Raw genomic sequence first — 57671 nt, 5'->3', positions numbered from 1 at the left:
GAACAAGGCTGACCTGGTGGACGACGCTGAACTGCTGGAACTGGTCGAAATGGAAGTGCGCGAGCTGCTGTCCAAGTACGAATTCCCTGGCGACGACACCCCGATCATCAAGGGTTCGGCACGTCTGGCGCTGGACGGCGACAAGGGCGAACTGGGCGAGCAAGCCATCATGAAGCTGGCCGAAGCTCTGGACACCTACATCCCCACGCCTGAGCGCGCTGTGGACGGTGCTTTCCTGATGCCTGTGGAAGACGTGTTCTCGATCTCGGGTCGTGGCACTGTGGTGACCGGTCGTGTTGAGCGCGGCATCATCAAGGTCGGCGAAGAAATCGAAATCGTGGGTATCAAGCCCACCGTCAAGACCACCTGCACTGGCGTGGAAATGTTCCGCAAGCTGCTGGACCAAGGTCAGGCTGGCGACAACGTCGGCATCTTGCTGCGCGGTACCAAGCGTGAAGACGTCGAGCGCGGCCAAGTGCTGTGCAAGCCGGGCAGCGTCAAGCCGCACACCCACTTCACCGCAGAAATCTACGTTCTGTCGAAGGATGAAGGCGGCCGTCACACCCCGTTCTTCAACAACTACCGTCCTCAGTTCTACTTCCGCACGACCGACGTGACCGGCGCCATCGAGCTGCCGAAGGACAAGGAAATGGTCATGCCTGGCGACAACGTGTCGATCACTGTGAAGCTGATCAACCCCATCGCCATGGAAGAAGGTCTGCGTTTCGCCATCCGTGAAGGTGGCAAGACTGTGGGCGCCGGTGTGGTCGCCACCATCATCGAGTAATTGTCTCGGAGGGGTATAGCTCAATTGGCAGAGCGTCGGTCTCCAAAACCGAAGGTTGTAGGTTCGATTCCTACTGCCCCTGCCACCTGAAGGTGGCATCAAAAGCCCGTCAAGCCCTGACGGGCTTCTGTGTCTCAGGGCACACAACAAATTTGAAGCGGAATCCAGCCCATCATGGCAACTTCACAGGTTGAAACTGTCAACACAGGGGCCGACAAGGCCAAACTCGTGGCTGCAGGCGCATTGGTGCTTGCGGCCTTGGTGGCGTTCTATCTGCTGACTCAACAGGGCGCTTTGGCGCAATGGGCTGCGCTGATTGTGGGTCTGATTGCTGCGGGTGCTGTGTTCCTGACTTCGGAGTCGGGTCGGCAGTTGGTGGCATTTGGCCGTGAGGCTGTGCGTGAAGTGCGCAAGGTTGTCTGGCCTACCCGCAAAGAAGCCATTCAGATCACCGCCTATGTTTTTGGCTTTGTCGTGATCATGGCTTTGTTTCTGTGGTTCACCGACAAGACCCTTGAGTGGTTGTTTTACGACGTGATTCTGGGGTGGAAACGATAATGACTGACGCTGTTGACAATTCGGTGGCCCCAGCGGCTGCCACCCCCACAAATCCCGATCTGCGTTGGTATGTTGTCCATGCCTATTCGGGTATGGAAAAGGCTGTTGAGCGCAACATCACCGAACGCATCAATCGTGCTGGCATGCAGCACAAGTTCGGGCGCATTCTGGTCCCCACCGAAGAAGTGGTGGAAATGAAGAATGGCCAGCGCAAGACCACCGAGCGTCGCTTTTTCCCTGGCTACGTGCTGGTGGAGATGGTGATGGATGACGAATCCTGGCACTTGGTGAAGCACACCAACAAGGTCACTGGTTTTGTGGGGGGCGCCAAGAACCGTCCTGCACCGATCTCTGAAGAAGAAGTCCAGAAGATCGTCAGCCAGATGCAGGAAGGCACCGACAAGCCGCGTCACAAGGTCGAGTTTGTGGTCGGCGAGTTGGTTCGCGTCAAGGAAGGTCCTTTCACAGACTTCAATGGTTCTGTGGAAGAAGTGAACTACGAAAAGAGCAAGGTCCGCGTGTCTGTGACGATCTTCGGTCGCGCCACACCCGTCGAGCTCGAATTCACCCAGGTCGAAAAGACCTGAGTTTTTCCGGCTTGCCGGTTGTTGCGCCACCCGACTCGGCGCAGCGTCAAATCCAGAGTCGTTAACCCCGGGAAGCCATGTGCTGGTTGCTTGACCTGCATGGCGTTTGACCCGCAAGGAGTAAAGCATGGCGAAAAAAATCGTCGGTTTTGTGAAGCTGCAAGTGCCAGCTGGCAAGGCCAACCCGTCCCCCCCGATCGGCCCGGCACTGGGTCAGCGCGGCCTGAACATCATGGAGTTCTGCAAGGCGTTCAACGCCCAGACCCAAGGTGTTGAACCTGGTCTGCCGCTGCCCGTGGTCATCACCGCGTTCGCTGACAAGAGCTTCACCTTCATCATCAAGACGCCGCCCGCGACGACTCTGATCAAGAAGGCCATCAAGCTGGACAAGGGCTCTGCTCGTCCGCACAGCGACAAGGTTGGCAAGATCACTCGCGCTCAGCTCGAAGAAATCGCCAAGACCAAGATGAAGGACATGAACGCTGCCAGCGTTGATGCCGCAATTCGTACCATCGCTGGTTCCGCACGCTCCATGGGCGTGACGGTGGAGGGTCTGTGATGACTAAGCTCACCAAAAAAGCAAAAGCCCTGCAAGGCAAGGTCGACAGCAACAAGCTGTACGCCCTGAACGATGCCATCACCCTGGTGAAAGAGTTTGCGACTGCCAAGTTCGATGAGTCCATCGACGTGGCTGTGCAGCTCGGCATTGACGCGAAGAAGTCGGATCAAGTCGTTCGTGGCGCCGTGGTGCTGCCCAACGGTACCGGCAAGACCAAGCGCGTTGCTGTGTTCGCCCAAGGTGCCAAGGCTGAAGAAGCCAAGGCTGCCGGCGCTGACGTGGTCGGCATGGACGATCTGGCCGCCCAGGTGAAGGCTGGTGACATGCCTTTCGATATCGTGATCGCTGCTCCCGATGCCATGCGCATCGTGGGTACCCTGGGTCAGATCCTGGGCCCGCGCGGTTTGATGCCTAACCCCAAGGTGGGTACTGTGACCCCTGACGTCGCCACCGCCGTGCGCAACGCCAAGGCTGGTCAAGTGCAATTCCGCGTTGACAAGGCCGGTATCGTTCACTCCACCATCGGCCGTCGTTCGTTCGACACCGACAAGCTCCAGGGCAACCTGGCTGCTCTGGTGGATGCCCTGAACAAGGCCAAGCCGGCGACCAGCAAGGGTGTTTACCTGCGCAAGGTGGCTGTGTCGTCGACCATGGGCGTGGGCGTTCGCGTCGATACCCAAACCATCGCAGCTTAATCGCTTCGAGCAAGAAATCGTCAGAGGGCGCAAGTCCTCTGGTGTGGTGGGCCTGGGGTCTTGAAAGAGACCGCAGGGCCATCCAAGACCGCTGGTGTGGGAGCCGAAAGGCTATCACTTAATACCCGAGGGGCCAGCGCAGATGGCGATCCCGCTGCAGATGGAAATTTTCCAAAACAGTTGGTCGCTGCACTAAGGCGCGTCGAAGGAGTGATCCCGAGACGCATTTTGAAGGAGTAGACCTTGAGTCTGAATCGCAGTGAGAAAGAAGCGGTCATTTCCGAAGTGACCAGCCTCGCCGCTAAAGCTCAAACGCTCGTGATCGCGGAATACCGTGGCATCACGGTCGCTGACATGACCAAACTGCGCGTTGACGCTCGCAGCAAGGGTGTGAGCCTGAGTGTTCTGAAGAACACCCTGGCCCGCCGTGCTGTGGCTGGCAGCCAGTTTGATGTTGTCGCCGACCAGATGACCGGTCCGCTGATCTATGGCTTCTCCGAAGACGCTGTGGCCGCCGCTAAGGTGGTGGCCGATTTCGCGAAGACCAACGACAAGTTGGTGATTCGCGGCGGCGCTTTCGGAGGTAAAGCCCTGGATGTGAACGGCGTTAAGCAACTGGCCAACATTCCGTCGAAGGAAGTGTTGCTGGCCCAGTTGTGTGGCTTGCTGATGTCCCCCATCTCTCGCACCGCTGTGGTGTTGGGTGCTCTGGCGGCCAAAAAAGGCGAAGGCGCAACCGAAGAAGCTGCTGTGGCTGCCTAAGCCCACAGCAACCTTGAACCAATTGTTAGGAATTTAAAAATGGCATTCGATAAAGACGCATTTCTGACCGCTCTCGACAGCATGACGGTCCTCGAACTCAACGACCTGGTGAAGGCCATCGAAGAGAAGTTTGGCGTGAGCGCTGCCGCTATGGCCGCTCCTGCTGCTGGTGGCGGTGCTGCTGCTGCTGTTGCCGAAGAGAAGACCGAATTCAACGTCGTTCTGCTCGAAGCCGGCGCCAACAAGGTGTCCGTCATCAAGGCCGTGCGTGAAATCACCGGCCTGGGTCTGAAGGAAGCCAAGGACCTGGTCGACGGCGCTCCCAAGGCCGTCAAGGAAGGCATTGCCAAGGCTGACGCCGAAGCTGCCAAGAAGAAGCTGGAAGAAGCTGGCGCCAAGGTCGAACTCAAGTAATTGGGTCTCGCTCAGAGGCTGGAGTGCTCACAAAGGGCCTCCAGCCTTTGGTGCTTATAGGATGCGTCTCACAGAGCGCACCCAAAAGCTGCAAACTGGCAGCTTTTGAGTGTCTTCTGACCCCGACAGCAGAAGATGCCTTGGTCCGGGCGATGTGCAATGCATCGCCGTCAGCCATGGTTGGTAGTGGCCAACCGCCAAGCCCGCACGTGTGTGCCCAGCGTGCACCACCGTCCCGCGGGTCCAGTCGTCGAAGACCCAGGACTCATGTCTTTGCCCGGAGATTTCATGGCCTATTCATACACCGAACGCAAGCGAATCCGCAAAAGTTTCGGCAGCCGCGACAGCGTGCTCGAAGTGCCTTACCTGCTGCAGATGCAGAAGGATGCTTACACCGCATTCCTGCAGGCAGATGTTGCCCCCCAGAAACGCACCAACGAAGGTTTGCAGGCCGCTTTTCAGGCGGCCTTCCCCATCGTCTCGCACAACGGTTTCGTGGAGATGAAGTTTGTCGAGTACAACCTCGCCAAACCCGCGTTCGATGTTCGTGAATGCCAAACCCGCGGTTTGACCTTCGCCTCGGCAGTGCGCGCCAAAGTTCAGCTGATCATTTACGACCGCGAATCCTCCAGCGCCCAGTCCAAAGTGGTCAAGGAAGTGAAGGAGCAAGAGGTCTACATGGGCGAAGTGCCCCTGATGACCGACAAGGGCTCGTTCATCATCAACGGCACTGAGCGCGTGATCGTGTCCCAGTTGCACCGTTCGCCTGGCGTGTTCTTCGAACACGACAAGGGCAAGACCCACAGCTCGGGCAAGTTGCTGTTCTCGGCCCGCGTGATTCCTTACCGTGGCTCCTGGCTCGACTTCGAATTCGACCCCAAGGACCTGCTGTACTTCCGCGTCGACCGCCGCCGCAAGATGCCGGTCACGACCCTGCTCAAGGCCATCGGCCTGAACCCCGAGTCGATCCTGGCTAACTTCTTTGTCAACGACAACTTCCGCCTGATGGACAGCGGTGCACAGATGGAATTCGTGCCCGAACGCCTGCGTGGTGAGGTGGCTCGTTTTGACATCACCGACAAGTCCGGCAAGGTGGTCGTGGCCAAGGACAAGCGCATCACCGCGCGCCACACCCGCGAACTCGAGCAATCGGGCACCACCCACGTCAGCGTCCCCGAAGACTTCCTGATCGGCCGCGTTGTGGCTCGCAACATCGTTGACGGCGACACCGGTGAAATCCTGGCCAAGGCCAACGACGAACTGACCGAAGTGCTGCTCAAGAAGCTGCGCAGCGCCGGCATTCTCGATCTGCAGTGCATCTACACGAATGAACTGGACCAAGGTCCGTACATCTCGCAGACCCTGCGCACCGACGAAACCAATGACGAGTTCGCTGCCCGCGTGGCCATCTACCGCATGATGCGCCCCGGCGAGCCGCCGACCGAAGACGCTGTGCAGGCCCTGTTCCAGCGCCTGTTCTACAACCCCGACACCTACGACCTGTCGCGCGTCGGCCGCATGAAGTTCAACGCCAAGATCGGTCGCGAAGAGTCGACCGGTCCGATGGTGCTGACCAACGAAGACATCCTGGCTGTGGTCAAGATCCTGGTGGATCTGCGCAACGGCAACGGCGAAGTCGACGACATCGACCACTTGGGCAACCGCCGTGTGCGTTGCGTGGGCGAACTGGCTGAAAACCAGTACCGCACCGGTCTGGCTCGTATCGAGAAGGCTGTGAAGGAGCGTCTGGGCCAGGCTGAGCAAGAGCCGCTGATGCCGCACGACCTGATCAACTCCAAGCCGATTTCTGCGGCCCTCAAGGAGTTCTTCGGTGCCTCGCAGCTGTCGCAGTTCATGGACCAGACCAACCCGCTGGCCGAAATCACCCACAAGCGCCGCGTGTCGGCCCTTGGCCCGGGCGGTTTGACCCGCGAACGTGCCGGCTTCGAAGTGCGTGACGTGCACGTGACCCACTACGGCCGCGTCTGCCCGATTGAAACGCCTGAAGGCCCGAACATCGGTCTGATCAACTCGCTGGCTTTGTACGCCCGCCTGAACGAGTACGGCTTCATTGAAACCCCGTACCGCCGTGTGGTGGACGCCAAGGTGACCGACCAGATCGATTACCTGTCGGCCATCGAAGAAGGCAAGTACGTGATCGCCCAGGCCAACGCCACGCTGGACGCCGAAGGCCGTCTGACGGGTGACCTGGTGTCGGCCCGTGAGAAGGGTGAATCGACCTTGCTGAGCGCAGAGCGCGTGCAGTACATGGACGTGTCGCCTGCCCAGATCGTGTCGGTGGCTGCTTCGCTGGTTCCGTTCCTCGAGCACGACGATGCGAACCGCGCCTTGATGGGTGCCAACATGTCGCGTCAGGCCGTGCCGGTGCTGCGTCCCGAGAAGCCCATGGTGGGCACCGGGATCGAGCGCGTGGCCGCTGTCGACTCCGGCACCGTGGTCACCGCCACTCGTGGCGGCGTGGTGGACTACGTCGATGCCACCCGCATCGTGGTGCGTGTGAACGACGCCGAAGCTGTGGCCGGTGAAGTGGGCGTGGACATCTACAACCTCATCAAGTACCAGCGTTCCAACCAGAACACCAACATCCACCAGCGTCCCATCGTCAAGCGTGGTGACAAGCTGGCCAAGGGTGACGTGATTGCTGACGGCGCCTCGACCGACCTGGGTGAAATCGCCATCGGCCAGAACATGCTGATCGCCTTCATGCCCTGGAACGGCTACAACTTCGAAGACTCGATCCTGATCTCCGAACGCGTGGTGGCCGACGACCGCTACACCTCGATCCACATCGAGGAACTGGTGGTCATGGCCCGCGACACCAAGCTGGGTGCGGAAGAAATCACCCGCGACATCCCCAACCTGTCCGAGCAGCAGCTGAACCGCCTCGACGAGTCGGGCATCATCTATGTGGGCGCTGAAGTGCAACCCGGCGATGTGCTGGTGGGCAAGGTCACCCCCAAGGGTGAAACCACCCTCACGCCTGAAGAGAAGCTGCTGCGCGCCATCTTCGGCGAGAAGGCTTCCGACGTGAAGGACACCTCGCTGCGTGTGGATCAGGGCTCGCAAGGCACCGTGATCGACGTGCAGGTGTTCACCCGCGAAGGCATCACCCGCGACAAGCGCGCCCAACAGATCATCGACGATGAGCTCAAGCGCTTCCGCCTCGACCTGAACGACCAGCTGCGCATCGTCGAGGCCGACGCCTTCGACCGTATCGAGAAGCTGCTCACCGGTCGCGTCGCCAACGGCGGCCCGCAGAAGCTGGCCAAGGGCACCAAGCTCGACAAGGCCTACCTGAGCTCGGTCGAGAAGTTCCACTGGTTCGACATCCGTCCGGCTGAAGACGAAGTGGCCACCCAGCTCGAGTCCATCAAGAATTCGCTGGAACAGACCCGCCACAGCTTCGACCTGGCTTTTGAAGAAAAGCGCAAGAAGCTGACCCAGGGCGACGAGCTGCCCGCTGGCGTGCTGAAGATGGTCAAGGTGTACCTGGCCGTCAAGCGTCGCCTGCAGCCTGGTGACAAGATGGCCGGCCGTCACGGTAACAAGGGTGTGGTGTCCAAGATCGTTCCGGTCGAAGACATGCCCTACATGGCCGACGGCACCCCTGCCGACATCGTTCTGAACCCGCTGGGCGTGCCTTCGCGGATGAACGTGGGTCAGGTGCTGGAAGTCCACCTGGGCTGGGCCGGCAAGGGCATTGGCCAGCGCATCGGCAACATGCTGCAGGCTGAAAGCCGTCTGGCTGAACTGCGCAAGTTCTTCGAAGAGCTGTACAACGCACACGGCCGCAAGGAAGACCTGTCCCAACTCAGCGACGAAGACGTCATCGAGATGGCCGAGAACCTCAAGACGGGCGTGCCTTTCGCCAGCCCGGTGTTCGACGGTGCCGCTGAAGAAGACATCCGCGCCATGCTGAAGCTGGCCTACCCGGACGACATCGCTGCCGCCAAGGGTCTGACCGCTGCCCGCACCCAGGCCAACCTGATCGACGGCCGCACGGGTGAACCGTTCGAGCGTCCGACCACCATCGGCTACATGCACTTCTTGAAGCTGCACCACTTGGTCGACGACAAGATGCACGCCCGTTCCACCGGCCCGTACTCCCTGGTCACGCAGCAACCGCTGGGCGGCAAGGCCCAGTTCGGTGGTCAGCGTTTCGGGGAAATGGAAGTGTGGGCGCTGGAAGCTTACGGCGCCGCCTACGTTCTGCAGGAAATGCTCACCGTCAAGTCCGACGACGTGCAAGGCCGTACCAAGGTGTACGAAAGCATCGTCAAGGGCGAACACGCCATCGAAGCCGGCATGCCGGAATCGTTCAATGTGCTGGTCAAGGAAATCCGTTCCCTGGGCCTGGACATCGAACTCGAACGTTCTTAATTTGAAAAGGAAAGAGTCACATGAAATCGCTACTCGACCTGTTCAAGCAATTCACGCCCGATGAGCATTTCGATGCCATCCGCATCGGCATGGCCTCGCCTGAGAAGATCCGTTCCTGGTCTTTCGGTGAAGTGAAGAAGCCCGAGACCATCAACTACCGGACCTTCAAGCCCGAGCGTGACGGCCTGTTCTGCGCCAAGATCTTCGGCCCCATCAAGGACTACGAGTGCCTGTGCGGCAAGTACAAGCGCCTCAAGCACCGCGGTGTGATCTGCGAGAAGTGCGGCGTTGAAGTCACCCAGACCAAGGTGCGTCGTGAACGCATGGGTCACATCGACCTGGCCGCTCCTTGCGCCCACATCTGGTTCCTGAAGTCGCTGCCTTCGCGTCTGGGCCTGGTGCTCGACATGACGCTGCGCGACATCGAACGCGTGCTGTACTTCGAAGCCTACGTGGTGACCGACCCCGGCATGACCCCGCTGAAGAAGTTCAGCATCATGTCCGAGGACGACTACGACGCCAAGCGCAAGGAATACGGCGATGAATTCATCGCCAAGATGGGCGCTGAAGGCATCAAGGATCTGCTGGAGGCGATCGACATCGACACCGAGATCGAACGTCTGCGCGGCGACCTGACCGGCTCTGAAGTCAAGGTCAAGAAGAACGCCAAGCGCCTCAAGGTGCTCGAAGCCTTCAAGAAGTCGGGCATCAAGCCCGAGTGGATGGTGCTCGAAGTGCTGCCCGTGCTGCCGCCGGACCTGCGTCCGCTGGTGCCGCTGGATGGCGGCCGCTTCGCCACCTCCGACCTGAACGACCTGTACCGCCGCGTCATCAACCGCAACAGCCGTCTGCGTCGCCTGCTGGAGTTGAAGGCCCCTGAAATCATCGCCCGCAACGAAAAGCGGATGCTGCAGGAAGCCGTCGACTCGCTGCTCGACAACGGCCGCCGCGGCAAGGCCATGACCGGTGCCAACAAGCGTGCTCTCAAGTCGCTGGCCGACATGATCAAGGGCAAGAGCGGTCGTTTCCGTCAGAACTTGCTGGGCAAGCGCGTCGACTACTCGGGTCGTTCGGTGATTACCGTGGGCCCGACCCTGAAGCTGCACCAGTGCGGTCTGCCCAAGCTGATGGCGCTGGAACTGTTCAAGCCCTTCATCTTCTCGCGCCTCGAGGCGATGGGCATTGCCACCACCATCAAGGCAGCCAAGAAGGAAGTTGAATCCGGCACCCCGGTGGTGTGGGACATCCTTGAAGAAGTCATCAAGGAACACCCGATCATGCTCAACCGTGCGCCTACGCTGCACCGTCTGGGCATCCAGGCCTTCGAACCCATCCTGATCGAAGGCAAGGCCATCCAACTGCACCCGCTGGTTTGCGCGGCCTTCAACGCCGACTTCGACGGTGACCAGATGGCTGTTCACGTGCCGCTGTCGGTGGAAGCCCAGATGGAAGCCCGCACGCTGATGCTGGCCTCCAACAACGTGCTGTTCCCGGCCTCTGGCGAACCCTCGATCGTGCCCTCGCAAGACGTGGTGCTGGGTCTGTACTACACGACCCGTGACCGCATCAACGCCAAGGGCGAAGGTCTGGTGTTCTCCGATGTGCCCGAAGTGCAACGCGCTTTCGATGCCGGCCAGGTCGAGCTGACCGCCCGCGTCACCGTGCGTATCACCGAGTGGAACAAGGACAAGGCCACCGGCGAATTCGTGCCTGACACCAAGCTGGTGGAAACCACCGCCGGCCGCGCTCTGCTGTCCGAGATCCTGCCCAAGGGCCTGCCTTTTGCCAACATCAACAAGGCGCTCAAGAAGAAGGAAATCTCGAAGCTGATCAACGTCTCCTTCCGCAAGTGCGGTCTCAAGGAAACGGTGGTCTTCGCCGACAAGCTGCTGCAAAACGGTTTCCGTCTGGCCACCCGTGCCGGCATCTCGATCTGCATCGACGACATGCTGGTGCCGCCGGAGAAGCAAGGCATCATCGAGCGCTCCGAGCGCGAGGTGAAGGAAATCGAACAGCAGTACGTCTCCGGTCTCGTGACCGCTGGCGAACGCTACAACAAGGTGGTGGACATCTGGGGCAAGTCGGGTGACGAAGTCTCCAAGGTCATGATGGCCCAGTTGGCCAAGCAAAAGACCATCGACCGCCACGGCAATGAAGTCGATCAGGAATCGTTCAACTCGATTTACATGATGGCCGACTCCGGCGCCCGCGGTTCTGCCGCCCAGATCCGTCAGCTCGCAGGGATGCGGGGCCTGATGGCCAAGCCTGACGGCTCCATCATCGAGACCCCCATCACGGCGAACTTCCGTGAAGGTCTGAACGTGTTGCAGTACTTCATCTCCACCCACGGTGCCCGTAAGGGTCTGGCGGATACGGCGCTGAAGACGGCCAACTCGGGTTACCTGACCCGTCGTCTGGTCGACGTGACGCAGGATCTGGTGGTCACCGAAGACGATTGCGGCACCACCAATGGCTCGCTGATGCGCGCCATCGTCGAAGGCGGTGAAGTGATCGAATCGCTGCGCGACCGTATCCTGGGCCGCACCGCTGCCGAAGACGTGCTGCACCCGGAAACCCGCGCTGTGCTGGCCGTGGCCGGCAGCATGCTGGACGAAGACCTGATCGAAGACCTCGAAGCCGCTGGCGTCGACGAAGTGAAGGTCCGCACCGCACTGATCTGCGAAACCCGCTATGGTCTGTGCGCCCGTTGCTACGGTCGCGACTTGGGTCGCGGCGGTCTGATCAACCTCGGCGAAGCCGTGGGTGTGATCGCTGCCCAGTCCATCGGTGAGCCGGGTACCCAGCTGACCATGCGTACCTTCCACATCGGTGGTGCCGCTTCGCGTGCTGCCATCGCCTCCAGCGTGGAAGCCAAGTCCAACGGCATCATCGGCTTCAATGCCACGATGCGCTACGTGAGCAACACCAAGGGCGAACTGGTGGTGATTGCACGTTCGGGTGAAATCATCATCCAGGACGAGCATGGCCGCGAACGCGAACGCCACAAGGTGCCTTACGGTGCGACCCTGACGGTGAAGGCCGACCAGACCATCAAGGCTGGCACCATCCTCGCCAACTGGGATCCGCTGACTCGCCCGATCATCACCGAGTTCGCCGGCCAGGTGAAGTTCGAGAACGTCGAAGAAGGTCTGACCGTTGCCAAGCAGGTCGACGAAGTGACCGGTCTGTCCACCTTGGTGGTGATCGATCCCAAGCGTCGTGGCTCGGCCAAGGTGGTGCGTCCGCAGGTCAAGCTGATCGACGCCCAAGGCCAGGAAGTCAAGATCCCGGGTACCGATCACTCGGTGACCATCGGCTTCCAGGTCGGCGCTCTGATCCAGGTGCGCGACGGCCAGGACGTGGGCCCTGGCGAAGTGCTGGCCCGTATCCCAATCGAAGGTCAGAAGACCCGCGACATTACCGGCGGTCTGCCGCGTGTGGCCGAGCTCTTCGAAGCCCGTACGCCGAAGGACAAGGGCACCCTGGCCGAAATGACCGGTACCGTGTCGTTCGGCAAGGAAACCAAGGGCAAGGTCCGCCTGCAGATCACCGATCCGGAAGGCCGTGTGTTCGAAGAACTCGTGCCCAAGGAAAAGAACATCCTGGTGCACGAAGGCCAGGTGGTCAACAAGGGCGAATCGATTGTGGACGGCCCGGCCGACCCGCAAGACATCCTGCGCCTGCTGGGCATGGAAGAGCTGGCCCGCTACATCGTCGACGAAGTGCAGGACGTGTACCGCTTGCAAGGCGTGAAGATCAACGACAAGCACATTGAAGTGATCGTTCGCCAGATGCTGCGTCGTGTGGTGGTCGAGAACACCGGCGAGTCGAACTACATCGCTGGCGAGCAAGTCGAGCGCTCGGAGATCCTCAACACCAATGAGGCCCTGCAGCGCGACAACAAGGTGCCTGCCACCTACAGCAACCTGTTGCTGGGCATCACCAAGGCCTCGCTGTCGACCGACTCCTTCATCTCGGCCGCGTCGTTCCAGGAAACGACCCGCGTGCTCACCGAGGCTGCCATCATGGGCAAGCGCGACGAGCTGCGTGGCCTGAAGGAAAACGTCATCGTGGGTCGCCTGATCCCGGCCGGTACCGGTCTGGCCTACCACCAGGCCCGCAAGGCCAAGGACGCCATGGACGAAGCCGAGCGCCGAGCCATCGCCGAAGCCGAAGCCGCCGACCTGGCTGCCAGCCAGGACGCCAGCGCCGAAGCCGAGGGTGCTGCCTCGGAGTAATCACGCCCTTTGACGCGTGAGCGATCAGCGCCCCAGCCCCATTCAACGATGGGACTGGGGCGTTTTTCATCTGACACTAGCCTTTGGAATGCGTGGAGCCTGCCATGTCCTTGGAAGGTTTGCTTGACCTGCCGATCGGGGTCTGGATCACGGTGGCCGTGCTCCTGTTCTGGGCCGTCGGGGCCTACAACCGCCTGGTGCGCCTGCGTGTGGCCGCCGTTCAGGCATTCAGCTTGCTTGAGTCCCAGTGGCTCAAACACCTGGCATGGATCGAAGTGCAATGGCTGCACAGTTCACAAGAGGTGACGGCCCCCGCTGGAGACACCGACACCGCGGAACATGGGCGACCCGATTTGCACATTCTTCAGCCCGCCGTGGCCCAGTTTCGCGCCTGCCTGCAGGCCGCCAAGCTCAGCCCCTTGAACCCCGAGTTGCTGGGGTCGCTGTCGTCAGCCTGGACGGTCTTTCGCATGGCGATCCGCCAGGTGCTGGCCGATGAGGACGCCGGCGTGCCGCGTCTGCCCCAGGTGCTGAGTACCCACTGGGAACAGATACTGCTTCAGGATCAGGCCGCGGTGGACGTTTTCAATGAGGCGGCGCAACGGTACAACCAAGCCATCCGCCAGTTTCCGGCGATATTGCTGGCCTGGGTTTTTGCCTACAGGACGGCACGGTCTTTATGACAAGCAACTACAAAAAAATCGATTTGAATGCCGGCCTGAAGTCGGGCGATTACAGCGGCTCCATCCCCCTTTGGCAACAGCTGCAAGCCGTGGCCGTGGCCCTGGCCGAAGTCCGTTCGGGCGCCTCGGCCACCACCGCCATCGAGGCGGTGCCCGCCGAGCTGCGCCCCGGCGTGCAATCCCTGCTGTTCCATGTGCTGCGCTGGCTGGGCCAGGCCGAAGCCTTGCGCCGCAAGCTGGCCCCCCGCAACCCGCCGGTGCTGGCCGATGCCCTGTTGTGCACGGCGCTGGCCCTGGGCTGGCGCGAACAGGACGCTCCTTACGAAATGTTCACCCTGGTCGACCAGACGGTCGAGGCGGCCAAGCGCCTGCCGGCCATCCGGCCCCAGTCGTCCTTCATCAACGCCTGCCTGCGCCGCTTTCTGCGTGAGCGCGATGCCTTGGTGGAGGCGACGGCCCGCGAACCCATGGCGCAGTGGAACCATCCCCGCTGGTGGATCGACCGCCTGCGCCAGGACCACCCGCGCCACTGGCAGGAGATTCTGCGCACCAACGCCACCCAGGCGCCCATGACCCTGCGTGTCAACCAGCGCCACACCACGGTGCCTGCTTACCTGCAGCGCCTGGCCGCGGCCGGCATCGCGGCCGAGGCCCTTGGCGGCCCGGCCATCATGCTGGAGCAGGCCCGCCCCGTGTTCGAGGTGCCCGGCTTCGACGCGGGCGACGTGTCGGTGCAGGACGCTGGGGCCCAGCTGGCCGCCCCCTTGCTGCTGGAGGGCCTGGCCCCGGCCCACCCCGGCCAGCGCCTGCGCCTGCTGGACGCCTGCGCCGCCCCGGGCGGCAAAACGGCCCACCTCTTGGAGCTTGCCGACTGCGACGTCACGGCCCTGGACATCGACGCCCGCCGCTGCGAGCGCATCCACCAGAACCTGTCGCGCCTGGGCCTGCAAGCCCGCGTGGTCGCCGCCGACGCGCGTGACCCTGAACTCTGGTGGCCCGAAAACGGCCGGAAAGTGCCCTACGACGGCATCTTGCTCGATGCGCCTTGCACCGCTTCGGGCATCGTGCGGCGCCATCCTGATGTGCGTTGGCTGCGCCGCGAAAGCGACATCGGCCAGTTGGCCATCATCCAGGCGGCCTTGCTGTCCTTGCTGTGGCCCCTGGTGCGCCCCGGGGGCCGCCTGCTTTATTGCACCTGCTCCGTCTTCCGCGCCGAAGGTGAATTGCAGATTCAAACGTTTCTTGCGCACAACACCGACGCGGCTTTAAGCCCATCGCCTGGGCATTTAATTCCCCGCACGGCGCGCAAGGGGGATCCCGTCCGGGACAATGGGCTCCGTGACCACGACGGATTTTTCTACGCCTTGCTCGAAAAACGCGCAGATTGACCGGATCGTCTTTCTCGCGGGATGGCTGCTGGCTGCCCTTTTCTGGTGCATTCGGCCTGCGTGGGCCGACACGCCCGAGATCGAGGTAGCCCAAATGCGGCTGGAGCGCACCGAAGAGGGGCTTTTCCTGTCGGCCTCCGTGCGTTTTGACCTGCCCCAGCTGGTGGCCGATGCTGCGGCCAAAGGCATCCCCTTGTACTTTGTGGCCGAGGCCGAGGTGCTGCGCGACCGCTGGTACTGGTATGACCAGCGTGTTGTCAGTGTGGCCCGCTACATGCGCCTGGCCTACCAGCCCCTGACCCGCCGCTGGCGCCTGCAGGTGGCGCCGACCCCGATTGCCAACTCCGGCCTGGGCGTGAGCCTGGGGCAGAGCTTCGAAGACCTGGATGAGGCGCTTGGCGCCATCCAGCGCATATCGCGTTGGCGCATTGCCGATGCGGCGGCCATCGACAACGAGGCCCGACACAGCGTCGATTTCCGCTTCCGCCTGGATGTCTCGCAACTGCCCCGCCCCTTCCAACTGGGCGTGACCGGCCGGACCGACTGGAACCTGGCCGCCAGCCGCAACCAGCGCCTGCAGCCGGAGCCTGCCAAATGAGCACTGCGCCCAGACCGGGCATCGATCGACACTCCCTGTTCAGCACCCGCACCGCCCGTTGGACCGTCGGCATCGGCATTGCCATGATGGTCATCATCGGCATCTTGCTGCTGTTCTTGCTCACCCAGGCCACCAACAACCGGGCCTTGTACGAGCGCAACTACCTGCGCTTGTTCGTCATCAACCTCATCGTGGCGGGCGCCTTGCTGTCGGCCATCCTGTGGATCGCCCTGCGCCTGTACCAGCGGCTGAGGCGCGGGCGCTTCGGCAGCCGCTTGCTGGTCAAGCTGGCGGCCATCTTTGCCCTGGTGGGCTTTGTGCCCGGCGTGCTGATCTATGTGGTGTCCTACCAGTTCGTGTCACGCTCGATCGAGAGCTGGTTTGACGTCAAGGTCGAGGGCGCGCTGGATGCCGGTGTGAGCCTGGGCCGGGCCACCCTCGACACCTTGTCCAACGACCTGGCCAACAAGACCCGGGCCGCGGGCTCGCAGCTCACCGATGTGCCCGACGCCACTGCCGGCCTGGTGCTGGAAAAGATCCGCGACCAGCTCGGGGCCAGCGACGTCGTGCTCTGGAGCGCCTCGGGCCAACTGGTGGCCAGCGTGGGCCAGTCGCGCTTCCAGCTCAATCCCGAGCGCCCCTCGGTGCAGAACATCCGCAATGTGCGCAAGCAGCGCGCCGTGGCCCAGATCGAAGGCCTGGACGACCCCGCCAACGCGGCCGCCATCAACAACGCCCGCATCCGCGCCATGGCCCTGGTCAACTCGTCCAGCCTGGGCCTGTTGTCCGAGTCGCGCTTTTTGCAGGTCTCCGTGCCCTTGCCGCCCACCCTGGTGGCCAATGCCCTGGCCGTGCAAGAGGCCTACCGTGAATACCAGGAGCGAGCCCTGGCCCGATCCGGCCTGCGCCGCATGTACATCGGCACCCTCACGCTGAGCCTGTTCCTGGCGGTGTTTGGCGCCGTGCTGCTCGCCGTGCTGCTGGGCAATCAGCTGGCCCGGCCCCTGCTGGTGCTGGCCGAGGGCGTGCGCGAAGTGGCCGCCGGCAACCTCAGCCCCAAGGCCGTGCTGCAAGGCCGCGACGAGCTGGGCGGGCTGACCCGCTCGTTTGCCGACATGACCCAGCAATTGGCCGACGCCCGCGCCACGGTCGAAAAAAGCATGCGCCAGGTCAGCACCGCCCGGGCCAATCTGCAAACCATTCTGGACAACCTCACCGCCGGGGTGATCGTGCTGGACGCTCAAGGGCAGATCCAGTCGTCCAACCCCGGGGCCACCCGCATCCTCAAGGTGCCGCTGGCCGCCTACGAGGGCCGCCCGCTGGCGGCGGTGCCCAGCCTGGAAGACTTTGCGCAGCGCGTGCAAAGCCAGTTCGATGCCTTCCTGGGCGAGAACGCCCAGCAGCACGGACTGGACCACTGGCAGCAATCCTTCGAACTGCCCGACGGGCAAAACGGGGCCGCCGCCAGCATGATCACCCTGGTCGCCCGGGGGGCCGAAATGCCCGGCTCCGCCCGCTTGCTGGTGTTTGACGACATCTCCGAAATCGTCTCGGCCCAGCGCGCCCAGGCCTGGGGCGAGGTGGCGCGCCGCCTGGCCCATGAAATCAAGAACCCGCTCACGCCCATCCAGCTCTCGGCCGAACGCCTCGAGATGAAGCTGAGCGGCAAGCTGGCCGCCCCTGAGCAGGCCGTGCTCACCAAGTCGGTCAAGACCATCGTGGATCAGGTGGACGGCATGAAGCGCCTGGTCAACGAGTTCCGGGACTACGCCCGCTTGCCTGCGGCCGAACTCAAACCCCTGGACCTCAACGCCCTGGTGCACGACATCCTGCATCTGTATGGCCCCGAGAACGCCACCGTGCCGGTGCGCGTCGAGCTCGATCCGCGCTGCCTGCCGGTGCTGGGCGACGCCCAGCAGTTGCGCCAGGTCATCCACAACCTGCTGCAGAACGCGCAGGACGCCACCGAGGGGGTGGCCGCAGCCGACCGCCAGCCGGTCGAAATCCGCACCCGCTGGAGCGAAAGTTCGCGTCGCGTGCGCCTGGTGGTGCGCGATCACGGCACTGGCTTTCCCGACTACATCCTCAAAAGGGCCTTCGAGCCCTATGTCACCACCAAATCCAAAGGCACTGGCCTGGGTCTTGCAGTGGTCAAGAAAATCGCCGACGAGCATGGCGCACGGATCGATCTGTCCAATCACATGAGCGGCGACAACATCGCCGGGGCTCAAGTGTCGCTATCATTCGCCACTGCGCCGGCATCCCCTGCCTGACACAACATCTTCCCTGGAACCGCTTTCTTTCAATCATGGCAAACATACTGGTGGTCGACGACGAACTGGGCATCCGGGATCTGCTGTCCGAAATCCTCAACGATGAGGGCCACAACGTCGAACTTGCCGAAAACGCTTCGCAAGCGCGCAACGCCCGGCAACGCGACGAGTTCGACCTGGTCCTGCTCGACATCTGGATGCCCGACACCGATGGCGTCAGCCTCCTCAAGGAGTGGGCGGCCGGCGGCCTGCTGTCCATGCCCGTGATCATGATGAGCGGCCACGCCACCATCGATACCGCCGTCGAAGCCACCCGCATCGGGGCCTTCTCCTTCCTCGAAAAGCCCATCACCCTGCAAAAGCTGCTGAAGGCCGTGGAGCAGGGCCTGGCCCGCAACCAGCTGCGCAAGACCGCGGCCCCCGTGGTCAACGTGCCCGAACCCCGGATCGAAGCCCAGGCCACGCCCGTCACCCTGCTGGCCGAAGTGCAGACCCAGGCCCAGCAACTGTTCGACCTGGACAAGCCCCTGCGCGAAGCGCGCGACGGCTTCGAGAAAGCCTATTTCGAATTCCACTTGCTGCAGGAAAACGGCTCCATGACCCGCGTGGCTGAAAAGACCGGGCTGGAGCGCACCCACCTGTATCGCAAGCTGCGTCAGCTCGGCGTCGACCTGTCGCGCAGCAAAAAAAATGCAATTTAAGGGTTTTTCCTTTTTGGCCTAAAAAAGCTTGCTATAATTTATTTCTCAGCAGGCCCGGTAGCTCAGTTGGTAGAGCAGCGGATTGAAAATCCGCGTGTCGATGGTTCGATTCCGTCCCAGGCCACCAAAACATCAAAAAGCCCTAAGCAATCAACCGCTTAGGGCTTTTTTCGTTTCGGGCCTCTCCATGCAGCCATCTTGTTGGATGGCTTTCTGTTTTTGCGTCGGCTCAGCCGGTTTCAGCCTTGTTGGCTGGTGGCCTGCGCGGGCCAGGCCCGAGGGCCTGCAAGTCGCACCGTTCTCAAAGGACACCCCATGGTCGTCGATACCCTCTCCATCCAAGACCACGCCCAGGCGCTGCAAGGGCTGCTCAGCACCCGCACGCTGAATGATTTCGCTGCGGAAGCCCGGCTGGATGGCGAGAGCCTGAGCCAGGCGGTGGAGCGCTATGAAATTGACTATGCCTGGAGCGTGCTGGGTTCCGAGCGTCTGTTGGACGCAACCTTGGCCGCGCTGGCGCTGCAGTTGAAGGCGGCCCCCAGTGCGCCGCAGAGCGCCCGCGTGGCCGCGGTGTTGCAGGCTGCCGCGGCGGCGCAGCCGCCCGAGGCGCTGATGAGCTTTGACAATGATGTGCCTCAGCAATTGACCGGCCTGCTGTGGCCTGCCGCAGAGCCGGCGCACAGCGCCTGAACCCCGCAGCCTGGGTTCAGAAGCTCTCCCAGTCATCGTTGCCTTTGCTGTGGCTGAGCGCGGGCGATGGTGCCGATGCGGGCGCGGCAGAAGAGGCCGGGGCCTTGGTTTGAACCAGCTTGGCCACGGCCGGGCCCCGGCTGACCGGTCGCGGGCTGCTGGGGGCTGCCTGGGGCTGGGGGGCCGTCTTGGCGCGTGTCTGGTCGCTGGTGATCTTGAACTGGGCCACCGCCTCCACCAGCTCGGCGGCCTGGGTGCGCAAGGCATTGGCGGCGGCCGACATCTCTTCCACCATGGCGGCGTTCTGCTGGGTGGCCTGGTCCATGTGGGTGATGGCCTCGCCCACCTGCGCCACGCCCGAGCTCTGTTCGGTGCTGGCGGCGCTGATCTCACCCACGATGTCGGTCACCCGGCGGATCGAGCTCACCACGTCGGCCATGGTGGCGCCGGCCTTGTCGACCAGGGTGCTGCCATGCCCCACGCGCTCCACGCTGTCTGAGATCAAGGCCTTGATCTCCTTGGCGGCTTCGGCCGAGCGGCCGGCCAGGCTGCGCACCTCGCTGGCCACCACGGCAAAGCCACGCCCTTGCTCACCGGCCCGGGCGGCCTCCACCGCGGCATTCAGGGCCAGGATGTTGGTCTGGAAGGCGATGCCGTCGATCACGCTGATGATGTCGGAGATGCGGCGCGAGCTGTCGTTGATGCCGCGCATGGTGTCGACCACCTCAGACACCACCTGCCCGCCCTGGGTGGCCACGTGGGAGGCGCTCTGGGCCAGTTGGTTGGCACCGCGCGCGTTGTCGGCGTTGTGCTTCACGGTGGCGTTCAGTTCTTCCATCGAGGCCGCCGTCTGTTCCAAAGCGCTGGCCTGCTGCTCGGTGCGGTTGGACAGGTCCTGGTTGCCCATGGCGATTTCGGCGCTGGCGCTGGACACCCCTTCGGCATTGCTGCGCACCCGTTGCACGATCAGGCTGAACTGGTCCCGCATGTGCGCCATGGCTTTGAGCAGCAGGCCGGTTTCGTCCTTGCCTGACACATCGACCGCCACCGTCAGGTCGCCGGCGGCCAGGTGCTCGGCCACGCTCACCGCCTGGGCCAGGGGGCGCACGATGGCCCGGGTCAGCAGCAGCCCCAGCACCACCGCCAGCACCAGTGACAAGGCCACCGCCACCGCCACCCAGACCAGGGTCTGCGCATAGCGCTCCTGCGAGCGGCGGAACGAATCATCGGCGCCTTTCAGGTTGAGGTCGGTCAGCTTCTGAACGTCGGCAAATGTGGCCTGCATGGTGCTGCGGGCCTCGCCATTGAAATAAGCCCGGGTATCGGGCAATTTCTCCTCGCCCTGGGCGGACAGGGCAGCCAGTTTTTCCGAGCTGGCCAGATAGGCCTGCCGGTGCTGCTGGTAATCGGCGTAGATCGGTTTCTCAGGGGGCGTCAGCATCGCCTCGTAACGCTTTTCCTGCTCGCCCAGCAACTGCACCAGTTTGCGCGTTCGTTCTTCCTGGGCCTTCTTGTCTTCGGCCGCGGTGGCGATCACGTGCTGGCCTTCGGCTCGGCGGATCTGGCCCAGCGTGTCCTGGATCTCGCCCAGCACCCGGATCGAGGGCAGCCAGTTGCTGGCCAGATCGACCACGTTGTTGTTGATGGCGCCCAACTGGCTCCAGGCAAAAATGCCCAGGGCCATCGTCATCACGACGATGGCGGCGAATGCGGCGCCCAGCTTGGCGCCAATCCTCAGGTCGGACAACTTCATTGACAACTCCGATCGCGAAATGAACACGGACACGGACAGAATCCGGGTGCTCATTCAGGGCCGAAGCACCCGTCACGGAAAGCGAGGCGAATGCCGCGCTTTCGTATCAAAAAGTTTCAATGCTTGCCGTGTTTGTGACATGGTTCCCGACAGTTGGCAAGCGCCAGTTGCCAATCGGTTACGACCGAGGCCGCAGGACAAAGCTTGCAGGGCGCCGATCAAGCCATGGCCGACAGGAACTGGCGCAGCTCGGGTGTGGCCGGCTGGCTGAACAAGGCCTCTGGCGGGCCCTCCTCATGCACCTTGCCCTGGTGCATGAAGATGATGCGGTCGCTCACCTTGCGGGCAAAGTTCATCTCGTGCGTGACCATCACCAGGGTCATGCCTTGTTCGGCCAGGCTCTCCACCACCTGCAGCACCTCACCCACCAGCTCGGGGTCCAGGGCCGAGGTCACCTCGTCGCACAGCAGCACCTCGGGGTCCATGGCCAGCGCGCGCGCAATGGCCACGCGCTGCTGCTGACCGCCGGACAGTTGCTCGGGCAGGCTGTCGAACTTGCTGCCCAGGCCCACGCGCTCCAGCAACTGCTCGGCCCGGCGCCGGGCCTCGGCCTGCGGCAGGCTCTTGACCAGGGTGGGGGCCAGCATCACGTTGCGCCCGGCGCTCAGGTGCGGGAACAGGTTGAAACTCTGGAAGATCATGCCCACGTTCTGGCGCAGCTCGCGCATGGCCTGGGCGTTGTCGGGCTGCAGCGGCTGGCCGTGCACGGTCAGCGCGCCTTCCTGGAACACCTCCAGGCCATTGATGCAGCGCAGCAGCGTGCTTTTGCCCGAGCCGCTTTTGCCGATGATGCACACCACCTCGCGGCGGTGGATTTGCAGGTCGATGCCTTTGAGCACCTCGTTGTCGCCGTAGCGTTTGCGCAGGCCGCGGATGTCGATCAGGGGCAGGGTGCTGGGGGTGGCGGGCTCAGGCTGGGTCATGGCGGGGTTCCGGTCGGGGGCGGCTGGGTGCGGTGGTGGGGGTGGCAGGGGTCAGCGTTGGGGGCGCAGGGAGCGCTCGATGCGTCGGCTCCACCACGACAGCGGAAAGCACAGCACGAAGTACATCAGGCCCACGCAGCTGTAGACCAGAAACGGTTGGTAGGTGGCATTGGCGATCATCTGGCCGGCCTTGGTCACTTCCACAAAGCCGATCACCGAGGCCAGGGCCGTGCCCTTGATCACCTGCACCAGAAAGCCCACGGTGGGGGCAATCGCCAGGCGCGCGGCCTGCGGCAGGATCACATGGCGCAACTGCTCGCCAAAGTTCATGGCCAGGCTGGCCGAGGCCTCCCACTGCCCGCGCGGGATCGACTCCACGCAGCCGCGCCAGATCTCGGTCAGGTAGGCACTGGCGTACAGCGTCAGGCACAGCGAGGCGGCGGTCAGTGGCGTGGTCTCCACGCCCAGCATGGCCAGGCCGAAGTAGGTCAGAAACAGCTGCATCAGCAGCGGGGTGCCCTGAAACAGCTGCACATACAGGGCCACACCGCGCTGCGCCCCAGGCCAGCGCGCGGTGCGTGCCACCAGCAGGGCCAGCCCGACCGCACCGCCGCCGACGAAGGCGATCAATGACAGGCCGGCCGTCCAGCGCAGGGCCAGCAGCAGGTGCCGGGCGATGTCCCACAGAGAAAATTCAACCATCGCAATGACTCCTCAGCGGCCAAAGATGAAACGCGGCCCGAACCAGTTCAGCAGGCGGCGCAGGGCCACCGCCAGGGCCAGGTAGGCCCCGGTGACCAGGATGTAGGCCTCGAAGTTGCGGAAGGTGCGGCTGGCGATCAGGTTGGCGGCAAACGAGAACTCCTCGGTCGAGATCTGTCCGCACACCGAGGAGCCCAGCATCACGATGATCATCTGGCTCACCAGCGCCGGCCAGACGCGGGCCAGTGCCGGCGGCAGCACCACCCGGGTGAAGATCTGCCAGCGGCTCATGGCCAGGCTCAGTGCGGCCTCGATCTGCCCCTGGGGCGTGGCCTCGATGCCGGCGCGCGCGATCTCGCTGGCATAGGCGCCCAGGTTCAGCACCATGGCCAGCGCGCTGGCCACTTCGGGCGACAGGCGCAGGCCCAGCGAAGGCAGCCCGAAAAAGACAAAGAACAGCTGGATGATGAAGGGCGTGTTGCGCACCAGCTCCACATAGGCGGCCACCACAGCACGCAGCCAGGCCGGGCCATGCACGCGCAACCAGGCGCACAGCACGCCCAGGGTCACGCCCAGGGGGGGCGGTGAGCAGGGTCAACAGGCAGGTCAGCGCCAGGCCCTTGAGCAACAGGGGCCATTGCGCCAGGACGATGGAGAAGTCCAGGGTCATGATGGCGACCCCGTGAACTGGGCCGTGAACCGGCCTTTGAGGCAGGCCGTCAGACGGCCCACGGGGGCTTCAGTGCAGCCGGCCTGTAGGCCAGGCCGTGCCTTGAGCGAGAGGGGGGTGTTGGGCATGCCACAGCCGTAGCAAGATGCATGCTAGGCCTGGTGCCGGGGGGGGCGGGGGCATTGCGCAGGCCCCGGACGGCCGCCCTCGGGTTCGTCCGCCCAAGGGTGTCAACGCCGTGGCGTCAACTCAATGCGTGGGGCGCCGGCCCGCCGAGGAGGCACCGTAGGCAGACTGTTGCTGGCTGAAGGGGCCTTGCCGGGGCGGCGTGGCCTTGGGGAACTTGCCGTGGGGCAGGGCGTGCAGGCGGTGAAACAGCCGACGGCAATAGCCGCTGATGCCCAGGCACTTGTTGATCTCTTCCACCGGCAGCGGGCCCGACACCACCACGATGTCGTTGGCGATGTCGATCGCCCCCGCCGCCCGCAGGCGTCGCCGGGCACCGGTGGCCCACGACTGGATGCGCGTCGGGTTGCCGTGCTGGTGCAGCTCGCCGGTGCTGCGGTCAAAGGCGATGGCCACGGTGTCCGTCTTCAGGCGGAAGCGCCGTTCACCCGTGTACGGGCTGGGCGGCTCCTTCATGTCGTACAGATAGTAGCTGCCGGCTTTGAGTTGGTATTGCAGATCCATCGGTGTGTCCTCTTGATCTGATTGTGGTGTGTGCGCTTCGGTTTGATGGTTGGAAAAGGCCGGTAAAACACCCCGTAAAAGCACCCCGTGAAAACATCGGGTGGCCCGGGCTGGGCCGGCTGGCGCGCAAGCGTACACCAGTCAGCCCTGCGCGGGGCTGACGGTCATTGCGGCTTGATCTGGCTCAGAAGTCCACCAGGCTCAGGCCCACGCTGAACACCACGCGGCGCCGGTTGTAGTCGACCAGGCTGTCGCCGTAACCACTGAACAGCTGGGTGTGCAGGCGCAGCCCGCTGTGCCCGCCGGTGGCCGGGCCGTTGCCCAGGGCCTTGAGCCATTCCAGCCGCACCGAGCCCCGGGCCTGCGAGCCCAGCGAGTGCCGTGCCGTGGCGATCAGGGTGTTGTCCAGGTCCTTGTTCCAGGCCAGCGACAACTCACCGCGCCCGATGTAGTTGCTGATGCCGGGGTTGTCGTCATTGGCCGCGCTCTCCGAGATGCGCCGCCACAGCCGACCCTGCAGGCGCCAGCGCGAGTCCAGCTCGGCGCCCGCCATCCAGTAATAGCGGTTCCAGCTGCGCGACAGCGGCAGGCTCTGGCCGTTGGACTGGTGCACCAGGCCCAGCCCGTTGTAGCGCAGGCGCCAGCCGCCGGGCAGGGCCAGGGTGGTCGGGTACACGTACACCAGCTCGGGCTCGTGGTCGGTGGTGCGGAACGGGCGCGAGATCTCGGGGCTGAACAGCTGCCAGTACGACTGCTGGGTGTAGCCAAACCACAGCGAGTCTTTCAGCGTGGGGTGGCCCTGGGTCAGCAGGCCCTGGGCGATCTTGGTGCGCACCGACAGCTGCAGCCGGGTCTCGGTGCGGCGGTAGTCTGTGGCCGTGGTCTGGGTGTGGCCTTCGCTGGGCGAACTGGGCTGGGTGTTCACGCTGTCCGAGGCAATCACCGACAGGCTGATCGGGCGGTAGCCCCGGATGCCGAAGGTGCCGCAGTCGCTGCCCGCCTCCAGCTCCCAGAAGCGCGACAGCTCCGAGTATTGCGGGTCGTGGCAGCCGGCCTCGCTGCCCACGGTGATGATGCGCGTGGCCGGCAGGGTGGTGTCCACGGGGCGGGTGCTCGGCTGCTGGCTGGCCAGGGCCCCAGGCGACACCGTGAGCTCGCGCACCGGCGCGGCCGGGCTGCTGCCCCCATCGGTCGCCTGGGTCGGCTTGGCCGCCACGGTGGGGGTGGGGGCCGTGCGTTGCTCGGCCCAGTCATCAAAGCAGGCCAGTCGCGCTGCCGGGTCGTGGGCCAGGGCCTTGCAGGCTTGCCAGCCGGTGGCTGTGCCGGGCGCCGGGGTGGCCGGCTCGACCTGGGCCTGCAGCGGGCCAGCCAGGGCCATCAGGAGCAGCGCAGACCAGCGGGCTGCGGCTCGGCGGAGGGGGCGGGTCGGTCGTTTCATTGGGCCACCTTGCGCAGCACAAAGCGCAGTGGTTTCTGAGGCTGTGTTTCGGAGGTCCATGTGCCCTTGATTTCGCGTCCGCAGCTCTCGGGGCTGACCTCGCCCAGCCAGGTGGCCGAGATGTTGCGCCCGTTGGCAGACTCTTCGAGCGTGAAGTCGCCATTGTCCACGTCGCCGCTGACCCAGGCCCGCACGCCCTCGCGCTGCAGCACGCCCCGCACGCTGCCGGCCAGATCGGGGTGGCGCTCCAGCAGCACGGTGGCCGGGGTGGCCTGGGGTTCGAACTCGGCCCGCCACAGGCCGTACAGATCCGCCGCCTGCAGCTCATCGGGCTGGGGGCAGGGCGCGGCCTGGGGCGCCGTGGAAACCTGGGGTGTGGCCGCGGTGGCCTGGGCAGGCGCCGGGGCATCGGCGGCCAGGGCCTGCAGGCCCCCGCTCAGGGCGGCCAGCAGGAGGGCATTCTTCAGGGGGCTGGAGGGTCGGAGCATGGCAGTGTCAGTGCGTCGGGCCCGGTAGACCGGGGGGCCGCGGTTCAGGTGGGGGCGGCGCCGGCCGCCGCCCGCTTGGCGAATTCGGCGCGCAAGGCCTTGAGCTTCTCGCGCGGGTCTTCCTTCACGGTTTTCTGGTCCAGCGCCATTTCGGCGATGAAGCGGCTGGGCAGGGCGGCGACCATCTCGCGGCCCTTCTTGCGCCGGCGCGTCCAGCTCACCGCCAGCGTGCGCTGGGCGCGGGTGATGCCCACATACATCAGGCGGCGTTCTTCCTGCAGGCGCAGCGCCAGGCTTTCACCGCTCTCGGCGCTGCCGGGCTCCTGGTCCATCTTGAAGGGCAGGATGTTCTCGTTCACGCCCACCAGCATCACATGCGGCCACTCCAGGCCCTTGGAGGCGTGCAGGGTGGACAGCGTCACCACGTCCTGCTCCTGCTCGCGGTCGCTGATGGTGGACAGCAGGGCAATCGTCTGCGCCACCTCCAGCAGGTTCTTTTTCTCGGTGCTGGTGGTCACGCCCGCGGTGTCGTCGATCTGGCCACCGCAGCGCCCGGCCATCCAGTCGCAGAACTCCATCACGTTGGTCCAGCGCGTGGCAGCGGCCTTCTCGCTGTCCTCGTTGTCGTACAGATGCTGCTCGTAGCCGATCTCTTTGAGAAATTCATTGAGGAAGGCGCGTGCATCTTCGGCGCCCAGCGTCTGCTTGGCCCGGTATTCCAGGTCGTTCACGTAGCGGCCGAACTCCTGCAGCCCCGCCGACGCCCGCGCCGGCAGCACGTTCTGCAGCGACGAGCTGAACAGCGACTCGAACAGGCTCAGCTTGTACTGGTCGGCATACACCCCCAGCTGGGCCAGCGTGGTGTGGCCGATGCCACGCTTGGGCGTGGTGATGGAGCGCAGGAACGCGGGGTTGTCGTCGTTGTTGATCCACAGCCGGAACCAGGCGCACAGGTCCTTGATTTCGGCCCGGTCAAAAAAGCTCTGCCCGCCCGACACCTTGTACGGGATCTGCGCACGGCGCAGCGCCTGCTCGAACATGCGCGCCTGGTGGTTGGCGCGGTACAGGATGGCGAAATCCTTCAGGTTCTTCCATTGCGAGGTGGCGCGCAGGCTCTGGATGCGGGCCACGGCACGCTCGGCCTCGTGCTCTTCGTTGTCGGCGTCGACCACGCGCACCGGCTCGCCCTCGCCCAGCTCCGAGAACAGGGTCTTGGGAAACAGCTTGGGGTTGGGCTGGATCACGTTGTTGGCCGCACGCAGGATGGCCGAGGTGGAGCGGTAGTTCTGCTCCAGCTTGATCACCTTCAGCTGCGGAAAATCGATCGGCAGCTTGCGCAGATTGTCCAGCGTGGCGCCGCGCCAGCCGTAGATCGACTGGTCGTCGTCGCCCACCGCGGTGAAGCGCGCTCGCTCGCCCACCAGAGCCTTGAGCACCTCGTACTGGGTGGCATTGGTGTCCTGGTACTCGTCCACCAGCACGTGGCCCAGGGTGTTCTGCCATTTCTCGCGCACCTCGGGGAAGTCGCGCAACAGCTTCAAGGGCATGCCGATCAGGTCGTCGAAGTCGACGCTCTGGTAGGCCGTCAGGCGTTCTTCATAGCGCGCCATGATCTCGGCGATCACCCGCTCGTGGTCGTTCTCGGCCTGGGCCATGGCATCGGCCGAGTTCATGCCCTGGTTCTTCCAGGCACTGATGGTCCATTGCCACTGGCGCGCCGTGGCCATGTCGGGGCTGCCGCCGCAGTCTTTCAGGATGCCGGTCACGTCATCGGCGTCCAGGATGCTGAACTGCGGCTTCAGGCCCAGGGCCTGGCCGTCTTCACGCATCAGGCGCACGCCCAGCGCGTGGAAGGTGCAGATCACCAGGTCTTTGGCATTGCGCCCGATCAGGCCCTTGGCCCGCTCGCGCATTTCGGCCGCGGCCTTGTTGGTGAAGGTGATGGCCGCGATGCGCTTCGGGGGCATGCCCGCCTCGATCAGGCGCGCGATCTTCATCGTGATCACCCGTGTCTTGCCCGAGCCGGCGCCTGCCAACACCAGGCAGGGGCCCTGCAGGTAGTTCACGGCTTCAAGTTGGGCGAAATTCAGACCAGCAGACATGGGGAGATGGACGGCGCCTGTGACAGGCTGATGAGCGGCAGGGAGGCCAGCGGGGCCCGCAATGATACCGGCACCGGCCAGCGCACGCTGGTGGGCCCCCGGCTGGCGCCGGCGCGCTGGCCGGCCCGGGAGCCGGTACCTGCCTGCCGAGGCCGGCTCCGTTCACAACGCTTGCGATCCGGAGACAACACCCATGCCTTTGCCCTTGCCCACCCCTCACCCCCATTCCGCCACCCGCGGGCTTGCCCCACGCTCCTTTGCAGCTGTGCTGGCCCTGGGGGCGGCACTCGCCTCGCCCCTTTTCCTGAGCGGTTGCGGTGGCAGCCACGCCGGCTCAGCCAACGATCCGTCCGAGCCCCCCACCACCCTGGCCGAGGTGGGTGAAACCCGGCCCGGCTCGGGCGTGATGCGTGGGTACCTGAAGGCCGAGCAATACCCCGACAGCCTGGCCCTGCTGCCGGCGCCGCCCGCACCGGGCTCGGCGGCGGCCCAGGCCGATCAGGCCGCGTTTGAAAACACCCGCGCCCTGGCCCAGGGGCCGCGCGGTGCACTGGCGCGGCAAGATGCTAATCTGAAATTCCCGGCCTCGGCCAACGCCTTTGCCTGCACCACCGGCTTCGAGTTCGACCCCCAGCTCACCCCCCACCTGACCACGCTGATGCAGCGCAGCTTTGCCGATGCGGGCCTGAGCACCTACAAGGCCAAGGTGTTCTACCAGCGTGAGCGCCCCTTCGTGGTCAACAACACCGGCACCTGCACCCCGGACGACGAGCCCGCGCTGCGCAAGGATGGGTCTTACCCCTCGGGCCACACGGCCATCGGCTGGGCCTGGGCCCTGGTGCTCACCAGCCTGATGCCGGAGCGCACCGATGCCCTGCTGGCGCGGGGCTATGCCTTCGGCCAAAGCCGCATGATCTGCGGTGCGCATTGGCAAAGCGATGTGGACAACGGCCGGGTCGTGGCGGCCGCGGCGGTGGCGCGGCTGCAGGCCGATCCGGTCTACCAGGCCCAATGGAAGCGCGCGGCGGCCGAGGTGGCGGCCTTGCGCCAGGCCGCGCCGCCCCTGGTGCGAGACTGCGCCGCCGAAGCGCAGGCCTTGGCGCTGAAGCCTTGAACGCGCCCGCAAAGCCGGCAGAATAGGCCGCTTGCCGAGGTTGGGGGTCCGCCCGGCACCCCCTGCCGGGCAGCCGGCTGAAAGCGTTTGGCCGTGCTCTCGATTCTGCAAGTCACCTTTCCCTTCTTTGCCCTGGTCCTGTGCGGCTATGTGGCGACGCGCCGGCGCATGCTGCCGCTGGAGGCCATTGGCGGGCTGAACAGCTTTGTGCTGTTCTTTGCCCTGCCTTGCATGCTGTACCGCTTCGGCGCCAGCACCCCGATTGCCCAGATGCTGGACGCCACGCTGTTCGGGGTCTACCTGCTGTGCTCGCTGGCGCTGGTGGGGCTGACCGTGCTCAGCACCCGCCGCGGGCCGGCAGCCACCCGGCTGGGCTGGAACGACACGGCTTTTGGCGCCCTGGTGGCCGCGTTTCCCAACACCGGCTTCATGGGCGTGCCCTTGCTGGTGGCCCTGCTGGGGGCCCAGGTGGTGGGGCCCACCATCGTCACGCTGGTGGCCGACATGGTCTTTACCTCCTCGCTGTGCATTGCCTTGTCGCGCCTGGACGGTGCCGGCCAGCATGGTGTGGCGCAGGCCCTGCGCAATGCCCTGCGCGGGGTGGTGGCCAACCCCATGCCCTGGTCCATTTTGCTGGGTGGGCTGGCCTCGGTGCTGGGCTTCAGTCTGCCGGCGCCGCTGCAGAAAACCGTCTCGCTGCTGGCCGATGCCGCCTCGCCCGTGGCCCTGTTCACCATGGGCGCGGTGCTGGCGCGTTCGCAGCTGCTGCCCTCGCGCCAGGCCGCCAGCACCCGGGGCTGGGGCGATGTGCCGCGCATTGCGCTGTACAAGCTGGTGCTGCACCCGGTGCTGGTGTGGGGTGCAGGCCGCGCCGCCATGGCCGCCGGCTTGCCGCTGGACCCCTTTGCCTTGACCGTGGTGGTCTTGCTGGCGGCCCTGCCCAGCGCCAGCAATGTGTCCATGCTGACCGAGCGCTTTGGCGCCGACACGGGGCGCGTGGCGCGCATCATCCTGCTGTCGACGGTGGTGGCCTTTGTCAGCTTTCCGGCCGCCGTGGCCTGGCTGCGCTGAGCGTGAGAGCCGGCGCTGCTCAACCTTTCAGCTGAGATTCCACCTGTTTGGCCCGATCGCCCGGGGCCGGGTGGCTGGAGAACATGCTTTTCTCGCCGCCGCCCAGGTCTTGCAGTTTGCGCAGAGCGCTGCTGGCGGCCTGGGTGTCGTACTGGTGCGTTTGCATGAAGCGAACGGAATACGCATCGGCATCGCTCTCCTGGCTTTGTGAAAACTGTGCGTGGATCAGCTTTTCGGCCAGGTCTCCCAGTGCCGACTGGCTGAGCACGGCGACCGCGGTATTGCCGGATGCGGCGGCCGCATCGCGTGCCGCAGAGGCCGCATAGGCCGTCTGCAAGGCCTTTTTGCTGTGGCCCAGCTTCACGTGCGCGATTTCGTGGCCGATGACAAAGCGCAGCTCGTTGTCGTTCATCTTGTCCATCAAGCCGCTGTACACCCGCACGGTGCCATCGGCCATGGCAAAGGCATTCACCTCGGGGTTGAGGTAGACCTTGAAGTTGAGCTTCAGGCCGTCTTCGCTTTTCAGGCCTGCGGCCAGCCGGTCCAGCCGGGCCGCATACGACGAGCCGGCGGCCGCCACCTTGTTGCGCTTGTCCTCGGATGCGCTGACCTGGCGCGCCACATCGGCCACTTCGGCGTCGCTCAGGGTGGCGGCCTTGAGGCCCTTGCCGGCTGCGCTGACGGCGCTCCCAAGGTCGAAGGCCTGGGCCAGGCTGCCGGTGAAGCTCAGTGCGGCGGCCAGTGTGGCGCTGGGCCAGAAACGGTGTTTCATGGAAGGTGCTCCCTGTTTGTACTTGCTTGCTCTGCACGAAGACCCAGGGTCCTTCCCCGGGCCTTGCAGAGCCTGCGCAGTGTCGAGCCAGGGGGCGGCCGCCGTCCTTTGATCTTTCGCTTTGAGAGCTTTGTAACCAGGCCGACGGCACCAGTGGCGCAGCTTCGGGCGCGAGAGGCTCAGATCATGAGCGGGTCGACATCGATGGCCCAGCGGATCAGGCCCTTGTGCTCGGGCAGGGCGCGGGTGGCGTGCAGCACGCCCTGCCAGGCGGCCAGAAAGCGCTGCAGCGCGGCACGCGAATCCGACTCGATGAGCATCTGGGCCCGCTCGATGTTGGCCACACGCTGCACCGTCATGGGCACGGCCGGAAAGCGGAACACCTGCTCGGCCCCGGGCAGGGCCTCACCTGTGGCGCTGGCGGCATTCAGAAAGGCCTGGGCCACGTCCTGGCTGCGGGCCTCGGCGCGCACCAGGGCCTGGAACGAGAAGGGCGGCATGCCGGCCTGCTCACGCTCGCGCAGTTGTTGCGCGGCAAAGGCCGGGTAGTCGTGCCGCTTCAGGGCTTCGAACAGCGGGTGGTCGGGGTGGAAGGTCTGCACCCACATCTCGCCTTCGCTGTTTTGTGCGCTCACGAAGGCGGCGTCGCGTCCGGCCCGCCCGCCGGCCTGCATCAGCAGGGCAAACAGGCGCTCGGGCGCCCGGAAGTCGCTGGAGAACAGGGCCCCGTCGGGGTTGATGGCCGCCACCAGGGTGACGCGGCGGAAGTCGTGCCCCTTGGCAATCATCTGCGTGCCCACCAGCACGTCGACCTCGCCGGTGTGCACCTGGGCCAGCTGGGACTCCAGGGCGCCTTTGGCCCGGGTGCTGTCGGCATCGATGCGGGCGATGCGCACCGGCTGGCCGTCGGGCCGCAGCGTGCCTTCGAACAATTCGGCCAACTGTTCTTCGAGCTGCTCGGTGCCCCGGCCCAGGGGTGAGATGTCCAGGTTGCCGCATTCGGGGCAGGCACGTGGCACGGGCTGGGTGAAGCCGCAGTGGTGGCAGCGCAGGGTGCGGTCGATCTTGTGGAAGACGCGAAACGCGCTGCAGTGCGGGCATTCGCTCTTCCAGCCGCAGTCGCGGCAGTGCAGCACGGGCGAGTAGCCGCGCCGGTTCAGGAAGATCATCACCTGCTCGCCGCGGGCCACCCGCTCGCGCAGGGCGGCACTCAGCGGGGCCGAGAACACGCTGCCCCGGGGCTGGCGGTTCATGTCCACCCGGCGCACCCGGGGCAGGCCGGCCGCGGCGGCCGCACCCACCCGCGTGGGCATCAGCAGGCGCTGGTAGCGCCCGCCTTCGGCGGCCGGGCGGCTGTGGTGCCAGCTCTCGAGTGAGGGCGTGGCCGAGCCCAGCAGCACCTTGGCACCCTCTTGCTGGGCGCGGTACACCGCCAGGTCGCGCGCCGAGTAGCGGGCCCCCTCCTGCTGCTTGTAGCTGGGGTCGTGCTCCTCGTCCACGATGATCAGGCGCAGGCCCGGCAGCGAGGCGAAGATGGCCATGCGCGTGCCCAGCACGATGCGCGCCGCGCCGCCATGCGCGGCCAGCCAGCTTTTCAGGCGCTGCGGGTTGGTCATGCCGCTGTGCATCGAGACTACCGCCTGCTCGCCCCAGCGTGGCGCAAAGCGGGCCTGGAAGCGCTCTTCCAGCTGCGGCGTCAGGTTGATCTCGGGCACCATCACCAGGGCCTGGGCCGTGGGGTCGCGTTCCAGCAGGGCCTGCACGCTGCGCAGGTAGACCTCGGTCTTGCCGCTGCCGGTGGCGCCAAACAGCAGGAAGGGGCCGCTGCCCTCTTCGATGGCCCGGGTCACCTCCACTTGCTCGGCCGTCAGTTCAGGCAGCGCCACCGCACTGGCTGGGGCGTCGGCACCGTCGGTGGCCTGCGGTTGGCGCTTGAGCCGGCGCGCCAACTGCTCCGGACCCAGCTCACGCAATTGAGGGGGCAGGGCGGCCAGCGCCACTTCGCCGAGCGAGCGCTGGTAGTACCGGGCCGAAAAGCTCACCAGCCGCATCCAGGCCTGGCCCAGGGGGGGCAGGCCGCCCAGCACGCCGGCGATCTGGCGTTCGGCCACCCCGGCGCTGTCCAGCTCGGCTTCACGCACCGGCCAGACCACCCCCAGGGTCTCGCGCTTGCCCAGGGGCACGCGCACCAGGGTGCCCGGGGCGACGGGCTCCGGGCTCAGGTAGGTGAGGGGCCCTGAGAGGCCGCTGTGGGCCGGCGTCTGGACCACGACGGCAATCCGGTGGGTCATGGGGCTGGATTGTGCGTCAGTGCGCCGGGGGCCCGACCCAGCCCCCGGCTTGGAACGCCTGTGCCAACTGTGGATAAGTTTGTTGACAGATGCTCGCGCAGGGCCACTGGGCTTGGCCTGGGCCGCTCGCGCGAGCGGCTGCCCCTGCCGCCATGGCCACTCGCAAATTGAATGCGGACAAGGACTTAGCCATTTTTTCAAGCGGCCCAGAAGGGGTGTTTTTCAGGGCCGAGCAGGTGCCCCAGTTTTGTGCATAACTTCGACCAGCGAACGCACTTTCGTGCCAACAAGACTTGTCCCCAAGGCTGCACAAACTGTCCACAGACTTGTTCGCATCAGCCTGGGTCTCACGACTTGTCCGCAAGTGCTTGATTTGCTTGCATTTTTCAGAAGAGCACCGGTTTTCTGTGGATAACTTTGGGGATAGCCTGTCGCCAGCCACGTCAAAGCCTTGTCCCACAAGGCTTTCAACGACTTGCCTGTTTATTTGGCAGTTTAAAAAGTCCAATGAAATCAAAGGCTTGGAAATGCATGAAAACGTGAATTGTGAAAAGACACCCTCTTCAAGCCAAGCCTGGGGGTGGCTTGCTGCTGTGCACAAGTCTCGGAGCATGCCCTGTGTCAAGGGCGGCCGACGGGTGGGCCCTGTGGAAGCGAGCGCGAGACTTTCCGACTGTCGGTCAATTCGCTCCGTTCAGTTCATCGCAGGCCGAGAAAGCCGCGCTAAGTGCTTGATGCCAAAAGGGGTTTTTCAGGTGTACACAGAAGTTGTGGATAACTTTGTTGATATCCGCCCCTCAAGCGCCGCAAACCCTTGTGGCACAAGGGTTTGCTTACGCTGCCCACAAAATCGGCAAAATATAAAGCCCATATGAATCAACGACTTATGTAATTCGCGCAGGGCTGTGTCAGGGGGCGCATCGTGTTGCGATGCATCAGATATTTTGTGCATAAGTGCTTGACGGCACGGTCTTTTGCGGTTCTTCAGGGGGCTTGTCTGGGCAGGTGTTGTGGGGCCTGGAGGTTGGCAGACAGATGTTCGCTCGGCGATCGCCGGCGTTGCTGAGGCCGGGCTTGAAAATACGGCGCTAAGTGCTTGTCAGATGGGTGGTTTAACAAAAACTCACAGAACCTGTGGATAAGTTTGTTGATATCCCGTTCGTGAACCGTCAAAACCCTTGTGCCACAAGGCTTTGCTTAGGTTGCCTGCAAAATCGGCAGTCCATAAACTCTATATGAATCAATGACTTGCAGACTCCAGCGGTATCGGCGGCCACGCTGCCCATGTGTTGCGGTGCATCAGATGATTTGTGCATAAGAGGCTTGACGCGGCCGTTTTGACTTGTTCCAGCACCGCATGAGGAGGCGAAAAAAAACGCCCGGATCGGGCGTTTCAGGGGGGCGTTCAGGCTTCAGAGCCCACGCTGGCGCCGTGAGTGGGTGTGCACGGCTTCGACCAGTGCGCTCACGTGTTCGGGCGGGGTGTACTGGCTGATGCCATGGCCCAGGTTGAAGATGTGGGTGGGGCCGGTGGTCAGCGGGTCCAGGTGCGGGGTGCCGAAGCTGTCGAGCACGCGGGTTACCTCTTGCGCAATCTGCTGCGGCGGGGCAAACAGCACGTTGGGGTCGATGTTGCCCTGCAGGGCCTTGCCCGGGCCACCCACGGCACCGCCCACGCGGGCACGCGCCTGGCCCAGGTTAACCGTCCAGTCCAGGCCCAGCACCTCGCAGTCCAGGGCCGACATGGCATCCAGCCACTGGCCGCCGCCCTTGGTGAACACGATGCGCGGAATGGCCACGCCCTCATGTTCGCGCTTGAGCTGCTGCAGCACGCGGGCCGTGTAGGCCAGGCTGAACTGCTGGAAGGCGCCATCGGCCAGCACGCCACCCCAGCTGTCAAAAATCATCACCGCCTGGGCGCCGGCCTCGATCTGGGCGTTCAGGTAGGTGGCCACGGCATCGGCGTTGACCTCGAGCATGCGGTGCATCAGGTCGGGGCGGCTGTACAGCATGGTCTTGACCAGGCGGTAGTCATCGCTGCCCTTGCCTTCGACCATGTAGCAGGCCAGCGTCCAGGGGCTGCCCGAAAAGCCGATCAGTGGCACCCGGCCCTTCAGGGCGTGGCGGATGCTGGTGACGGCGTCGAACACGTAGCGCAGCTTGTCCATGTCGGGCACCTGCAGGGCCGCCACCGCGGCCTCGTCACGCACGGGGGTGGCAAAGCGCGGGCCCTCGCCCTGGGCGAAGGACAGGCCCAGGCCCATGGCATCGGGCACGGTCAGGATGTCGGAGAACAAAATGGCGGCGTCCAGCGCATAGCGCTCCAGCGGCTGCAGCGTGACCTCGGTGGCGAAATCGGTGTTGGTGGCCAGGCCCATGAAGCTGCCGGCCCGCGCCCGGGTGGCGCAGTACTCGGGCAAGTAGCGGCCGGCCTGGCGCATCAGCCACAGCGGGGTGTGGTCGGTGGCCTGGCGCCAGCAGGCGCGCAGAAAAGTGTCGTTTTGCAGCGGCGCGAAGCGGCTGGCGGCTGGGTGGGGGGCGGCGGAGGTGCTCATCCCTGGATTGTCGCAGCACCGTGCGTTCTGGCTGTAACGCAGGGTGCCCGGGTTTCTTGCCCTGGATCAATTTTGATGTGCTGAGCAAGTGCTGACGAAAGCAGCGGAAGCCAGTTTGCTGCAAAACCTCAACTCTGAGGGTGCATCTTCAGCCACTCTTTCAAGGCTTGATCGATGCGGGTTTGCCATCCGTCTCCAGCCGCGCGGAAAGCGGTCACCACCTCGGGCGACAAGCGGATGGTGGTCGAGATCTTCCGCGGTGCCTTCTGCGGGCCGCGGGGGCTGCGCCTGAGCTTGTCGCGCAGGCTGTCGGGCAAGTCGTCCACACGCACTGCCTGCTTGAACATGGCCTCTGTCCAGGCCGGATTGTCGGCGTCAGTCGTCTCGGGATCGGGCTTCTTGCTCATAGCGGCTTTGCTCTCCGAAATTGGCCTTGCGAAAACTGATCACCCGGATGCCCCGGTTCGTCTCGGAGTACACCACCACATGGGCTCGGACACCGATCAAGCCCAGGGCGATGTAGCGTGTTTCAGGGTAGGGCTGGCGCCTGTCCTGCCAGATCAGCGAAGACTCGAAGTCAAACTGTCGCACCAGTTCAAACGAGAGGCCGCGCTGCCGGATGTTGGCTTCGTTTTTGCGGGGATCATATTCAAGCTCCACCATTTTAGGATGGTGGATTTGCAGGCTTCAATCTTTATTTTGTTGTAACAAAAAGAGGTCATCAGCCCGGGGCGTTGGCTTGTTCACCCTGAATCCTCAGCTGGCTTTCGGGCCTTATTCAGTGGCCAGCCACTGCAGCACCGCGGCTGTCTCGGTCGGGCGCACCAGCCTGGCCTTTTCCTGGCCATCGATCAGCAGGATCAGCGTCGGCCACAGCTTGACGCCATAGGCGCGGCCCAGCGGGCGGCCGGGGCCGTCTTCCACCAGCAGGTGGCGCAGCCCGGGGTGGGCGGCCAGGGCTTCGGTCACCGGCACCTGGGCGGCGCGGCAGTGGCCGCACCAGTCGGTGCCGAACTGCAGCAGGGTGCGCCCGGGCAGGGCTTCGACCTCGGCGCGCGAGGGGGCTTCGGGTTCATAGAGTGGAAAGGCGGGCATGGTGGTCCGTTCAAGTGCAAGGGGCCGGGCCGCTCAGGTGCCCGGCAGGTTCAGGGCCTGGCGCACGTCGCGCACGCTCAGCAGCTCGGACAGCACCTGGGGCGGCTGGCCCGGCCGGTAGGCCACGTAAACAGGCACGCCGCTGCGGCCCAGGGCACGCAAGGCGGTGGTGATGGCCGGGTCCTGCCGTGTCCAGTCGGCGCGCAGCAAGGCGACTTTGTTCTGGGCCATGTCGGCCAGCAAGGCCGGATTGGACAGCGTGCTGCGCTTGTTGACCTGGCAGGTCACGCACCAGGCGGCAGTGAAGTCGATGAACACCGGCCGGCCCTGGGCCACCAGGCTCTGCACCTGGGCTTCGGACCAGGGGGCCCAGGTCGCGTCGGCCTGGGCGCTGCTGGGGGTCGGTTCGGCCAGGTGGGTCACCTGGGGCCCCAGGCTCCAGCCCAGCCACAGCAGCAGGGCGGCGAAGGCCGCCCCCAGCACCAGGCGGGCGCGGTGGCGCAGCGTCAGCGCCCAGACGGTGGCGCTCAGGGCCACCAGCAGGGCCAGCAGGGCGCCCGCGCCGTCGATGCCGCTTTGCTGGCCCAGCACCCAGACCAGCCAGGCCACGGTGCCGAACATGGGGAAGGCCATCAACTGGCGGAACACCACCATCCAGGGGCCGGGGCGGGGCAGGCGCCGCGCCAGCCCGTGGCTCAGACCGGGCACCAGGGCCACGGCCAGGTAAGGCAGGGCCATGCCCAGGCCCAGGGCGGCGAAGATGGCCAGCGCCTGGGCTGCGGGCAGGGCCACGGCAAAGCCCAGCGAAGCCCCCATGAAGGGCGCGGTGCACGGTGAGGCGATGGCCACCGCCAACACGCCCGACAGGCCGGCATCGATGACGGGGTGGCGCGCCTGCACGCTGGCCAGCCCGCTGGGCAGCCAGGCGCCGAACTCGAACACGCCAGCCAGGTTCAGCCCGACCAGGGTGAACAGGGCTGCCAGGGCCGCCACCACGCCGGGCGACTGCAACTGAAAGCCCCAACCCAGCTGGGCGCCGCCCGCGCGCAAGGCCAGCATCAGCGCGCCCAGGGCCAGAAAAGACAGCACCACGCCGCCGGTGTAGGCCAGGCCCTGCAGGCGCAGGTGGCGGGCACCGTGCTCGCCGCTGTGGCGCGAAAAGCCCAGCAGCTTGATGGCCAGCACCGGGAACACGCAGGGCATCAGGTTCAGGATCAGCCCCCCCAGCAAGGCGCCCAGCAGGGCCGGCAGCCAGGCAGAGCCCGTGCCGCTTTCGGTGGCGGGCGCTGCCTGGGCCGCGGCCTGGTTGGCCGCCAGCGCGGCGCTCAGTGCGGGCGAGACCTCGACCTTGCCGGCCACCGGCGTGGCCGGCCAGTCGCCGCGCACCGGCAGTTCGACCCGCCAGGCCGGCAGGGCCGTGCCTTCGCGTTGCAGCACCACCGCGATCTGGCTGGCTTGGCCGCTGCGCTGGGCCGACAGGGGCACCCGGGTGACCCAGGTGTCGCCGTCCCAGCGCGATTCGGCGGGGGCGGCGATGTCGAGCATCTCCGGGGTTTCGGGGTACAGGTTCAGGGGCTGGCCGCGCCAGGCCGCCGGCAGGCCGGCAATGCGCAGGCTCAGGCCGTCGGCCGACACCTGGGCCGCACTCTGGCTGGCCGCGGCGCCTGCCAGGGCCTGGGGTTGGGCGGCCCGGGCGGCCTCAAAGGCGGGCAGGCTGGCGGCGGTGGAGCTGCCCACTGGCAGGTCCAGCCCCAGCTCGGCCTCTTCAGGAATGCATTCCTGGCGGCACACCAGCCAGCTGGCCTTGAGGCGGATCGGCAGCGTGCCGGAGGCGGCGCTCCAGCCCGGCGCCACGGTCACGGGCACCGGCAGCAGCACCGTGCCTTCGTAGCCCAGGTTGGCCAGGGCGCCGATGCGGATCTTGTGCGGCACGGGCCAGGCGATCTCGCCCGCGCTCAGTCCAGCGGGCAACTGCCAGCTCAGCTGGGTGGGCAGGCCGGAGTCGCCGGGGTTCTTCCAGTAGGTGTGCCATTCGGGCTGGTGGGTGATCTGCAGGCCCAGCCACAGCGGCTGGCCCGGGCCCACGCCTTGCGGCGCCAGGGCCAGCAACTCGGCCCGCACGCGTGGGGTGCTGACGCTGCTGGGCGGCGCGGCCGGGCTGGACAAGGCTGGCCGGCCGGCCCCGGCGCCGGTGCGCAGTTCGATCTGGGCCGGGGCGGTGGCGGGCAGCAGCAGGCTGGCCGCGCCCAGCAGGGCCGTGGTCAGCCGCCAGGAGCGCAAGGCGCGGAGGGTGGGATATAAAAAGGACATGGCCGCTCTGGGAGCGGGCGCCGTGGCCGAAGTTCCGCCGATCAGGGGCCGCTGACTCACGCTGCAAACCCCAGCACGACGCGGCGCGAGTTGGCGCTTTTCTTCTCGATCTTGGTCACCACCATGGCGCCGATCTCGGCGGTGTTGGCCACATGGGTGCCGCCGCAGGGCTGCAGATCGACCAAGGCCGTGCTGCCGGGCAGGGCCGCAATGGCGATGGTGCGCACCTGGCCGCTGCCCCGCGGGGGCTGCACCGACATGCTTTTCACCAGCTCGGGGTTGGCGTCCAGTTCGGCATCGCTGATGGCGCCCACCGTCACCGGCAGCGCCGCCGCCACCAGGCGCGCCAAGCCGGCGCTCAGGGCGTCCTTGTCCAGGGGCTCGGTCATGTGGAAGTCGAGCCGGGCATAGTCGGGTGTGATCGAGCAGCCGTTCACCGGTTGCGCCACCAAGTGGCACAGCAGGTGGGTGGCGGTGTGAAAGCGCATCAGGCGGTGGCGGCGCTCCCAGTCGATGCGCGCCGTGAGCTCGCTGCCCGGCTGCAGCCGGGCCAGCACGGCCTCCTGCCCGGGGGCCGGCACATGCACGATGTCGGCGGTGGGCTGGCCCTGTTCGTCCTTGGCCTTGCGGGTGTCGATGATGTGCAGCACGCTGCCGTCGGCCAGCAGCAGCTGCCCGGCGTCACCGGCCTGGCCGCCGCCCAGGGGGTAGAACACACTGCGGTCCAGCACCACGCCGGCGTCGGTCAGGGCGGTCACATGGGCGCTGCATTCGCGCAGCCGGGCATCTTGGCGGAACAGGTCTTGGGTCATGGGCTCGATGGTAGCGAAGCGGGCCCACCCGTGTGCGCCAAGGGGCCGGGCAGGCCCATGCCCGAGGCCTCGAAGCGCCGGGCCAGGGTGTCGACCAGCGCCCGCACCCGGGCCGGCACAAAGCGGTTGCTGGGCAGCACCGCGTGCAGTGGCATGGTGATGCCTTGCCAGTCGGGCAGCAGGCGCACCAGCGCGCCACTGGCCAGGTGGGCATGCACATCGATCTCGCTCTTGCACAGGATGCCGTGGCCCGCCAGGGCCCAGCGGTGGGCGATCTCGGCGTCGTCTGCGCTGCGCCGGCCCTGCACACGCACCGTCAGTGATTCTTGCCCGTCGTTGCGTTCAAACGGCCACTGCAGCACCCGCCGGCCGCGGATCATGAAGCTCAGGCACTCGTGCCGGGCCAGTTCGCTGGGGTGCTGCGGGGCGCCGTGGCGGGCCAGGTAGGCGGGGGCGGCGCACACCACCCGCCGGGTGGTCAGCAAGCGGCGCGCCACCAGACGCGAGTCGTCCAGCTCGCCGTAGCGCAGGGCCAGGTCAACCTGGTCGCGCACCACGTCGGTCAGGGTGTCGCTGACGGCAAGCTGCAGCTCGACCGCCGGGTGGTCTTGCAGAAAGTCGTCCAGCCAGTCGAGCAACACGCGCCGCGTCAGGTCGCTGGAGGCGGCCAGGCGGATGGTGCCCACCAGTTGGGCGCCATCGTCGTGCAACTGGGCCTGGCCCTCGTCGAGCAGGTCCAGGGCGCGGCGGGCGTACTGGCAGAACAGCTCACCCCCCGGCGTGATGCGCATGCTGCGCGTGCTGCGCTCGAACAGGCGCACGCCCAGGCGCGACTCCAGCTTCTTGAGGGCGGCACTGGCCGCCGCTGGCGTGATGTACAGGCGCTGTGCGCTGCGCGTCAGGCTGCCCGTGTCGGCACAGGCCAGGGCCACGCGCAGCTCGTCGATATTTTCAAGTTTCATTTGAAATTGATGCTGTTTTGAGGTGGTTTATCAAATGAATGTGCAGGCCTAGATTCTCCCCTTCATCACTCTTTTTGTCAGAAGGACGCATGCCATGACCTCTTCCACCCTCATGAAAGCCGTGGGCTACCACCAGGCCTTGCCCATCGATCACCCCGAGTCGCTGCTGGACCTGCAATTGCCCGCCCCGCAGGCGCAGAGCCTGGCGCCGCACGATCTGCTGGTGGCCGTGTCGGCCGTGTCGGTCAACCCGGTGGACACCAAGGTGCGGCGCAGCCGCGCCCCGGCGCCCGGCCAGGCCGAGGTGCTGGGTTGGGATGCGGTGGGCACGGTGCTGGCCGTGGGCCCGGCAGTCACCTTGTTCCAGCCCGGTGATCGGGTCTGGTATGCGGGCAGCATCACCCGCCCCGGCAGCAATGCCGAGCGGCAGCTGGTGGACGAGCGCATCGCCGCGCGGGCGCCCGCCAGCCTCAACGACGCCCAGGCCGCCGCCTTGCCGCTGACGGCCATCACCGCCTGGGAGCTGCTGTTCGATCGCCTGGGCGTGCCGCTGCAGGCCGACGGACAAGGCGGCGCCGGGCAGACCCTGCTGGTGCTGGGCGCCGGCGGCGGGGTGGGCTCCATCCTGCTGCAGCTGGCCCGCCGGCTCACGGCCCTGACCGTGGTGGCCACGGCATCGCGCCTCGAGACACGCCAATGGTGCGAGGCCCTGGGGGCCCACGCCGTGATCGACCACCGCCAGCCGCTGGTGCCGCAGTTGCAGGCCCTGGGCCATGCTGAGGTGCCGCTGGTGGCTTCACTGACCCACACCGGCGACTACTTCCCCCAGTTGGTCGAGCTGCTGGCGCCTCAGGGCCGGCTGGGCCTGATCGATGACCTGGCCCCTGGAGAACTCGATGTGATGGCCCTCAAGCCCAAGAGCCTGAGCCTGCACTGGGAGATGATGTTTGCGCGCAGCCGCTTCGGCACGCCCGACCAGATCGAGCAGCACCGCCTGCTCAGCCGCGTGGCCGAGTTGGTTGATGCCGGCCAGTTGCGCAGCACCGAAGGCGAGCACATGGGGGCCATCAACGCCACCAACCTGCGCCGCGCCCACGCCCACGTGGAATCAGGGCGTGCCCGTGGCAAGGTCGTGCTGCAGGGCTGGGGCTGATCCTGAGGCCCGCTCAGGGTCGCTGCCTGGCGTCTCGGTGGGCCAGCGTCGGCCCAACCAGTCAATCATGGCGGTGGCAGGCATGGGGCGGGCGAACAGAAAGCCCTGCAGGGTGTCGCAGCCCATGTCGGCCAGCAGGGCCGCCTGGGCCTGGGTTTCCACGCCCTCGGCCACCACATGCAGCTTCAGGGTGGCGGCCATGGCCACGATGGCGGCCACCAGTTGCAGGTTGCCGGCGTCCTGTTGCAGTTCGGCCACAAAAGAGCGGTCGACCTTGAGTGTGTCCACCGGGAATTGGCGCAGGTAGCTGAGGCTGGAGTAACCGGTGCCGAAGTCATCCAGTGCCGCTTTCACGCCCACCGCCTTCAGCCGTTGCAGGGCCTCGCGGGTCTGCTCGGGGTGGCTCATCAGCGAAGCTTCGGTGATCTCCAGCTCCAGCAGGGCCGGGTTGATGTGGTGGCGGCCGGCCTGGGCCAGCACCTGCTCGACAAAGCCCGGCGCAGCAAACTGCAGCGGCGATACATTGACGCACAGGCGCTGCACCGGCAGGCCCAGGTCCTGCCATTGGCGCAATTGGGCGCAGGCCTGCTCCAGCACCTGCTCGCCCAGCGCCACGATCAGGCCGCTTTCTTCGGCCACCGGGATGAATTGCCCCGGACCCCAGCATTCCTCAGGCCCGCGCTGCCAGCGCACCAGGGCTTCGGCCCCGATCACCGCGCCATCGCGGGCCCGCACCAGGGGCTGGTAATGCACGATGAATTCGCGCTCTGCAATGCCCCGGCGGATGTCCTGCTCCAGCTGCAGGCGCACGGTGGCGGCCTCGTCCAGCGCCCGCGAAAAGAAGTGGTAGCGGTTGCGCCCCTCGCGCTTGGCTCGGTACATGGCGGTGTCGGCATGCTTCATCAGCAGTTCCACGTTCTCGCCATCGGCCGGGAACAGCGCCAGGCCCAGGCTGACCGACATGTTCATGTCGCGCCCCGCGATCAGGCAGGGGCGTGCCACTTCGGACAACACCTTCTCGGCCACGGCGCCCAGGTCCTGCGGGCTCTGGATATCGCCCACCAGCATGACGAACTCGTCACCACCCAGGCGGCAGATGGTGTCGCAGGTGCGCAGTGTGGTCTTCAGGCGGCGCGCCATTTCGCGCAGCAGCTCATCCCCGGCGGCGTGGCCCAGCGAGTCGTTGACGTGTTTGAAGTGGTCCAGGTCAAGGAACATCACGCCAAAGCCGCCGCCCTCACGCCGGCTGCGCTCGCAGGCCTGCTGGATGCGGTCCTGCAGCAGCACCCGGTTGGGCAGGTCGGTCAGGGCGTCGTGGTGGGCCAGGTGGGCCATGCGTTGCTCCAGCGCACGGGCTTCACGCACGTCCTGGAACACCATCACGGCACCACGCAACTGGCCGTGCGGGCCGAAGATGGGCGAGACAGCATGTTGAATCGGGTGTTGCTGCCCCGACAGGCCGCGCATCAGCGCTTCGCGGGGCAGGCCGGAGCCACGGCCGGTGCGCAGGCAGCGCAGCACCGGGTTGTCGATTCGCAATTGGGTTTCAGGGTCCAGCAGCACCAGGGTCTGGTCAAAGGCATGGCCTTGTGCACTCTGGCGCTGAACGCCCAGCAAGGCTTCGGCCACCGGGTTGAGGTACTGGATGCGGCCCTCGGCATCGCAGGCCACCACCCCGTCGCCAATCGAGTGCAAGGTCACTTCAATGAATTCGCGCTGGGCCGCGAAATGAGCCAGGCGCTGGTTCTCGGTCACGTCCTCGATGACCGCCAGCGCGCGCGTGGCCTGGCCGCGCGCGTTGCGCTCCCACACGGCAGACAGGCGCGACTCGATCAGCTCGCCCCGGCCGGTGACCCAGCGGCAGGCCACATCCCGGCACTGGCCGCGCTGCAGCAGTTCAGGCAGCACGTGGGCCTGGACGTATTGGGCCGATTCGGCCGGCATGAAGTCGGTGAAGGGCTGGCCCAGCACCTCGGGCCCTGAGCGCCCGAGCTTGTGGAGCCACAGATCGCTCACGCTCAGCAGGCGGCCATCGGGCAGGAAGGACATCATCAGCGCCGGGGTGTGGCTGTACAGGGTGCGCAGCCGGCGCTCGCTGGTGCGCAGCTCGCGCAGGCTGCGGCGGTAGCCTTCCATGGCACTGGCCAGCAGCGTGGGCGGCACCACCACGGCCAGGATGGGCAGGTAGAACAGCACGTGCTCCCAGTGCAGGGTGGTCGGGGGGGGGATCAGCAGGCCCAGACCGATCTGAGCCCCTGTCAGCACCGACACCAGCAGGCAGGCGCTGGCCGTCACGGCAAAGCCACCCCGCAGGGCGGCCAGGGCCAGGGGCAGGGTGATGTAGACAAAGGGAAAGGGCACGCTCACCGGCACCACCAAGGCCACGGCAGCACTCAGCAACAACAGCGAGCCGTTCTCCAGCGTGCACAACTGCCGCCACAGTGTGCGTGCCCCCTGCATCAGCACAAACAGGGCCAGTGGCAGCATCGAGATGGCGCCGATCAGACTCCCCTCCAGCCAGCGCGGCCACACAAACCCGAAGCTGGCGTGGGTGCTGCCAGCCAGCATGGCCGCGCCCAGGGTGGCCCCTGTCAGCGCCGGCAGCAGGCCTGCGTTCAGCAAGATCAGCAGGAGTCGGGCCGGGCTGCTCAACAGATCGGTGTCGCCTTTCACCCGGCGCAGGGCTCGGGCTGCCAGCGCTACCTCGACCAGGTTGGGCAGTACAAAAGCCAGGGCTGCATGCCAGTCTTCCACCAGCAACAGATTGGCCCCCAGGTTGCCCAGGATCAGAGCGGACAGCAGTACCCAGGCCTCGCGCTCCGGTCGGTGTGCCACCAGCAAGGCCCCGGCGATGTTGGCGAACCACAGCGTGGCCACACTGCCCGGCAGGCGTGACAGGGCGATGCTCATGCCCGCCAGCAGCGCATAAAGCAGAGCGCCGAACAGGGCGGCCTCCCACACGCTGTGACTTTGCACAGGCGGGCTGGGGGTATCAGACTCCAGTTCGCTGGATGGGTAGGCTTCGTGCTCAGAGGGCGTCGTCATCCGGGCTCCTGCGCACCAAGGTCACGACCAGGCCGAGCACGGCCACCCCGGCCAGGCCCAGACCGATTCGGCGCAACCACACCGCGCGCGGGTCGTCACCGCTTTGCTGGCGTCCGTCCAGCCAGTGCTGGCGCAGTGTCTGACGCCTTGGCTCCGGCAACTGACGCAAGCTGTCCTCCAGTGCTCGCCCAATGTCCGGGCGGGATTTGGGGAAGGCAAAGCTCAGGGGGTATTCGAAGCCGATGGCGGCGTTCACCTGCACGGAGCGCAGGCCCAGCCGGTCGGCTGCAAAGTGCACGCTGGCCACGTCGGCCACCACGGCGCCCACGTGGCCCGCACGCAGCAGACGCAGCCCCTCGCTGTCATCATCCACCGGCGTCCATTGGACCTCAGGGTATTTCTCACGCACAAAGGATTCCACCGCATAGCCGCGGCCCACGGCCACAGGCCGCCCTCGGAAGTCGCCCAGCGACTGGGGGTCCCGACTGGGCAGGGTGACCAGCACGGCAGGCACGGTGACGTAGGGGCGGGTGAACCCCAGGAACTCGGCGCGTTCCGGTGTGGGGCGCAGGGACGAGATCAGGTCGACCTGGCCCTGCCGGGCGGCCTCCAGAATGGCGGCCAGGGGTTGTGCTGGCAGGGTGTCGATTTGAAGTTCACCCTGGGCGGCCATGGCATTCAGGAAGTCGGCCGACAGGCCTTCCACCTGACCTTCGTGGGTCTCGTAGATGAACGGGCCGTAGTCCTTTTCAGGCGCAAAGCGCAGGCGCAAGGCGTCGCCAGCCCAGCCCGACGGGACTCCGGCCACCAGGCCCAAGGCCAGGCAGGCATGCCGCAGCCCAGCCCTCAGCCTGTCGCCTGGACGATGATCTTTTTGAACTCCCCTGCCCTGCATGATTGGCGGCCTTCCTGGAACGGACCCGACGAAACCGGTTCGGACAGCCCCATTCTGGGTGAATCAAAAAATTGTTACAAGGTGAATTTGAAGGTCATGTCAAGGTCATTTGTCTCGTTAATACGGATCAGCGGCTGGTGGATGGCAGTGGGAGGGCGGTTTTGTAGCGCACCTGCTTGAGTGCAAAACTGGAGCGGATCTTTTCCACGCCCGGAATGGGGGTGAGCTGTTCGAGGATGAAGCGCTCCAGGGCGGCAATGTCGGTCACCGCCACGCGGATCAGGTAGTCGCTGTCGCCGGTCATGAGGTAGCACTCCATGACCTCGTCGTGCTCGCAGATGCGCTGCTCAAAGTCTGCCAGCGCGGCCTTGCTCTGGGTGCGCAGGCTGATCGAGATGAACACATTGAGCCCCAAGCCCAGCGCGGCCGCACTGGCCAGGGCCACGTAGCGAGAGATGACACCTGCCTGCTCCATCGCCTTGACACGGGCCAGGCAGGGCGAGGGCGACAGGTGCACGCGGCGGGCCAGTTCGACGTTCGACAGCGCGCCATCGGCCTGCAGTTCGGCCAGGATGCGGAGGTCCAGGTTGTCAAGCTTCATATGCTTTGAATTTTTTGTTAAGCAGCATATTGTGCTGGCTTGGTGTGTTTTTGAGGCTGGATTTGGCGGCTCATTCTGCTGCGATCTCTCTAAAGTACCAAGGTATGAACGCACCCGCCGACCCCCGACTCCTGCAGCTCAGCGATGGCCTGCCCGATGCCGACCCGACCGAGACCGCCGAGTGGCGTGAGGCCTTCGAGTCCCTGGTGCAGACCCAGGGGCCGGAACGCGCCCGCTTCGTGCTGGACGAGCTGGCGCAACTGGCCCGGGCGCACCAGACCGGCTGGCGCCCCGGGCTGAACACGGCCTATGTGAACACGGTGCCGGTGGGGCAGCAACCGGCTTTCCCGGGCGATCTGGCCGTCGAGGAGCGACTTGCCTCCCTGATGCGCTGGAACGCCCTGGCCATGGTGGTGCGCGCCAACCAGGTGGAAACCGGCGGCTCGGCCGAGCTGGGCGGCCACATTGCCAGCTACGCCAGCGCGGCCGACCTGTTCGAGGTGGGTTTCAACCACTTCTTCCATGCGCGCCAGGGCCTGGGCCCGGGCCAGCACCGGGGCGATCTGGTGTTCTTCCAGCCGCACAGCGCCCCCGGGGTGTATGCGCGCGCCTTCCTCGAAGGCCGCCTGCAGGAAGCCGACCTGATGCACTACCGCCAGGAGATCTCGGCCCCGGCGGCCGGTGCCCAGGGCCTGAGCAGCTACCCCCACCCTTGGCTGATGCCCGAGTTCTGGCAGTTCCCCACCGGCTCGATGGGTCTGGGGCCGATCAGCTCGATCTACCACGCGCGCTTCATGCGCTACCTGTCGCACCGGCAGTTGCTCGATTGCAGTGCGCGCAAGGTCTGGGGCGTGTTCGGTGACGGCGAGATGGACGAGCCCGAAAGCATGAGCGCCCTGACCCTGGCCGCCCGCGAGGGCCTGGACAATCTGGTGTGGGTGGTCAATTGCAATCTGCAGCGCCTGGACGGCCCGGTGCGCGGCAACGGCCGCATCATCGACGAGCTGGAGCGCCTGTTTGCCGGCGCCGGCTGGAACGTGGTCAAGCTGGTCTGGGGCAGTGACTGGGATGGCCTGTTTGCGCGCGACATCACCGGCGCCCTGGCCCGCGCCCTGTCGGGCACGGTGGACGGCCAGATGCAGACCTTCGCCGCCAAGGACGGCCGTTTCAACCGCGACAACTTCTTCGGCCAGAACCCCGAACTGGCCGCGCTGGCCATGGGCCTGACCGACGAGCAGATCGACCGCCTCAAGCGCGGCGGGCACGATCTGGTCAAGATCCACGCCGCCTATGCCGCGGCCGCTGCGCACCGCGGCCAGCCCACGGTGATCCTGGCCCACACCAAGAAGGGCTATGGCATGGGCACGGCCGGTCAGGGCAAGATGACCACGCACAGCCAGAAGAAGCTCGACGAAGACGACCTGATCGAGTACCGCAACCGCTTCCAGCTGCCGCTCAGCGATGAGCAGGCCAAGTCGCTGACCTTTTACAAACCCGCGCCCGACAGTGCCGAGATGCGCTACCTGCAGCAGCGCCGCGCCACCCTGGGGGGCTACCTGCCGCGCCGCGAAGCCGCCTGCGCGGTGGTGCCGGTGCCCGAGCTGGCCCGCTACGGGCAGTTTGCCCTGCAGCCCGAGGGCAAGGAGATGAGCACCACCATGGCCTTTGTGCGCATGCTGGGCAACCTGCTGAAAGACCCGCAGTTGGGCCCGCGCATCGTGCCCATCGTGGCCGACGAGGCGCGCACCTTCGGCATGGCCAATCTGTTCAAGCAGGTGGGCATCTACAGCAGCGTGGGCCAGCGCTATGCCCCTGAAGACATCGGCTCGGTGCTGAGCTACCGCGAGGCCCTGGACGGCCAGATCCTCGAAGAAGGCATCAGCGAGGCCGGTGCCATCGCCAGCTGGACGGCGGCGGCCACCAGCTACAGCGTGCACGGCCTGGCCATGCTGCCCTTCTACATCTATTACTCGATGTTCGGCTTTCAGCGCGTGGGCGACGCCATCTGGGCCGCCGCCGACCAGCGCGCCCGCGGCTTTCTGCTGGGTGCCACCTCGGGCCGCACCACGCTGGGCGGCGAAGGCCTGCAACACCAGGACGGCAGCAGCCACCTGGTGGCGGCCACCATCCCCAACTGCAAGGCCTACGACCCGGCCTACGCGGGCGAGCTGGCCGTGATCATCGACCAGGGCATGCGCGAGATGCTGGTCGAGCAGCAAGACGTTTTTTATTACCTCACCCTGATGAACGAGAACTACGCCCAAGCCGACCTGCCCGAAGGCGCGTCGCAGGGCGTGTTGCGCGGCGCCTACCGGCTGCAGCGCATCCCCGGCACGGCCACCCACAAGGTGACCCTGCTCGGCTCGGGCGCCATCCTCACCGAGGTGGTCAAGGCCGCGCAACAACTGGCGGCCGAGGGTTTCAGTGTGAACGTGATCAGCGTCACCAGCTGGAGCGAGCTGGCCCGCGACGGCCAGGCCTGCGAGGCACGCGCCCTGGCTGGTGACCCCGAGCCCGGCACCCCGTGGCTGACGGCCCTGCTGGCCGACACCGAAGGCCCGGTCATTGCCGCCACCGACTATGTGCGCGCCGTGCCCGAGAGCGTGCGCGCCTGGGTGCCGGCCGGCCGCCGCTATCTGACCCTGGGCACCGATGGCTTCGGCCGCAGCGACACGCGCGCCGCCTTGCGTGCCTTCTTTGGCGTGGACGCCGCCCAGGTGGCTCGGGTGGCGCGGCAGGTGGTGGGCTGAGCACAGAGGGCATTGAGGGCTTCACAAGGCCTGAGCTTGCCGTGCCCATCTTGTGCTGAGGGCGGGGTTGTTCGTGCCGCTGTCTCGATGTGACGGAGAACGTCGGTGTCCCGTCACGGCGGTACCTCCCACGGGTTGGTGAGCGGCACGCCCGTTGGCTTGAAATCAGCGACGTTGCGGGTGACGACGGTCATGCCGTGGACCAGGGCGGTTGCTGCAATCAGTGCATCGCGCTCGCTGCGTTTGTCGGGGGCATGAAGCCGGGCGCAGCGCTGTGCCACGGCGGTATCGATGGACAGCGTGCGCCCGGAGAACTCAGGCAAGACCTGCTGCTCCAGCCACGAGCGTAACAAGGCCCCCTGGGCGGCGTCCTTTCGCTCAATCGACAGCACGCCGAGCTCCAGTTCCATGATGGTGATGGCCGACACAAAGAGGTCGGCGGCATCAACGCTTTGCGACCATGCTGTCACGTTCGCATCGGCCTTGCCAAGCCGCACCTTGCGCAGTTCGGACACCACGTTGGTATCGAGAACAAACATCATGAGAAATCAGCCGGTCGAACTTCGATCGTGACACGCGGCGGGTCAAACTCCATGTCGGCCGCACTCGGCATGGCCAGCGCATCGGCGATGTTGCGCCCTTGCTGGGTGAGCCGCTGATAGTCCTCAAAGCTCATCAGCACATGGGCCGGTCTGCCTCGGTCTGTGATGAACACCGGCCCCTTGCGGGTGGCTCGTTTCGCCTCGCTCGCCCCTTGATTGAACTCGCGGCTTGAGATGGTGGTAATCGTCATGGAGATGCTCCATAGGCCTGGATAATGTACTGATGTTGCTACATCGTCCGGGCTAACGCAAGCGCATGGGCACAGCTGTTTCCAGGTGCGCTGTCGATACCGCTTGATCGTGTCGCTTTCCTCGAGGCCCAGAGGCTGGCGCCGAGGTGTTGGCTGCCTGTGCTGGACGGGTCAGGGGCTCAGCCCAGGCTGGCGTGGATGCTGTCGCGCACCCGGGGGTAGATCTGCTGGTTCCACTTGCGGCCGCTGAACACGCCGTAGTGGCCCACGCCGGTCTGCACATGGTGGTTCTTCAGGTAGGGGCGCACGCTTTTGCACAGGTCTTGTGCGGCCACGGTCTGGCCGATGGCGCAGATGTCGTCGCGCTCCCCCTCGACCGTGAGCAGGGCGGTGCGCCGGATGGCGGCGGGGTTGACGCGGCGGCCCTGGTAGTGGAGCTGGCCCACGGCCAGGTCGTAGGTCTGGAACACCTTCTCCACCGTCTCCAGGTAGAACTCGGCGGGCAGGTCGTTCACGGCCAGGTACTCCTCGTAGAAGGTCTTGATGGTCTCGGCCTCGTCGAGCCGGCCTTCCAGGATGTGCTGGTAGAGGTGCTCGAACGATTGTTGATGGCGCTCCAGGTTCATGCTCATGAAGGCGCTGAGCTGCACGAAGCCCGGGTACACGCGGCGCATGAAGCCGCGGTGCGGCAGCGGCACATGGCTGATCAGGTTCTTTTCAAACCACTCGATCGGCTTGCTGGTGGCCAGGCGGTTCACCTCGGTGGGGTTGACGCGGCAGTCCACCGGGCCGGCCATCAGGGTCAGGCTGCGCGGCTGGGCCGGGTCGTCGTCTTCGGCCAGCAAGGCGGTGGCTGCCAGGGCCGCCACGCAGGGCTGGCACACGGCCACCAGGTGGGTGCCGGGGCCGATGTGCTGCAGAAACAGCATCATGTAGCGGATGTAGTCGTCCAGCCCGAAGGCGCCTTCGCGCAGGGCCACGTCGCGGGCGTTGTGCCAGTCGGTGATGTAGACGTCGTGGTCCTGCAGCAGGGTGCGCACGGTTTCGCGCAGCAGGGTGGCAAAGTGGCCCGACAGCGGCGCGGCCAGCAGCACCGGCGGTTGGGTGGGCAGGCCGGCGGCCGGGTCTTTGGCAAAGTGCAGCAGGGTGCCGAAGGGCAGGGTGTGCGCCACCCGCTCGGTGATGGCCACGCGCTGTTCGCCGATCTGCACCGACTCGATGCCATAGGCCGGCCGGCTGTGCGTGAGCCGCAGGCGCGAGAACACCTCGCCGGCGGCCGCCATCTGGCGCAGCATCGTGCGCTCGGTGCCGGGCACCATGAACGCCGAGCCCATGGCCTGGGCCATCAGGCGCAGCGGGGACATCAGGTCAGACTGGAGTTGGTAGGCCTGATACAGCATGGCAATCTTTCGGTGGGTGTTGCCGGGGCGAAGGCAAGTTGCGGGCCAAGGGCCCGGCCAGGTGGCATGGCACGGTGCTTGCACAGCCGCTGGACCAACAGGAGCAAGCCATGGCCAAAGCGGTTTTGACGATCAGCAGCAAGAACTACGGTGCCTGGGCCTTGCGCGGCTGGCTGATGGCGAAGCTGGCGGGGCTGGCGTTCACTGAAAAGGTGATCTCGCCCGACGACCCGGACATGAAGGCCGAGATGCTGCTGTTGTCGGCGTCCATGCGGGTGCCGGCACTGGACCACGACGGCCTCTATGTGTGGGACACCCTGGCCATTGGCGAGTACCTGAACGAAATCAAGCCCCATGCTGGCCTGTTGCCTGCCGATCGTGCCGCCCGGGCCCATTGCCGGGCCATCTGTGGCGAGATGCATTCGGGCTTCAGCGCGCTGCGCTCGTCCCTGCCCATGAACATCAAGGCGCATTTCCCGGGCTTCAAGCTGTGGTCGCGCGCGCAGACCGACATCGACCGCATCACCGCCATCTGGACCGAGTGCCTGCAGCGCTATGGCGGCCCCTATTTGTTCGGTGCCCAGCCCTGCATCGCCGACGCCATGTTCGCGCCGGTGGTGACCCGTTTTCTGACCTACGACGTGGCACTGGACCCGGTGTGTGCCGCCTATTGCCAGACCATCATGGCCCTGCCCGCCATGAAAGAGTGGGTGGCCGCTGCAGCCCTGGAACCCGACGAGATCGACGAACTGGACGCCGAGTTCTGATCGCTGGGCGCCCGTTGCCGGTGCACCCGCCCCAGGCGGGTGCATGCCGGGCTTCACGCCCAGGGTGTGGGCGCAGGGATGGGGCAGACGGCGGGCACGTCCACCGTCTTGAAATCGGCCGGTGAGACGATTTCGAGGTACTCCATGTCGGGTGAGTAGTCGAACAGGTAGTGCCGGATGCCCGGGCGCTGGTGCACACAATCACCGGCCTGCACCAGGGTTTCCTGGTCTTCGTACATGAAGCGTGCCCAGCCCTTGAGCATGATGACGATCTGGAAATCGGCCTCATGCCGGTGCCAACCCGTGCCGGTCTCAGGGGCCATGTTGGCCTTCACCAGGTGGGCAATCACCTTGCCGTGCGTGGCCGCGGCCACGCCCAGGTCCCGGTACAGAAAGAAGTCGCGCAATCCGCCGCTGACGTAGTCGTTGTCGCCAGGCTTGACGTGGGAGAACAGGGTCGAGGTTCGGTCCAGCATGAAAGGCTCCTGTCGAGGGTTGGGAAAGAGGCCAGAAGACCCAGCGTGACGTCACTCGATGGCGCACCACGGGGTATTGCTGCGATGCAACATCTAGCACGAAGCATTCCTGGGTTGTGGGGCATTTTTCGGGGGGGGGTGCGCCAGATCGGTGCCTGATGGGCACACGGAGGGCCCGGCGTGTGGCGCGTGACAGCAGGATGGGCGGGAATTGGCTAGAGTGGTCGGCGGTGCATTTCCCGTTTTCCGCATCCTGTTTCCAACGCCCCAACCAGCGAGACAAATCCGTGAACACACCCACATCCTTTGCCCGATTCGGCAGCGGCCAGGCCGTGCTGCGCCTCGAAGACGAAGGTCTGCTCAAGGGGGCAGGCCGCTATGCCGACGACTTCAGCCTGCCCGGCCAGACCCATCTGGCGTTTCAGCGCTCGCCTTACCCGCATGCGCGCATCGTGAGCATCGATACCTCGGGGGCGCTGGGTCTGCCCGGGGTGCTGGGCGTCTACACCGGGGCGGATCTGGTGCAGGCCGGCGTCAAGCCGCTGCCGGGCAACGCCGGTTTCAAGCGGGCCGATGGTGTGGCGGCCTCGCCACCTCGCCACCCGCTGGCCCATGAGCGGGTGCGCTATGTCGGCGAGGCTGTGGTGGCGGTGGTGGCCGAAACGCCCCAGCAGGCCCGAGATGCGGCCGAGGCGGTGTTCGTTGAATACGACGAGTTGCCCATGGTGGTGCACCTCGACGACGCCACCCACCCTGGCGCCCCCAGCCTGTGCCCCGAGGCGCCCGACAACATCGCCGCCGAGATGCAGCATGGCAACCCGGCGGCCTGTGCCGCGGCCTTTGCCCAGGCCGCCCATGTGGTGGCGCTGGAGGTGGTCAACCAGCGCCTGGCGGCCCTCACGGTGGAGCCGCGCACCGTGCTGGCCTACCCCGACCCAGCCGATGGTCGCCTGACCCTGCGCATGAGCACCCAGATGCCCTCGGGCGTGCGCGACACCCTGATCGCCGTGCTGGGCCTGCCGCGCGAGCGCCTGCGGGTGGTGGTGGGCGATGTGGGGGGCGGCTTTGGCATGAAGACGGGGGCCTACCCCGAAGACATGGTGGTGGCCTGGAGTGCCCAGCGCCTGCAGCGCCCCGTGAAATGGGTGGCCGAGCGCAGCGAGGAGTTCCTGTCGTCCAGCCATGGCCGTGATCTGCAGACCCTGGCCGAGCTGGCCCTGGCCGCCGACGGCAAGATCCTGGGCCTGCGGCTGCGCTCGCTGGCCAATGTGGGGGCCTATGCCACCGGCACCGGGGTGGCCATCCAGTTGTTGATCGGCCCCTGGGTGCAGACCAGCGTGTATGACATCCAGACCATCGACTTCCATTTCAAGGCGGTGCTGACCAACACCGCGCCCACCGGGGCCTACCGCGGTGCAGGCCGGCCCGAGGCCATCTTCACGATGGAGCGCCTGATGGACGAGGCGGCCCGGCAGACCGGCATCGACCGGGTCGCCCTGCGCCGGCGCAACTTCATCCAGCCCGAGCAGATGCCCTACAAAAACCCCATGGGCCAGACCTACGACACCGGCTGCTTCGAGAAGGTCATGGACCAGGCCCTGGCCCAGGCCGATTGGGCCGGCTTCGAGGCGCGGGCGGCGGCTTCGCGTCAGAAGGGCCTGCTGCGCGGCCAGGGCATTGCCACCTTCCTGGAGTGGACGGGGGGCAATGTGTTCGAGGAACGCGTCACCGTGACGGTGCTGCCGGATGACACCATCGAGGTCTTCTCGGCGGTGAACGCCATGGGCCAGGGCATTGCCACCACGTTGGCTCAACTGGTGGTGGATGTGTTCGGTGTGCCGATCACGCAGGTGCGCGTGGTGCTGGGCGACACCGACCGTGGCGACGGCTTTGGCAGCGCGGGTTCGCGCTCGCTGTTCACCGGCGGCTCGGCCGTGCGGGTGGGGGCCGAGCGCACCATCGAGCACGCCAAGACCCTGGCGGCGGCCGAGCTGGAGGTGGCGGCCGAGCTGGAGGTGGCGGCCGAAGACATTTCTTATGAAGGCGGTCGTTTCAGTGTGAAAGGCACCGATTTGGGGATCGACCTGTTTGCACTGGCACGGGCCCAAAGCGAGCAGCGCATCCACATCGACTCGACCAGCACGGTGTCGGGCCCCACCTGGCCGAATGGCTGCCATGTCTGCGAAGTGGAGCTGGATCCGCAGACGGGTGACTTGCAGGTGGTGGCCTATTCCTCGGTCAACGATGTGGGGCGCGTGGTGAACCCGCTCATCGTGCGTGGACAGCTCGACGGCGGGGCGGTGCAAGGCCTGGGGCAGGCCATGAGCGAGCACCTGCTGTACGACCGCGAAACCGGGCAACTGGTCACGGGCAGCCTGATGGATTACGCGGCACCACGCGCTGATCTGGCGCCCGATTTCCGCACCACGATGGACGAATCCACCCCATGCAAGAACAACCCCCTGGGTGTCAAGGGTGTGGGTGAACTGGGCACCATCGGCGCCACCCCCACCTTGGTGAATGCCGTGGCTGACGCGCTGACCCGAGCAGGCCACGCCGATGCGGCACCGAGACTGCAGATGCCACTGTCGTCGAGTCGGCTGTGGGCCCTCTTGCAAGCTGAGGCGGCCTGACCATGAAAAAAGCCCCTCGCGGCTGCGAGGGGCTTGAACTTGGAGAAACCAGGACCGGGGTGCCGGGCAGCGGCGATCCCGGGTCCGATCGGGTGGACCGATCAGAAGGCGTGACGCACGCCCACCATCAGGTTGGAGCGGGTGGTCAGCGTGGTCGGGGCGCCGAACAGGTCCGAGCCGGCCGAGATGGCGGTCGCCGAATAACCGCTGTTTTGCTTGGAGCGATCCACATAGGTATAGACCATGGTGCGCTTGCTCAGCGAGTAGGTCAGGCCCAGGGCCAGGGTGTTGCGGCTGCCGCTCACGTTGGTGGTCGACTTGGTCTTGTCGTTGTAGTACGCACCCACCAGGCCCACCAGCGGGGTCACTTCGTAGTTCACGCCCAGGGTGGCGATGTCGCTCTTGGCGCCGGTGCTCAGCTTGGTGTCCATGTAGTTGAAGAACACGCGGGCCGGGCCGAAGCCGTAGTTGGCGCCGATCATGGCGTTGGAGGTGCTGCCCAGGTTGGTGCTGGACGAGGCGTTCACGTCAAACTTCTGGTAGGCGGCGCCCACCAGCAGGGGGCCGGCGGTGTAGTTGGCTTGCAGGCCGTTCAGTTGGCCGGCCGAGGTGGAACCCGACACGTTGCCAAAGCCGTGCATGGCGGCGAAGTTCACGCCGGCGATGTTCTTGGCATAACGCACGGCGTTGTTCTGGCGGAAGGTGCCGTAGGCCAGGTAGAAGCCCGACTCGTTCACGTTGGAGATGCCCCACAGCGGATCGAAGTTGCCATAGTGCTCGAACAGCGGGGTGTACTGACGGCCCACGGTCAGTTGGCCGAAGTCACCACCCAGGCCCACGAAGGCTTGACGGCCGAAAGCCAGGCCACCTTGACCGCGGCTGCCGTCATTGGGGTTGAAGCCAGCTTCCAGGGTGAACAGCGAGTACAGACCGCCGCCCAGGTCTTCCTTGCCCTTGAATCCATAACGGCTGCCGCTGATCGAGCCCGAGGTGACGGCGTTCAGGGTGCCGCCGGTGGCGGTGGCGTTGGTCTGGTGCTGGTAGGCGGTGTCGATCACGCCGTACAGGGTGACGCTCGATTGAGCAAAGGCCGAACCCATGCTCATGGCGAGGGCGGTCATCAGAAATGTCTTTTTCATTGCAAATCCTGTGTTCAGGTGGGGCAGGGGTGAGTCAGAGGGGCCGCATCGCGCCGCGTCTGGGTGCATCCGACCAGGAAGGCACCAAGATGAGGCGAAATGGTTTTTCGCCCACAAATAAATGTCTTTGACGACAGGAGGCGGATTTTAGAGACAGGTTTGCGTTTCGTGACTTGGGTCTGTTGGGTTTTTGTTACAGCTTGATGCCAATTAGCGCACTTCAAGCAATATCAAATTTTCTGATGCTTGACTGGTTAGCTTCCCGGTGCGGTGGCGGATGCGGGCTGGGATCTTCAACAGAAACGGGGGCAGGATCGATGTTTGCTCTATTAGCGTTACTGCCAGCTCATGAATCGAAGTGATGCAGGATGGCTTTAAGGGCATCTCCCGACAAAGCTGGCCCGGAAATTGAAATACCTTCCACCGCCGCCTTCTATCGGCGTTTATTACTGATTCGGAGTTCATCCATGCAATTGAAGTTGACACTTACCGCTGTTGCCGCACTGGCAGTTCTGGCAGGCGCTGCCTCGGCACAAGACGTCCAGGTCGTGAAGATCGGCCACGTCGCCCCGATGTCGGGTGCCCAGGCCCACTACGGCAAGGACAACGAGAACGGCGCCCGCATGGCCGTTGAAGACCTGAACACGCAAAACATCGTGATCGGTGGCAAGAAGATCAAGTGGGAACTGGCCGCTGAAGACGATGCAGCCGATCCGAAGCAAGGCACGGCCGCGGCACAGAAGCTGTGCGACGCCAAGGTCGCCGGCGTGGTCGGCCACCTGAACTCGGGCACCACCATCCCGGCCGCCAAGGTGTACAACGACTGCGGCATCCCGCACATCACCGGTGCCGCCACCAACCCCAACCTGACCAAGCC

At 65.6% G+C, this 57671-nt stretch carries 46 protein-coding genes, 2 tRNA genes and 1 pseudogene (1 of these 49 running past the window's edge); 24 read left to right on the top strand and 25 right to left on the bottom strand.

Going from position 1 to position 57671, the window contains the following annotated elements; genetic code table 11:
- From tuf to F624_RS0129475, 17 genes are all read left to right on the top strand, one after another.
- Positions 1-787, top strand: partial view of an elongation factor Tu gene (gene tuf, locus F624_RS0129560; RefSeq protein WP_019577995.1) — the 3' portion only. Its footprint begins 404 nt before the window's first position; the window shows 787 of its 1191 coding nt (coding positions 405-1191); its start codon lies off the left edge, out of view; the stop codon is at positions 785-787.
- A gap of 9 nt (positions 788-796) precedes the next feature.
- A tRNA-Trp gene (locus tag F624_RS0129555) sits at positions 797-872 on the top strand.
- A gap of 89 nt (positions 873-961) precedes the next feature.
- Positions 962-1345, top strand: coding sequence for a preprotein translocase subunit SecE (secE, locus tag F624_RS0129550; protein ID WP_019577994.1), 384 nt, complete (start codon positions 962-964; stop codon positions 1343-1345).
- Positions 1345-1932, top strand: coding sequence for a transcription termination/antitermination protein NusG (gene nusG / locus F624_RS0129545; protein WP_031256727.1), 588 nt, complete (start codon positions 1345-1347; stop codon positions 1930-1932). Before secE ends, nusG begins: the two co-directional genes overlap by 1 nt.
- 127 nt (positions 1933-2059) lie before the next feature.
- Positions 2060-2491: a 50S ribosomal protein L11 gene (gene rplK / locus F624_RS0129540; protein ID WP_019577992.1), complete on the top strand. Its 432-nt coding sequence runs from the start codon at positions 2060-2062 to the stop codon at positions 2489-2491.
- Positions 2491-3186, top strand: a complete 696-nt coding sequence (gene rplA / locus F624_RS0129535) for a 50S ribosomal protein L1 (protein ID WP_019577991.1) — start codon at positions 2491-2493, stop codon at positions 3184-3186. The genes rplK and rplA overlap by 1 nt, the downstream gene beginning before the upstream one ends.
- A 243-nt stretch (positions 3187-3429) precedes the next feature.
- A complete protein-coding gene (gene rplJ, locus F624_RS0129525; RefSeq protein WP_019577990.1) occupies positions 3430-3948 on the top strand; it encodes a 50S ribosomal protein L10 in 519 nt (172 codons plus the stop codon).
- 39 nt (positions 3949-3987) lie between these two features.
- On the top strand, positions 3988-4362 hold the full coding sequence (rplL, locus tag F624_RS0129520) for a 50S ribosomal protein L7/L12 (RefSeq protein WP_019577989.1): 375 nt from the start codon (positions 3988-3990) through the stop codon (positions 4360-4362).
- Positions 4363-4650: 288 nt separating this feature from the next.
- Positions 4651-8763 (top strand): DNA-directed RNA polymerase subunit beta, encoded by a 4113-nt coding sequence (gene rpoB / locus F624_RS0129515; RefSeq protein ID WP_019577988.1) that lies wholly within the window; start codon positions 4651-4653, stop codon positions 8761-8763.
- Positions 8764-8783: 20 nt separating this feature from the next.
- Positions 8784-13001: a DNA-directed RNA polymerase subunit beta' gene (rpoC, locus tag F624_RS0129510; RefSeq protein WP_019577987.1), complete on the top strand. Its 4218-nt coding sequence runs from the start codon at positions 8784-8786 to the stop codon at positions 12999-13001.
- 104 nt (positions 13002-13105) lie between these two features.
- Positions 13106-13684 (top strand): LemA family protein, encoded by a 579-nt coding sequence (locus F624_RS0129505; RefSeq protein ID WP_051107588.1) that lies wholly within the window; start codon positions 13106-13108, stop codon positions 13682-13684.
- Entirely contained in the window at positions 13681-15072 is a 1392-nt protein-coding gene (gene rsmB, locus F624_RS0129500; protein ID WP_019577985.1) for a 16S rRNA (cytosine(967)-C(5))-methyltransferase RsmB, read from the top strand. Before F624_RS0129505 ends, rsmB begins: the two co-directional genes overlap by 4 nt.
- A gap of 25 nt (positions 15073-15097) precedes the next feature.
- Complete coding sequence (locus F624_RS0129495) at positions 15098-15670, top strand: DUF4390 domain-containing protein (RefSeq protein WP_031256721.1); 573 nt, start codon at positions 15098-15100, stop codon at positions 15668-15670.
- Entirely contained in the window at positions 15667-17943 is a 2277-nt protein-coding gene (locus F624_RS0129490) for a sensor histidine kinase (protein WP_019577983.1), read from the top strand. The genes F624_RS0129495 and F624_RS0129490 overlap by 4 nt, the downstream gene beginning before the upstream one ends.
- 35 nt (positions 17944-17978) lie before the next feature.
- The gene (locus F624_RS0129485; protein ID WP_019577982.1) at positions 17979-18644 is read left to right on the top strand and encodes a response regulator; all 666 of its coding nucleotides are present in this window, start codon (positions 17979-17981) and stop codon (positions 18642-18644) included.
- A gap of 51 nt (positions 18645-18695) precedes the next feature.
- A tRNA-Phe gene (locus F624_RS0129480) sits at positions 18696-18771 on the top strand.
- A gap of 188 nt (positions 18772-18959) precedes the next feature.
- On the top strand, positions 18960-19334 hold the full coding sequence (locus tag F624_RS0129475) for a hypothetical protein (RefSeq protein ID WP_019577981.1): 375 nt from the start codon (positions 18960-18962) through the stop codon (positions 19332-19334).
- A gap of 16 nt (positions 19335-19350) precedes the next feature.
- Here the strand turns inward: F624_RS0129475 and F624_RS36325 are convergent, their stop codons facing one another.
- The 8 genes and pseudogenes from F624_RS36325 to F624_RS0129435 form a co-directional block, all read right to left on the bottom strand.
- Entirely contained in the window at positions 19351-21087 is a 1737-nt protein-coding gene (locus F624_RS36325) for a methyl-accepting chemotaxis protein (RefSeq protein WP_019577980.1), read from the bottom strand.
- Positions 21088-21305: 218 nt separating this feature from the next.
- A complete protein-coding gene (locus F624_RS0129465; RefSeq protein WP_019577979.1) occupies positions 21306-22070 on the bottom strand; it encodes an amino acid ABC transporter ATP-binding protein in 765 nt (254 codons plus the stop codon).
- Between the two features lie 51 nt (positions 22071-22121).
- Positions 22122-22772 carry an amino acid ABC transporter permease gene (locus F624_RS0129460; RefSeq protein WP_019577978.1) on the bottom strand — a complete coding sequence of 217 codons (651 nt, stop codon included), beginning with the start codon at positions 22770-22772 and terminating at the stop codon, positions 22122-22124.
- Between the two features lie 12 nt (positions 22773-22784).
- Positions 22785-23442: pseudogene (locus F624_RS32970) on the bottom strand (amino acid ABC transporter permease).
- A 249-nt stretch (positions 23443-23691) separates the two neighbouring features.
- Positions 23692-24132, bottom strand: a complete 441-nt coding sequence (locus tag F624_RS0129450; protein ID WP_019577976.1) for a hypothetical protein — start codon at positions 24130-24132, stop codon at positions 23692-23694.
- Positions 24133-24316: 184 nt separating this feature from the next.
- Entirely contained in the window at positions 24317-25570 is a 1254-nt protein-coding gene (locus tag F624_RS0129445; protein ID WP_031256718.1) for a phospholipase A, read from the bottom strand.
- The gene (locus F624_RS32965; protein WP_019577974.1) at positions 25567-26058 is read right to left on the bottom strand and encodes a hypothetical protein; all 492 of its coding nucleotides are present in this window, start codon (positions 26056-26058) and stop codon (positions 25567-25569) included. Before F624_RS32965 ends, F624_RS0129445 begins: the two co-directional genes overlap by 4 nt.
- 44 nt (positions 26059-26102) lie before the next feature.
- The gene (locus F624_RS0129435) at positions 26103-28160 is read right to left on the bottom strand and encodes an ATP-dependent helicase (RefSeq protein ID WP_019577973.1); all 2058 of its coding nucleotides are present in this window, start codon (positions 28158-28160) and stop codon (positions 26103-26105) included.
- A gap of 193 nt (positions 28161-28353) precedes the next feature.
- Here F624_RS0129435 and F624_RS36320 point away from each other — a divergent pair, with 193 nt between their 5' ends.
- Positions 28354-29274 (top strand): acid phosphatase, encoded by a 921-nt coding sequence (locus tag F624_RS36320; RefSeq protein WP_157443695.1) that lies wholly within the window; start codon positions 28354-28356, stop codon positions 29272-29274.
- A gap of 93 nt (positions 29275-29367) precedes the next feature.
- Positions 29368-30345 (top strand): AEC family transporter, encoded by a 978-nt coding sequence (locus F624_RS0129425; RefSeq protein WP_031256715.1) that lies wholly within the window; start codon positions 29368-29370, stop codon positions 30343-30345.
- 19 nt (positions 30346-30364) lie between these two features.
- Here F624_RS0129425 and F624_RS0129420 read toward each other — a convergent pair whose 3' ends face one another.
- The 9 genes from F624_RS0129420 to F624_RS0129380 form a co-directional block, all read right to left on the bottom strand.
- Positions 30365-31117 (bottom strand): M48 family metalloprotease, encoded by a 753-nt coding sequence (locus F624_RS0129420; RefSeq protein WP_019577970.1) that lies wholly within the window; start codon positions 31115-31117, stop codon positions 30365-30367.
- 179 nt (positions 31118-31296) lie between these two features.
- Positions 31297-33408 (bottom strand): replication restart helicase PriA, encoded by a 2112-nt coding sequence (priA, locus tag F624_RS0129415; RefSeq protein ID WP_019577969.1) that lies wholly within the window; start codon positions 33406-33408, stop codon positions 31297-31299.
- 1412 nt (positions 33409-34820) lie between these two features.
- Positions 34821-35963, bottom strand: a complete 1143-nt coding sequence (gene hemE / locus F624_RS0129410) for a uroporphyrinogen decarboxylase (protein WP_019577968.1) — start codon at positions 35961-35963, stop codon at positions 34821-34823.
- A 128-nt stretch (positions 35964-36091) separates the two neighbouring features.
- Positions 36092-36370 carry a BrnA antitoxin family protein gene (locus F624_RS0129405; RefSeq protein ID WP_019577967.1) on the bottom strand — a complete coding sequence of 93 codons (279 nt, stop codon included), beginning with the start codon at positions 36368-36370 and terminating at the stop codon, positions 36092-36094.
- Entirely contained in the window at positions 36339-36626 is a 288-nt protein-coding gene (locus F624_RS0129400) for a BrnT family toxin (RefSeq protein ID WP_019577966.1), read from the bottom strand. The genes F624_RS0129405 and F624_RS0129400 overlap by 32 nt, the downstream gene beginning before the upstream one ends.
- 111 nt (positions 36627-36737) lie before the next feature.
- Complete coding sequence (locus F624_RS0129395; protein WP_019577965.1) at positions 36738-37058, bottom strand: thioredoxin family protein; 321 nt, start codon at positions 37056-37058, stop codon at positions 36738-36740.
- Between the two features lie 33 nt (positions 37059-37091).
- A complete protein-coding gene (locus F624_RS0129390) occupies positions 37092-39368 on the bottom strand; it encodes a protein-disulfide reductase DsbD family protein (protein ID WP_084679790.1) in 2277 nt (758 codons plus the stop codon).
- A 56-nt stretch (positions 39369-39424) separates the two neighbouring features.
- Entirely contained in the window at positions 39425-40180 is a 756-nt protein-coding gene (locus F624_RS0129385; RefSeq protein WP_019577963.1) for an alanyl-tRNA editing protein, read from the bottom strand.
- Positions 40177-41142 carry a LysR family transcriptional regulator gene (locus F624_RS0129380; RefSeq protein WP_019577962.1) on the bottom strand — a complete coding sequence of 322 codons (966 nt, stop codon included), beginning with the start codon at positions 41140-41142 and terminating at the stop codon, positions 40177-40179. Before F624_RS0129380 ends, F624_RS0129385 begins: the two co-directional genes overlap by 4 nt.
- A gap of 112 nt (positions 41143-41254) precedes the next feature.
- On the opposite strand from F624_RS0129380, the gene F624_RS0129375 reads away from it, so the two are divergent.
- Positions 41255-42295, top strand: a complete 1041-nt coding sequence (locus F624_RS0129375) for a zinc-binding alcohol dehydrogenase family protein (protein ID WP_031256706.1) — start codon at positions 41255-41257, stop codon at positions 42293-42295.
- Here the strand turns inward: F624_RS0129375 and F624_RS33740 are convergent.
- The 3 genes from F624_RS33740 to F624_RS0129360 form a co-directional block, all read right to left on the bottom strand.
- Entirely contained in the window at positions 42251-45340 is a 3090-nt protein-coding gene (locus F624_RS33740; RefSeq protein WP_019577960.1) for a bifunctional diguanylate cyclase/phosphodiesterase, read from the bottom strand. The genes F624_RS0129375 and F624_RS33740 overlap by 45 nt on opposite strands.
- The gene (locus F624_RS0129365) at positions 45324-46148 is read right to left on the bottom strand and encodes a transporter substrate-binding domain-containing protein (protein ID WP_169426723.1); all 825 of its coding nucleotides are present in this window, start codon (positions 46146-46148) and stop codon (positions 45324-45326) included. The genes F624_RS33740 and F624_RS0129365 overlap by 17 nt, the downstream gene beginning before the upstream one ends.
- 214 nt (positions 46149-46362) lie before the next feature.
- The gene (locus F624_RS0129360) at positions 46363-46836 is read right to left on the bottom strand and encodes an Lrp/AsnC family transcriptional regulator (RefSeq protein ID WP_019577958.1); all 474 of its coding nucleotides are present in this window, start codon (positions 46834-46836) and stop codon (positions 46363-46365) included.
- A gap of 104 nt (positions 46837-46940) precedes the next feature.
- Here F624_RS0129360 and mdeB point away from each other — a divergent pair, with 104 nt between their 5' ends.
- On the top strand, positions 46941-49586 hold the full coding sequence (mdeB, locus tag F624_RS0129355) for an alpha-ketoglutarate dehydrogenase (RefSeq protein WP_019577957.1): 2646 nt from the start codon (positions 46941-46943) through the stop codon (positions 49584-49586).
- Positions 49587-49699: 113 nt separating this feature from the next.
- On the opposite strand, the gene F624_RS0129350 is transcribed toward mdeB, so the two are convergent.
- The 3 genes from F624_RS0129350 to F624_RS0129340 form a co-directional block, all read right to left on the bottom strand.
- Positions 49700-50128 (bottom strand): type II toxin-antitoxin system VapC family toxin, encoded by a 429-nt coding sequence (locus F624_RS0129350; RefSeq protein ID WP_019577956.1) that lies wholly within the window; start codon positions 50126-50128, stop codon positions 49700-49702.
- Entirely contained in the window at positions 50125-50379 is a 255-nt protein-coding gene (locus F624_RS0129345) for a type II toxin-antitoxin system Phd/YefM family antitoxin (RefSeq protein ID WP_019577955.1), read from the bottom strand. Before F624_RS0129345 ends, F624_RS0129350 begins: the two co-directional genes overlap by 4 nt.
- Before the next feature lie 179 nt (positions 50380-50558).
- The gene (locus F624_RS0129340; protein WP_019577954.1) at positions 50559-51779 is read right to left on the bottom strand and encodes a polyhydroxyalkanoate depolymerase; all 1221 of its coding nucleotides are present in this window, start codon (positions 51777-51779) and stop codon (positions 50559-50561) included.
- A 110-nt stretch (positions 51780-51889) separates the two neighbouring features.
- Between F624_RS0129340 and F624_RS0129335 the strand changes: the two genes are divergently transcribed.
- A complete protein-coding gene (locus F624_RS0129335; protein WP_031256700.1) occupies positions 51890-52546 on the top strand; it encodes a glutathione S-transferase in 657 nt (218 codons plus the stop codon).
- Positions 52547-52599: 53 nt separating this feature from the next.
- Here the strand turns inward: F624_RS0129335 and F624_RS0129330 are convergent, their stop codons facing one another.
- Positions 52600-53022 (bottom strand): cupin domain-containing protein, encoded by a 423-nt coding sequence (locus F624_RS0129330; protein WP_019577952.1) that lies wholly within the window; start codon positions 53020-53022, stop codon positions 52600-52602.
- Between the two features lie 287 nt (positions 53023-53309).
- On the opposite strand from F624_RS0129330, the gene F624_RS0129325 reads away from it, so the two are divergent.
- The gene (locus F624_RS0129325) at positions 53310-55655 is read left to right on the top strand and encodes a xanthine dehydrogenase family protein molybdopterin-binding subunit (protein ID WP_019577951.1); all 2346 of its coding nucleotides are present in this window, start codon (positions 53310-53312) and stop codon (positions 55653-55655) included.
- A 101-nt stretch (positions 55656-55756) separates the two neighbouring features.
- Here F624_RS0129325 and F624_RS0129320 read toward each other — a convergent pair whose 3' ends face one another.
- Positions 55757-56794, bottom strand: a complete 1038-nt coding sequence (locus F624_RS0129320) for a porin (RefSeq protein WP_019577950.1) — start codon at positions 56792-56794, stop codon at positions 55757-55759.
- 467 nt (positions 56795-57261) lie between these two features.
- Between F624_RS0129320 and F624_RS32955 the strand changes: the two genes are divergently transcribed.
- A partial coding sequence (locus tag F624_RS32955; RefSeq protein ID WP_019577949.1) for an ABC transporter substrate-binding protein occupies positions 57262-57671 on the top strand: 410 nt, incomplete at its 3' end.

It is taken from the genome of Curvibacter lanceolatus ATCC 14669 (assembly GCF_000381265.1).
GTDB lineage: Bacteria > Pseudomonadota > Gammaproteobacteria > Burkholderiales > Burkholderiaceae_C > Curvibacter > Curvibacter lanceolatus.
The sequence above is the reverse complement of the archived record's forward strand: the minus strand, read 5'-3'. Positions and strand labels throughout refer to the sequence as shown.

Bases quoted from the DNA above. Each gene is read 5' to 3' on its own strand.
- rplK (WP_019577992.1), top strand. From the start codon at position 2,060: ATGGCGAAAAAAATCGTCGGTTTTGTGAAGCTGCAAGTGCCAGCTGGC.
- F624_RS0129490 (WP_019577983.1), top strand. From the start codon at position 15,667: ATGAGCACTGCGCCCAGACCGGGCATCGATCGACACTCCCTGTTCAGC.
- rpoB (WP_019577988.1), top strand. From the start codon at position 4,651: ATGGCCTATTCATACACCGAACGCAAGCGAATCCGCAAAAGTTTCGGC.
- F624_RS0129380 (WP_019577962.1), bottom strand. From the start codon at position 41,142: ATGAAACTTGAAAATATCGACGAGCTGCGCGTGGCCCTGGCCTGTGCC.
- nusG (WP_031256727.1), top strand. From the start codon at position 1,345: ATGACTGACGCTGTTGACAATTCGGTGGCCCCAGCGGCTGCCACCCCC.
- F624_RS0129405 (WP_019577967.1), bottom strand. From the start codon at position 36,370: ATGAGCAAGAAGCCCGATCCCGAGACGACTGACGCCGACAATCCGGCC.
- F624_RS0129400 (WP_019577966.1), bottom strand. From the start codon at position 36,626: ATGGTGGAGCTTGAATATGATCCCCGCAAAAACGAAGCCAACATCCGG.
- F624_RS0129390 (WP_084679790.1), bottom strand. From the start codon at position 39,368: ATGTCCTTTTTATATCCCACCCTCCGCGCCTTGCGCTCCTGGCGGCTG.
- F624_RS0129375 (WP_031256706.1), top strand. From the start codon at position 41,255: ATGAAAGCCGTGGGCTACCACCAGGCCTTGCCCATCGATCACCCCGAG.
- F624_RS36325 (WP_019577980.1), bottom strand. From the start codon at position 21,087: ATGAAGTTGTCCGACCTGAGGATTGGCGCCAAGCTGGGCGCCGCATTC.
- rpoC (WP_019577987.1), top strand. From the start codon at position 8,784: ATGAAATCGCTACTCGACCTGTTCAAGCAATTCACGCCCGATGAGCAT.
- hemE (WP_019577968.1), bottom strand. From the start codon at position 35,963: ATGAGCACCTCCGCCGCCCCCCACCCAGCCGCCAGCCGCTTCGCGCCG.
- F624_RS0129475 (WP_019577981.1), top strand. From the start codon at position 18,960: ATGGTCGTCGATACCCTCTCCATCCAAGACCACGCCCAGGCGCTGCAA.
- secE (WP_019577994.1), top strand. From the start codon at position 962: ATGGCAACTTCACAGGTTGAAACTGTCAACACAGGGGCCGACAAGGCC.
- F624_RS0129320 (WP_019577950.1), bottom strand. From the start codon at position 56,794: ATGAAAAAGACATTTCTGATGACCGCCCTCGCCATGAGCATGGGTTCG.
- F624_RS0129350 (WP_019577956.1), bottom strand. From the start codon at position 50,128: ATGATGTTTGTTCTCGATACCAACGTGGTGTCCGAACTGCGCAAGGTG.
- rplL (WP_019577989.1), top strand. From the start codon at position 3,988: ATGGCATTCGATAAAGACGCATTTCTGACCGCTCTCGACAGCATGACG.
- F624_RS0129450 (WP_019577976.1), bottom strand. From the start codon at position 24,132: ATGGATCTGCAATACCAACTCAAAGCCGGCAGCTACTATCTGTACGAC.
- F624_RS0129420 (WP_019577970.1), bottom strand. From the start codon at position 31,117: ATGAAACACCGTTTCTGGCCCAGCGCCACACTGGCCGCCGCACTGAGC.
- F624_RS33740 (WP_019577960.1), bottom strand. From the start codon at position 45,340: ATGACGACGCCCTCTGAGCACGAAGCCTACCCATCCAGCGAACTGGAG.
- F624_RS0129345 (WP_019577955.1), bottom strand. From the start codon at position 50,379: ATGACGATTACCACCATCTCAAGCCGCGAGTTCAATCAAGGGGCGAGC.
- F624_RS0129340 (WP_019577954.1), bottom strand. From the start codon at position 51,779: ATGCTGTATCAGGCCTACCAACTCCAGTCTGACCTGATGTCCCCGCTG.
- F624_RS0129505 (WP_051107588.1), top strand. From the start codon at position 13,106: ATGTCCTTGGAAGGTTTGCTTGACCTGCCGATCGGGGTCTGGATCACG.
- F624_RS0129385 (WP_019577963.1), bottom strand. From the start codon at position 40,180: ATGACCCAAGACCTGTTCCGCCAAGATGCCCGGCTGCGCGAATGCAGC.
- F624_RS36320 (WP_157443695.1), top strand. From the start codon at position 28,354: ATGCCTTTGCCCTTGCCCACCCCTCACCCCCATTCCGCCACCCGCGGG.
- F624_RS32965 (WP_019577974.1), bottom strand. From the start codon at position 26,058: ATGCTCCGACCCTCCAGCCCCCTGAAGAATGCCCTCCTGCTGGCCGCC.
- F624_RS0129435 (WP_019577973.1), bottom strand. From the start codon at position 28,160: ATGTCTGCTGGTCTGAATTTCGCCCAACTTGAAGCCGTGAACTACCTG.
- F624_RS0129465 (WP_019577979.1), bottom strand. From the start codon at position 22,070: ATGACCCAGCCTGAGCCCGCCACCCCCAGCACCCTGCCCCTGATCGAC.
- F624_RS0129460 (WP_019577978.1), bottom strand. From the start codon at position 22,772: ATGGTTGAATTTTCTCTGTGGGACATCGCCCGGCACCTGCTGCTGGCC.
- rplA (WP_019577991.1), top strand. From the start codon at position 2,491: ATGACTAAGCTCACCAAAAAAGCAAAAGCCCTGCAAGGCAAGGTCGAC.
- F624_RS0129335 (WP_031256700.1), top strand. From the start codon at position 51,890: ATGGCCAAAGCGGTTTTGACGATCAGCAGCAAGAACTACGGTGCCTGG.
- F624_RS0129360 (WP_019577958.1), bottom strand. From the start codon at position 46,836: ATGAAGCTTGACAACCTGGACCTCCGCATCCTGGCCGAACTGCAGGCC.
- F624_RS0129485 (WP_019577982.1), top strand. From the start codon at position 17,979: ATGGCAAACATACTGGTGGTCGACGACGAACTGGGCATCCGGGATCTG.
- mdeB (WP_019577957.1), top strand. From the start codon at position 46,941: ATGAACGCACCCGCCGACCCCCGACTCCTGCAGCTCAGCGATGGCCTG.
- F624_RS0129395 (WP_019577965.1), bottom strand. From the start codon at position 37,058: ATGCCCGCCTTTCCACTCTATGAACCCGAAGCCCCCTCGCGCGCCGAG.
- F624_RS0129330 (WP_019577952.1), bottom strand. From the start codon at position 53,022: ATGCTGGACCGAACCTCGACCCTGTTCTCCCACGTCAAGCCTGGCGAC.
- rsmB (WP_019577985.1), top strand. From the start codon at position 13,681: ATGACAAGCAACTACAAAAAAATCGATTTGAATGCCGGCCTGAAGTCG.
- priA (WP_019577969.1), bottom strand. From the start codon at position 33,408: ATGACCCACCGGATTGCCGTCGTGGTCCAGACGCCGGCCCACAGCGGC.
- F624_RS0129445 (WP_031256718.1), bottom strand. From the start codon at position 25,570: ATGAAACGACCGACCCGCCCCCTCCGCCGAGCCGCAGCCCGCTGGTCT.